The organism is Flavobacterium enshiense DK69, assembly GCF_000498495.1.
Lineage (GTDB): Bacteria > Bacteroidota > Bacteroidia > Flavobacteriales > Flavobacteriaceae > Flavobacterium > Flavobacterium enshiense.
On record NZ_AVCS01000004.1, the window covers coordinates 1 to 57,671 of the forward strand.

Annotated in this window: 49 protein-coding genes (1 of these 49 running past the window's edge); 26 read left to right on the forward strand and 23 right to left on the reverse strand. The window is 37.4% G+C overall.

Going from position 1 to position 57,671, the window contains the following annotated elements:
- Nucleotides 1–167 precede the first annotated feature (167 nt).
- The 6 genes from ribB to tpx are packed head-to-tail and all read right to left on the reverse strand — an operon-like array spanning nucleotide 168 to nucleotide 6,952.
- Complete coding sequence (gene ribB, locus FEDK69T_RS01215) at nucleotides 168–1,307, reverse strand: 3,4-dihydroxy-2-butanone-4-phosphate synthase (protein ID WP_023572310.1); 1,140 nt, start codon at nucleotides 1,305–1,307, stop codon at nucleotides 168–170.
- Nucleotide 1,308: 1 nt separating this feature from the next.
- Entirely contained in the window at nucleotides 1,309–2,784 is a 1,476-nt protein-coding gene (locus FEDK69T_RS01220; RefSeq protein WP_023572311.1) for an LptF/LptG family permease, read from the reverse strand.
- A gap of 7 nt (nucleotides 2,785–2,791) precedes the next feature.
- Nucleotides 2,792–3,481 (reverse strand): LolA family protein, encoded by a 690-nt coding sequence (locus tag FEDK69T_RS01225; protein WP_035629872.1) that lies wholly within the window; start codon nucleotides 3,479–3,481, stop codon nucleotides 2,792–2,794.
- A gap of 2 nt (nucleotides 3,482–3,483) precedes the next feature.
- Nucleotides 3,484–6,036, reverse strand: a complete 2,553-nt coding sequence (locus FEDK69T_RS01230) for a DNA translocase FtsK (RefSeq protein ID WP_023572313.1) — start codon at nucleotides 6,034–6,036, stop codon at nucleotides 3,484–3,486.
- A 44-nt stretch (nucleotides 6,037–6,080) separates the two neighbouring features.
- Nucleotides 6,081–6,455 carry a diacylglycerol kinase gene (locus tag FEDK69T_RS01235; RefSeq protein ID WP_035629871.1) on the reverse strand — a complete coding sequence of 125 codons (375 nt, stop codon included), beginning with the start codon at nucleotides 6,453–6,455 and terminating at the stop codon, nucleotides 6,081–6,083.
- Nucleotides 6,455–6,952, reverse strand: coding sequence for a thiol peroxidase (gene tpx / locus FEDK69T_RS01240; RefSeq protein WP_023572315.1), 498 nt, complete (start codon nucleotides 6,950–6,952; stop codon nucleotides 6,455–6,457). The genes FEDK69T_RS01235 and tpx overlap by 1 nt, the downstream gene beginning before the upstream one ends.
- A 116-nt stretch (nucleotides 6,953–7,068) precedes the next feature.
- Between tpx and FEDK69T_RS01245 the strand changes: the two genes are divergently transcribed.
- From FEDK69T_RS01245 to FEDK69T_RS01255, 4 genes are read left to right on the forward strand one after another with little or no spacing between them, the layout of a single operon-like run.
- Nucleotides 7,069–7,392, forward strand: coding sequence for an ArsR/SmtB family transcription factor (locus FEDK69T_RS01245; RefSeq protein WP_023572316.1), 324 nt, complete (start codon nucleotides 7,069–7,071; stop codon nucleotides 7,390–7,392).
- Between the two features lie 17 nt (nucleotides 7,393–7,409).
- Nucleotides 7,410–7,880, forward strand: coding sequence for a DUF6428 family protein (locus FEDK69T_RS01250; protein ID WP_023572317.1), 471 nt, complete (start codon nucleotides 7,410–7,412; stop codon nucleotides 7,878–7,880).
- Between the two features lie 19 nt (nucleotides 7,881–7,899).
- Nucleotides 7,900–8,025: a hypothetical protein gene (locus FEDK69T_RS16135; protein WP_023572318.1), complete on the forward strand. Its 126-nt coding sequence runs from the start codon at nucleotides 7,900–7,902 to the stop codon at nucleotides 8,023–8,025.
- Between the two features lie 4 nt (nucleotides 8,026–8,029).
- Nucleotides 8,030–8,446: an arsenate reductase ArsC gene (locus FEDK69T_RS01255; protein ID WP_023572319.1), complete on the forward strand. Its 417-nt coding sequence runs from the start codon at nucleotides 8,030–8,032 to the stop codon at nucleotides 8,444–8,446.
- A gap of 68 nt (nucleotides 8,447–8,514) precedes the next feature.
- Here the strand turns inward: FEDK69T_RS01255 and FEDK69T_RS01260 are convergent, their stop codons facing one another.
- The 3 genes from FEDK69T_RS01260 to FEDK69T_RS01270 all read right to left on the reverse strand — a co-directional run bounded on the left by FEDK69T_RS01260 (nucleotide 8,515) and on the right by FEDK69T_RS01270 (nucleotide 9,982).
- Nucleotides 8,515–8,772 (reverse strand): DUF6952 family protein, encoded by a 258-nt coding sequence (locus FEDK69T_RS01260; protein ID WP_023572320.1) that lies wholly within the window; start codon nucleotides 8,770–8,772, stop codon nucleotides 8,515–8,517.
- Nucleotides 8,773–8,960: 188 nt separating this feature from the next.
- Entirely contained in the window at nucleotides 8,961–9,269 is a 309-nt protein-coding gene (locus FEDK69T_RS01265) for a thioredoxin family protein (RefSeq protein ID WP_023572321.1), read from the reverse strand.
- 77 nt (nucleotides 9,270–9,346) lie between these two features.
- Nucleotides 9,347–9,982: a peroxiredoxin gene (locus FEDK69T_RS01270; protein ID WP_023572322.1), complete on the reverse strand. Its 636-nt coding sequence runs from the start codon at nucleotides 9,980–9,982 to the stop codon at nucleotides 9,347–9,349.
- A 258-nt stretch (nucleotides 9,983–10,240) separates the two neighbouring features.
- On the opposite strand from FEDK69T_RS01270, the gene FEDK69T_RS01275 reads away from it, so the two are divergent.
- Together FEDK69T_RS01275 and FEDK69T_RS01280 are read left to right on the forward strand one after the other, a co-directional pair.
- The gene (locus FEDK69T_RS01275) at nucleotides 10,241–11,941 is read left to right on the forward strand and encodes an amino acid permease (protein ID WP_023572323.1); all 1,701 of its coding nucleotides are present in this window, start codon (nucleotides 10,241–10,243) and stop codon (nucleotides 11,939–11,941) included.
- A gap of 181 nt (nucleotides 11,942–12,122) precedes the next feature.
- Nucleotides 12,123–13,253: a hypothetical protein gene (locus FEDK69T_RS01280; RefSeq protein ID WP_023572324.1), complete on the forward strand. Its 1,131-nt coding sequence runs from the start codon at nucleotides 12,123–12,125 to the stop codon at nucleotides 13,251–13,253.
- A 61-nt stretch (nucleotides 13,254–13,314) separates the two neighbouring features.
- Here FEDK69T_RS01280 and FEDK69T_RS01285 read toward each other — a convergent pair whose 3' ends face one another.
- The gene (locus FEDK69T_RS01285) at nucleotides 13,315–15,483 is read right to left on the reverse strand and encodes a S9 family peptidase (RefSeq protein WP_035629870.1); all 2,169 of its coding nucleotides are present in this window, start codon (nucleotides 15,481–15,483) and stop codon (nucleotides 13,315–13,317) included.
- 205 nt (nucleotides 15,484–15,688) lie between these two features.
- Between FEDK69T_RS01285 and FEDK69T_RS01290 the strand changes: the two genes are divergently transcribed.
- The gene (locus FEDK69T_RS01290) at nucleotides 15,689–18,973 is read left to right on the forward strand and encodes a fibronectin type III domain-containing protein (RefSeq protein ID WP_023572326.1); all 3,285 of its coding nucleotides are present in this window, start codon (nucleotides 15,689–15,691) and stop codon (nucleotides 18,971–18,973) included.
- A 158-nt stretch (nucleotides 18,974–19,131) separates the two neighbouring features.
- Here FEDK69T_RS01290 and FEDK69T_RS01295 read toward each other — a convergent pair whose 3' ends face one another.
- Together FEDK69T_RS01295 and FEDK69T_RS01300 are read right to left on the reverse strand one after the other, a co-directional pair.
- Entirely contained in the window at nucleotides 19,132–20,559 is a 1,428-nt protein-coding gene (locus FEDK69T_RS01295) for a T9SS type A sorting domain-containing protein (RefSeq protein ID WP_162147233.1), read from the reverse strand.
- A 97-nt stretch (nucleotides 20,560–20,656) separates the two neighbouring features.
- Nucleotides 20,657–21,886 carry an aminotransferase class I/II-fold pyridoxal phosphate-dependent enzyme gene (locus FEDK69T_RS01300; protein ID WP_023572328.1) on the reverse strand — a complete coding sequence of 410 codons (1,230 nt, stop codon included), beginning with the start codon at nucleotides 21,884–21,886 and terminating at the stop codon, nucleotides 20,657–20,659.
- 179 nt (nucleotides 21,887–22,065) lie between these two features.
- On the opposite strand from FEDK69T_RS01300, the gene FEDK69T_RS01305 reads away from it, so the two are divergent.
- The 3 genes from FEDK69T_RS01305 (at nucleotide 22,066) to lpdA (ending at nucleotide 24,407) form a co-directional block, all read left to right on the forward strand.
- A complete protein-coding gene (locus tag FEDK69T_RS01305; RefSeq protein ID WP_023572329.1) occupies nucleotides 22,066–22,524 on the forward strand; it encodes an Lrp/AsnC family transcriptional regulator in 459 nt (152 codons plus the stop codon).
- Between the two features lie 81 nt (nucleotides 22,525–22,605).
- Nucleotides 22,606–22,803: a hypothetical protein gene (locus FEDK69T_RS01310; protein WP_023572330.1), complete on the forward strand. Its 198-nt coding sequence runs from the start codon at nucleotides 22,606–22,608 to the stop codon at nucleotides 22,801–22,803.
- Nucleotides 22,804–23,003: 200 nt separating this feature from the next.
- Complete coding sequence (gene lpdA, locus FEDK69T_RS01315; protein WP_023572331.1) at nucleotides 23,004–24,407, forward strand: dihydrolipoyl dehydrogenase; 1,404 nt, start codon at nucleotides 23,004–23,006, stop codon at nucleotides 24,405–24,407.
- A gap of 76 nt (nucleotides 24,408–24,483) precedes the next feature.
- Here lpdA and FEDK69T_RS01320 read toward each other — a convergent pair whose 3' ends face one another.
- The 3 genes from FEDK69T_RS01320 to FEDK69T_RS01330 all read right to left on the reverse strand — a co-directional run bounded on the left by FEDK69T_RS01320 (nucleotide 24,484) and on the right by FEDK69T_RS01330 (nucleotide 27,711).
- Nucleotides 24,484–24,858 carry a hypothetical protein gene (locus tag FEDK69T_RS01320; protein ID WP_023572332.1) on the reverse strand — a complete coding sequence of 125 codons (375 nt, stop codon included), beginning with the start codon at nucleotides 24,856–24,858 and terminating at the stop codon, nucleotides 24,484–24,486.
- A gap of 64 nt (nucleotides 24,859–24,922) precedes the next feature.
- Nucleotides 24,923–25,825: a DUF4349 domain-containing protein gene (locus FEDK69T_RS01325; RefSeq protein WP_023572333.1), complete on the reverse strand. Its 903-nt coding sequence runs from the start codon at nucleotides 25,823–25,825 to the stop codon at nucleotides 24,923–24,925.
- A 161-nt stretch (nucleotides 25,826–25,986) separates the two neighbouring features.
- Nucleotides 25,987–27,711, reverse strand: a complete 1,725-nt coding sequence (locus tag FEDK69T_RS01330; protein ID WP_023572334.1) for a tetratricopeptide repeat protein — start codon at nucleotides 27,709–27,711, stop codon at nucleotides 25,987–25,989.
- 268 nt (nucleotides 27,712–27,979) lie between these two features.
- On the opposite strand from FEDK69T_RS01330, the gene FEDK69T_RS01335 reads away from it, so the two are divergent.
- The 3 genes from FEDK69T_RS01335 to FEDK69T_RS01345 are packed head-to-tail and all read left to right on the forward strand — an operon-like array spanning nucleotide 27,980 to nucleotide 32,624.
- Nucleotides 27,980–29,266, forward strand: a complete 1,287-nt coding sequence (locus tag FEDK69T_RS01335; RefSeq protein WP_023572336.1) for an anthranilate synthase component I family protein — start codon at nucleotides 27,980–27,982, stop codon at nucleotides 29,264–29,266.
- Nucleotides 29,224–30,588: a tRNA lysidine(34) synthetase TilS gene (gene tilS / locus FEDK69T_RS01340; protein ID WP_316949000.1), complete on the forward strand. Its 1,365-nt coding sequence runs from the start codon at nucleotides 29,224–29,226 to the stop codon at nucleotides 30,586–30,588. Before FEDK69T_RS01335 ends, tilS begins: the two co-directional genes overlap by 43 nt.
- On the forward strand, nucleotides 30,588–32,624 hold the full coding sequence (locus tag FEDK69T_RS01345; RefSeq protein WP_035629868.1) for a protein-disulfide reductase DsbD family protein: 2,037 nt from the start codon (nucleotides 30,588–30,590) through the stop codon (nucleotides 32,622–32,624). Before tilS ends, FEDK69T_RS01345 begins: the two co-directional genes overlap by 1 nt.
- A 30-nt stretch (nucleotides 32,625–32,654) precedes the next feature.
- On the opposite strand, the gene FEDK69T_RS01350 is transcribed toward FEDK69T_RS01345, so the two are convergent.
- Nucleotides 32,655–33,032, reverse strand: a complete 378-nt coding sequence (locus FEDK69T_RS01350) for a PH domain-containing protein (RefSeq protein WP_023572339.1) — start codon at nucleotides 33,030–33,032, stop codon at nucleotides 32,655–32,657.
- A 153-nt stretch (nucleotides 33,033–33,185) separates the two neighbouring features.
- On the opposite strand from FEDK69T_RS01350, the gene FEDK69T_RS01355 reads away from it, so the two are divergent.
- From FEDK69T_RS01355 to FEDK69T_RS01385, 7 genes are all read left to right on the forward strand, one after another.
- A complete protein-coding gene (locus FEDK69T_RS01355) occupies nucleotides 33,186–33,602 on the forward strand; it encodes a hypothetical protein (RefSeq protein ID WP_035629867.1) in 417 nt (138 codons plus the stop codon).
- 121 nt (nucleotides 33,603–33,723) lie between these two features.
- The gene (locus FEDK69T_RS01360; RefSeq protein WP_035629866.1) at nucleotides 33,724–34,809 is read left to right on the forward strand and encodes an efflux RND transporter periplasmic adaptor subunit; all 1,086 of its coding nucleotides are present in this window, start codon (nucleotides 33,724–33,726) and stop codon (nucleotides 34,807–34,809) included.
- Nucleotides 34,810–34,832: 23 nt separating this feature from the next.
- On the forward strand, nucleotides 34,833–38,048 hold the full coding sequence (locus FEDK69T_RS01365) for an efflux RND transporter permease subunit (protein ID WP_035629865.1): 3,216 nt from the start codon (nucleotides 34,833–34,835) through the stop codon (nucleotides 38,046–38,048).
- Nucleotides 38,035–39,471: a TolC family protein gene (locus FEDK69T_RS01370; RefSeq protein ID WP_035629864.1), complete on the forward strand. Its 1,437-nt coding sequence runs from the start codon at nucleotides 38,035–38,037 to the stop codon at nucleotides 39,469–39,471. Before FEDK69T_RS01365 ends, FEDK69T_RS01370 begins: the two co-directional genes overlap by 14 nt.
- Before the next feature lie 504 nt (nucleotides 39,472–39,975).
- Nucleotides 39,976–41,511: a YifB family Mg chelatase-like AAA ATPase gene (locus FEDK69T_RS01375; protein WP_023572344.1), complete on the forward strand. Its 1,536-nt coding sequence runs from the start codon at nucleotides 39,976–39,978 to the stop codon at nucleotides 41,509–41,511.
- A gap of 148 nt (nucleotides 41,512–41,659) precedes the next feature.
- Nucleotides 41,660–42,256, forward strand: a complete 597-nt coding sequence (locus FEDK69T_RS01380) for a DUF4136 domain-containing protein (protein ID WP_023572345.1) — start codon at nucleotides 41,660–41,662, stop codon at nucleotides 42,254–42,256.
- Nucleotides 42,257–42,267: 11 nt separating this feature from the next.
- Entirely contained in the window at nucleotides 42,268–42,849 is a 582-nt protein-coding gene (locus tag FEDK69T_RS01385) for an outer membrane beta-barrel protein (protein ID WP_023572346.1), read from the forward strand.
- 146 nt (nucleotides 42,850–42,995) lie between these two features.
- Here the strand turns inward: FEDK69T_RS01385 and ypfJ are convergent, their stop codons facing one another.
- From ypfJ to panB, 6 genes are all read right to left on the reverse strand, one after another.
- On the reverse strand, nucleotides 42,996–43,850 hold the full coding sequence (ypfJ, locus tag FEDK69T_RS01390) for a KPN_02809 family neutral zinc metallopeptidase (protein WP_023572347.1): 855 nt from the start codon (nucleotides 43,848–43,850) through the stop codon (nucleotides 42,996–42,998).
- A gap of 38 nt (nucleotides 43,851–43,888) precedes the next feature.
- Nucleotides 43,889–44,638: a DUF2189 domain-containing protein gene (locus FEDK69T_RS15305; protein ID WP_023572348.1), complete on the reverse strand. Its 750-nt coding sequence runs from the start codon at nucleotides 44,636–44,638 to the stop codon at nucleotides 43,889–43,891.
- A gap of 11 nt (nucleotides 44,639–44,649) precedes the next feature.
- Nucleotides 44,650–46,014 (reverse strand): DUF5723 family protein, encoded by a 1,365-nt coding sequence (locus FEDK69T_RS01400; protein ID WP_023572349.1) that lies wholly within the window; start codon nucleotides 46,012–46,014, stop codon nucleotides 44,650–44,652.
- Nucleotides 46,015–46,058: 44 nt separating this feature from the next.
- Nucleotides 46,059–46,748: an RluA family pseudouridine synthase gene (locus FEDK69T_RS01405; RefSeq protein ID WP_023572350.1), complete on the reverse strand. Its 690-nt coding sequence runs from the start codon at nucleotides 46,746–46,748 to the stop codon at nucleotides 46,059–46,061.
- Between the two features lie 17 nt (nucleotides 46,749–46,765).
- Complete coding sequence (locus FEDK69T_RS01410) at nucleotides 46,766–47,119, reverse strand: four helix bundle protein (protein ID WP_023572351.1); 354 nt, start codon at nucleotides 47,117–47,119, stop codon at nucleotides 46,766–46,768.
- Nucleotides 47,120–47,198: 79 nt separating this feature from the next.
- Nucleotides 47,199–48,017 (reverse strand): 3-methyl-2-oxobutanoate hydroxymethyltransferase, encoded by an 819-nt coding sequence (panB, locus tag FEDK69T_RS01415; RefSeq protein WP_023572352.1) that lies wholly within the window; start codon nucleotides 48,015–48,017, stop codon nucleotides 47,199–47,201.
- Between the two features lie 160 nt (nucleotides 48,018–48,177).
- On the opposite strand from panB, the gene FEDK69T_RS01420 reads away from it, so the two are divergent.
- From FEDK69T_RS01420 to FEDK69T_RS01440, 5 genes are all read left to right on the forward strand, one after another.
- Nucleotides 48,178–48,618: a nuclear transport factor 2 family protein gene (locus tag FEDK69T_RS01420; RefSeq protein WP_023572353.1), complete on the forward strand. Its 441-nt coding sequence runs from the start codon at nucleotides 48,178–48,180 to the stop codon at nucleotides 48,616–48,618.
- 95 nt (nucleotides 48,619–48,713) lie between these two features.
- Entirely contained in the window at nucleotides 48,714–49,832 is a 1,119-nt protein-coding gene (locus FEDK69T_RS01425) for a sensor histidine kinase (protein ID WP_023572354.1), read from the forward strand.
- A complete protein-coding gene (locus FEDK69T_RS01430; RefSeq protein WP_316949001.1) occupies nucleotides 49,822–50,508 on the forward strand; it encodes a response regulator in 687 nt (228 codons plus the stop codon). The genes FEDK69T_RS01425 and FEDK69T_RS01430 overlap by 11 nt, the downstream gene beginning before the upstream one ends.
- Nucleotides 50,509–50,631: 123 nt before the next feature.
- Complete coding sequence (locus FEDK69T_RS01435; protein WP_023572356.1) at nucleotides 50,632–52,572, forward strand: KUP/HAK/KT family potassium transporter; 1,941 nt, start codon at nucleotides 50,632–50,634, stop codon at nucleotides 52,570–52,572.
- 9 nt (nucleotides 52,573–52,581) lie between these two features.
- The gene (locus tag FEDK69T_RS01440) at nucleotides 52,582–53,664 is read left to right on the forward strand and encodes a porin (protein ID WP_023572357.1); all 1,083 of its coding nucleotides are present in this window, start codon (nucleotides 52,582–52,584) and stop codon (nucleotides 53,662–53,664) included.
- A 34-nt stretch (nucleotides 53,665–53,698) separates the two neighbouring features.
- Here FEDK69T_RS01440 and FEDK69T_RS01445 read toward each other — a convergent pair whose 3' ends face one another.
- A complete protein-coding gene (locus tag FEDK69T_RS01445; protein WP_023572358.1) occupies nucleotides 53,699–55,120 on the reverse strand; it encodes an L-serine ammonia-lyase in 1,422 nt (473 codons plus the stop codon).
- A gap of 445 nt (nucleotides 55,121–55,565) precedes the next feature.
- Here FEDK69T_RS01445 and FEDK69T_RS15310 point away from each other — a divergent pair, with 445 nt between their 5' ends.
- Nucleotides 55,566–57,671: the 5' portion of a T9SS type A sorting domain-containing protein gene (locus tag FEDK69T_RS15310; RefSeq protein WP_051385046.1), read on the forward strand. It continues 669 nt past the right edge of the window; 2,106 of the gene's 2,775 nt are visible here — the first part of the coding sequence; its start codon is at nucleotides 55,566–55,568; the stop codon falls past the right edge of the window.

Genomic DNA, 57,671 nt, shown 5'->3' on the forward strand with positions numbered 1-57,671 from the left:
CACTCTGCCATTTCTCCAATAAATCACAATCATTATCTGATTGCGAGTGCAAATCTAAGAACCTTTTTTGTTTTTGCAAGCCTTTTTCGAATAAAAAATGAAATAATTAAGCCTTTGTTTTTTAACTGTTTCATTTCGTTTGGTTTACAAAATAAAAAAATGATTTTTTAAAAATTCGTGTATTCTGTAATTTCAAGTCCGTATCCAATCATTCCGACACGTTTGGTTTGTGCCGAATTGGTTAATAATCGGATTTTCGAAATATCTAAATCGTGTAAAATCTGTGCACCGATTCCAAAATCTTTAATGTCAATCTTAATTTGCGGAGCTTTGTGAACCCCTTTTTCCTGTAATCCTTTTAATTCGGATAAACGGCTTAATAGATCGGAAGCCTGACTTTGGTGGTTTATAAACAAAATGGCGCCTTTTCCTTCTTCATTAATGCGTTTGAACATATCGTCCAGTTTTTTGTCGGCGTCATCGTTCGTAAGAGTTCCTAAAATGTCATTATTAATGTGTGTGGAATTGATACGCGTTAAAATTGGTTCACCAGCACTCCAGCTCCCTTTGGTTAATGCGATATGAACCTGTTTGTTGGTAATCTGTAAATAAGCACGCAAACGAAACTCTCCAAAGCGTGTATGAATTTCGAAATCTTCTTTTTTATGGATAAGACTGTCGTGCTGCATTCTGTAAGCCACTAAATCTTCGATGGAAACCAGTTTCAAATCTAATTTCTTGGCAACTTCCACCAACTGAGGTAAGCGTGCCATCGTACCGTCATCGTTCATGATTTCACAAATAACTCCCGCAGGGCGGAATCCGGCTAAACGCGCAAAATCAATGGCAGCTTCGGTATGGCCTGTTCTTCTCAAAACGCCTCCTTCTTTTGCGATTAAAGGGAAAATATGTCCAGGACGTCCTAATTCGAATGGCTTTGTGTTCGGATTTACCAATGCCTCAACTGTTTTGGATCTGTCAGCTGCAGAAATGCCGGTAGTTACTCCGTTGCCTCTTAAATCAACAGAAACCGTAAAAGCGGTTTGCATCGGATCGGTATTATTGCCTACCATTACGTGTAAATCAAGTTCTTTACAACGTTTTTCGGTTAGTGGCGTACAAATAAGGCCTTTTCCGTGTGTTGCCATAAAATTGATCATTTCCGGCGTAACTTTATCAGCGGCAGCTAAAAAATCTCCTTCATTTTCACGGTCTTCATCATCTACCACAATGATTACTTTTCCCTGGCGGATATCTTCTATTGCTTCTTCAATAGTGTTGAGTTGTATTTTTTCAGTAGTTGACATTTTAGTTTTCGTTTTTTTCCTCTCTATTATCTTCGAGATCTGTTTTTTCAGTGTTGTTTAATGCTTTGTTTATTAATTTTTGGACAGGTTCTGTGATCCAGTCAAAATTAACCATCACACCAATGTCATTGGTAGCTCGGTATGTTAATGATATCGCCAGTGGTGATAAAACCATTGATGACATCCAACAGCCTAAAAATGGAGGGATACCATTTTCCTGAGCTACTTTTTTTCCGAAAGTATTAATGAAATGGAAGATGATGAATATCAATACCGCAAAAACTATCGGTAATCCCAATCCTCCTTTTCGGATAATAGCACCTAGTGGCGCTCCGATAAAGAACATAAGAAGGCAAGAGAAAGCAACTACGAACTTGTCGTGCAGTGCAATCCAGTGTTTGTTTATGTTTTTTTGCTTTTCAAACAAATCATTTTTGTTGTTCTGTATTGAAAAATCCGTGCTGTTAATATTGTTCAGGGCAGTTTCGAAAATTTGATTTCTTTCATATGGCGTAAAAGAAGCCAGTACATCGTCAGCGCTTTTAAATTTTCCGGATGAAGTATAATGTTTCGGTCTCAATGTAAATTCAATACCTTGAGAGATGTTTTCCGTAAACGAAACAACATCTTTGTTATAGTTTTTTTGAAGCGAATCGATAGTGAAATTCAATTCGCTCACGTTTAACATCGTATTTGTGTTTGCGATTTCACCTTCCGTTTCTTTTTTATTTAAACTGGTAAGGTCGATATTGATTGTATATTTTTTAAAAGTGGCTTTGGCAAAAGGAAGCTTCTGCTGTTCTTCGTATTTTTTAGGGGTAATATCTTCATAATAATAGCCGTCAATCAGATCCAGTTTGAGGATGTTTGAGCCTTCTTCGCTTTTGAGAATACCTCTGTTGGCTTTTATGACTGTTTTATTTCCAAATCCTTGGGCTGATTTAACGTGCATGGTTACACCTTCCAGTAATTCGCCGTTTTCTCCCGCTTTTTTATCTACTTTGATATTGGAATTTCCAATGGTGTTGAACTGTCCTTCGGCAATTGCCATGGCTGGCTTTGTTTGCAGAATGTCTTTTCGGAGATTGATGAATTTATATTCAGCCTTTGGAATCACGGTATTGGCAAAAAAGAATGCGGCAAAACTCAGTAAAAAGATGAAAACGGTCAATGCTTTCATAGCTCTTCCTAAAGAAATTCCGGCCGATTTCATGGCAGCAAATTCATAATTTTCGGCAAAACTTCCGAAAGTCATAATGGAAGCCAGTAATATCGAAAGCGGTAAAACTAAAGGAACGATTTTTGGCGAATAGAAAACAAGGAATTTTACGACTACAATGTAATCGAGGTTTTTACCTGCCAATTCGGAAATAAACAGCCAGATACCTTGTAAAATGAATATGAAAAAAAGAATTACAAATACCGAAGTAAATGTAGTTAGGAACGATTTAAGAATGTAACGATCTAAAATTTTCACCCGAAATCTAGTCTAAATTATTGATGTAGTAATTAGGATATTTACTCTGGGTAAAGGTAAAATGATTTTTCGAAATAGGTTGATTAGTTTTAAAAGAATTAACTACAATCGTGGTTTTAGAGCCGTTTTTATTCATTTCAATTAGGTTATAGATGTTTTTTGTCTGTGCATCTATTCCTAGTAAAATTTCTTTTCGGTTGTCTTTTGGGTTTATTGGAACCAACTTTACATATTGAATCTGTCTTCCTTTGATGTTCTGTAAGATATCCCATGAATATTTGAATCCGGAATTGAAGAAGGTAAGCATTTTAGCCGGTGTCAAAGTGTTCGGGTCATTATCGTCGTGTTTGGAAATCGTGATTTCTTCGTCTTCCGGTACAATGGTATAATTCTTCTTTCCGTCAAAAATTTTGGTTACACCCATGAAATTCAGAACGTATTGATTGCCTTTCAGTGTAACATTCCCTTTGCTTTCCTGATCGATATTTTGTTTTAAATTCTGTACAGAATAGCTGAAGTTAATTACGATATTATCATAACTTTTTACTTTGGCTGTAACATCGTCCAATAGTTCTTTGGCTTTTTGTGAATTCTGAGCGGTTGTTGGAAAGCACATGAATAAAGCAAAAACAAGCGCAATCATGGTTTTGCCAAGAAATAGGGGAGTATTTTTATATAGGTGTATTTTCGATTTCATTTTTACATATTATTTTGTTCGCTAGCTAGAAAATGTTCCAGAGCTACCAGGTCAGGAATATTAACGCTTCTAGCCTTACTGCCTTCAAACGGGCCAACAATTCCGGCAGCTTCCAGCTGATCGATCAGTCGGCCGGCGCGGTTGTAACCCAATTTAAGTTTTCGTTGCAGTAATGATGCAGATCCCTGTTGTGCCGTAACAATGATTTCTGCAGCTTCCCTGAACATAGAATCTCTTTCTGAAATATCTATATCAAGACTTATGCCACTTTCTTCGCCAACGTATTCCGGAAGCAGATAAGCGTTGGGATAAGCCTTTTGCGAACCGATATACTCCGTGATTTTTTCCACTTCAGGTGTATCTACGAAAGCGCATTGTACACGTACGATATCGTTACCTTGAGTATATAATAAATCTCCTCGACCTATCAGTTGATCGGCACCGCCGGTATCCAAAATCGTTCTTGAGTCGATTTTTGACGTTACCCTAAAGGCAATTCGGGCAGGGAAATTCGCTTTAATCATACCCGTAATTACGTTTACCGAAGGACGTTGAGTAGCAATAATAAGGTGAATTCCGATAGCACGTGCCAACTGAGCCAAACGGGCAATTGGTGTTTCTACCTCTTTTCCTGCGGTCATAATCAAATCGGCGAACTCATCAACAACCAAAACGATATATGGTAAAAAGCGGTGTCCGTTTTCCGGATTCAGTTTGCGTTGTTTGAATTTTTCGTTGTATTCCTTAATGTTACGAACCATCGCGTCTTTCAGTAAAGAATAACGGTTGTCCATCTCGATACAAAGCGAGTTCAGTGTATAGATTACTTTCGTGTTATCTGTGATAATAGCATCACCATCATCCGGAAGCTTTGCCAGATAATGTCTTTCAATTTTATTGAAAAGGGTAAGTTCTACTTTTTTCGGATCCACTAAAACAAATTTCACTTCTGCTGGGTGCTTTTTATACAAAATAGATGTAAGTACGGCATTCAATCCAACCGATTTACCTTGTCCGGTAGCACCAGCCATCAATAAGTGTGGCATTTTGGCCAAGTCGACAACAAAAGTTTCATTCGAGATGGTTTTACCTAAAGCAATCGGCAATTCCATTTCGGCGGTCTGGAATTTTGGTGAAGCAATTACGCTTTTCATCGAAACCATGGTCGGATTGTTGTTCGGAACCTCAATACCAATGGTTCCTTTGCCCGGAATAGGAGCGATGATACGGATACCTAACGCCGCTAATGAAAGTGCGATATCGTCTTCAAGATTTTTAATTTTTGAAATTCGTATACCGGCCTCCGGGACGATTTCATATAAGGTAACTGTCGGACCAACAGTGGCTTTGATTTGGGAGATTCCGATGTTGTAGTTTTTTAGGGTGTCTACAATTCGGTTTTTATTTTCTTCCAGTTCCGCCTGATTGATGGTAATTCCTCCAGACGAATATTCTTTTAAAAGATCAATCGATGGGAATTGGTAATTTGATAACTCTAATGTCGGATCAAATTCGCCAAAATCCTGAACTAATCGTGCTGCCAGATTCTCTTCAACAGTTGTTTCTTCTTCTATTTTTTCGATGGTAAAACTATCGTCATCAGTATGAATAATCTCTGATTTAGACGTTTCCGGAACCACAGGAGTTACTGTGTCAAGAATATGAGGAACTGCAACTGGAGGAACGGGTTTCAGTGTGATTTCAGATGGATGCTCAATCGTCGGTTTTAAAGCGTCCTTGTTTATTTCAAAAGCTGAAGGAACGGTTTTTAATTCGATGTTAGACAAAATCTCGTCGTCTTCGGCATCATTGAAATCAAGACTCGGATTTGAAGTCGGAACTTCTACTTCCTCAATAAAATCATTGCTGTCGTTGATGTCGGTAACTAGTGGGGTAGGGGTGTTTATATTGTTTTCAGTAACTTCTTTCCCTTCATTTAATTCTTCTTCAAATGATCGGCTTCTGCTTTCGAAGAAGTTTTTAATTCCTTCAGTAGAAATCTTGATTTTTAATATCAGATAAACGATAACCCCAAAAAGAAGTGCCAGGAATGTTCCTGTTTTACCTATATAATCCTGAGCGAAAAGGTTCATTTCATAACCGATTACGCCTCCTAATTGCGGGATATAATTCCAAAAGAAGCCGCAAAGAATGGAAATGATTACCATGGCAAACATATCCCAGAAAATGGAACTCTTCAGTTTAGCTAATGAAATGTCAACTAAAAGGTAGGCGCCGGCTAAAAAGAAAAGGCGGACTAACAAAAATGAGGAAACCCCGAATCCTTTATATAGAAAGAAATCAGACAAATAAGCTCCGAATTTCCCTAGCCAGTTATAGGTTTTCTCGCTTCTGTCGGCAAATGAGCCTAGTGCACTTTGGTCATATTCCCCATAAATATAGTAGGAAACAAAGGAAAGCAGTAAAGCGACTGCAAATAAAACGAGCAAAGCCCCAAAAAGGACTTTGTTTCTGCGGTTTAATTTCCAAGGAGTTTTTGGAGTTCCGTCGTTAGATTTTGGTTCAGATGTTTCTTTTTTTGATGTCTTCGCCATTTAGAATACTAAAATTTGGTAAAAAATAGATAATCGTTTCTAAATTAGATTATTCTTGGTAAATATATGATTAATCCGATTGTGATTGCAGCCATGGCAGCGAAAAAAACGGCACCGGCAGCAATATCCTTGATGAAACCGATTTTTTCATGATAATCGGGATGAATAAAATCGGCCATTTTTTCAACAGCCGTATTCAAGCCTTCAATACTTAATACCAAACCGAAAATCAGGATCTGAAACATCCATTCGGTTTGCGTAATATTAAAATAAAATCCGGCAGCAATCATAAGCACAGCAATCGAGGACTGAACCATGACGCTGTGCTCGGTAGTAATCAGTTTTATAGCGCCTTTTACTGCAAATCCAACACTTTTTATTCGTCCTGAAATAAAGGTGTTATCTTTGTTTATTTCCATTAAAGTGCAGCTAAAGCTTTTTCGTAATTAGGTTCGTCAACGATATCTTCAACCTGTTCTGCATGTTTCACAACTCCGTTTTCATCCAAAACGATTACCACACGGGAATGTAATCCTGTCAAAGGTCCGTCAGTAATGGTTAATCCGTATGTTTCTCCGAAAGAACCGTCTCTGAAATCCGATAGGTTAACCACATTTTCCAAACCTTCAGCACCACAAAAACGATTTTGTGCAAATGGTAAGTCACGAGAAATACATAGTACTTTCGTGTTTGTTAAGTTACTCGCTGTTTCATTGAATTTACGAACCGAAGTAGCACAAGTGCTTGTGTCGATACTTGGGAATATATTTAAAACCAATTTACTTCCTTTGAAATCGGTTAATGAAACCGTTGATAAATCAGTTTTTACTAAAGTGAAGTCTGATGCCTGTGTACCTACCTGAGGTAATGAACCCGTTGTGTTTACTGGGTTTCCTTTTAATTTTATCTGAGCCATTTTTTCTGTTTTTTAGAGTTTCAAAAGTAATGAATTTATTTGAGAATTAGTTTTTTGCCGAATTGCTTTTTTAATTCATTTGTTTATCGTAATATTGCAATATAAAAATATATAAAATGGGAGCTTCAAAATCAGAATTCTTTTCGGAGCAGCAAAATGAAATGGCTTCTTTGTTCAAGGCTATTTCGCATCCGGCAAGAGTGGCAATAATAGAGTATCTGTTAAGAGTAGATTCGTGTATTTGCGGCGATATCGTAAACGAATTGCCATTGGCGCAGCCTACAGTTTCCCAGCATCTGAAGGAATTGAAAAGTGTTGGGATCATTAAGGGAAATATCGAAGGTACAGCGATTTGTTATTGCTTAAATCCGGACACTATGAAAAAACTGGAAAATTATTTTTCAGGAATATCAAATAATCTAATAATGAAATGTTGTTAATATAAAATACTGTAATTATGAGACTATCAGAAATTAAAGAAGTATTGAAAACAGTTGAAACGGTAAACTTTCAATTGCCTGACGGAAGTTTTGTTCCGGAGCATTTTCACGTAACTGAAATAGGGGAGATTACCAAAAATTTTATCGACTGTGGTGGAACGGTTCGAAAAGAAACCGTTGTTAATTTTCAGCTTTGGGATGCAAATGATTACGATCATCGTTTAAAACCGCAAAAGCTGTCACACATCATCGAATTATCGGAAAAAATATTGAATATTGACGATAATGAAATTGAAGTGGAATACCAATCTGAAACTATCGGAAAGTATGATTTGGATTTTAATGGAACCAATTTTGTCATGGTAGCCAAAAAAACGGCCTGTCTTGCAAAGGATAATTGTGGTATTCCGGGTGAAAAACGAAAAGTGTCTTTAAAAGAATTGCAAACACAAACGGCATGTTGCACGCCAAATTCTGCATGCTGCTAATATTAATCTGAAATTTATAATGAAAGAAAAGATTTTAAAGTATAAAAAACCAATCATCATAACCACTTCGGTTATTTTGCTTCAGCTTATTTTTGGATTCGACGCTAAATTCTGTATCATCAATATGATATGGTTGTTTGTTTAAAATGATGAAAAAGAACATTTTAGTACTTTGTACTGGTAACAGTTGCAGAAGTCAGATAGCGGAAGGGTACCTACGTTACTTTTCAAAAGAGAAGGCCAACGTTTATAGTGCCGGGGTAGAAACTCATGGTGTTAACCCGAAGGCTGTAGCAATAATGGAGGAAGACGGAATCGATATTTCCAATCATACTTCAAATAATATTGATGAATATTACGGAATCCAGTTTGATTTTGTAATAACCGTGTGTGATAATGCAAAAGAACGCTGCCCGTTTTTCCCAAGCAATGCCGTGAAATTTCATCATAATTTTACGGATCCTGCCAAAGCTATTGGAAATGAAGAGGAAATTATGAATCAGTTCCGATTAGTTCGCGGGGAAATAAAAATGTATTGTAAGCAATTTGTCGAGGAAAATTTGTAATTCAAATCGCTATTCCGGATAATGAAAAAGCCTTTCTTGTTAAAAGAAGGGCTTTGGTATGGAAAATATTATTTGTCGATGGAACCCAAAACACGTTGCATGAACGTATTTAATGCTTCTTTTTTATCGGTTCCTTCTTTTATCATTTTGTTTACTTCCAGTGCACCATACATATTGGAAAGTAATTCGCCAATAACATCCAGTTCTTCATCTTTTAATGAAGGAACTTCCGTTAAGGCTTCCAATACTTCGATGGTTTCTACAATGTAATCCTGATCGTTTTCTTCAATGAACTGAGTCAGGTGTTTTATTACTGGTAACTTCATTTTTTCTTTTTGAGATTATTTAGATATTAGACTAATTTAGATTGTTAGACTTTTGGATTATTTAGATTAATGACGTTAGGATTTTGCCTTGTTTGAACATCGTTGGAATTCTGAATGTCTGCAAAATCGATTTATCCAAACCATCCAACTTTCTAAAAATCTAATATTCTAAAAATCTAAAATTCTGTCTAAACTATTTCGTTAACCAAATCCGTCAAAACTTCCGCTTTGTTGGTTTGTGTTTCGTTTACCAGTTTTCCGTTTACGAAAGTTGCAAATGTTGGAAGGTTGGAAACATTGGCCAATTTTCTTGATTCCGGAGAATTTTCAGCATCGACTAAAACAAAAGCAATACTTTCATTTTCAGTTGAAAGTTTCTTGAACTTCGGTTTCATGATTCGGCAGTTCCCGCACCATGAGGCAGAAAATTGCACTACCACTTTTTCGTTTGTGTCAACTATATTTTGAAGCGTGTCTTCGTTTAATTCTATTAACATGGCGTTTTTGATTTTTTAATTTAAACCCCAAATCCCAATTTTTATTGGAATTTGGAGTTTTGTATAGGTTTTACTTATTAGTTTTTGCTTAAGTAAGCAGCAGTACTTAATCTGTCAGCTGTCATAGCTTCTTTTCCGTTTTCCCAGTTAGCAGGACAAACTTCACCTTTAGTCTGAACGTGAGTGTATGCGTCGATTAAACGTAAGTACTCACCAACATTTCTTCCTAATGGCATATCGTTTACGCTTTCGTGGAAAATTTTTCCAGTCTCGTCAATTAAGTAAGTAGCTCTGTAAGGAACGTTTGAACCTTCGATTAAATAATCTCCTGTTTCTTCGTTGAATACTTCTTCAGCATCTAAAATTCCTAAAGCAGTTGATAAGTTTCTTGTAGTATCAGCTAATAAAGGGTAAGTAACACCTTCGATTCCACCGTTTGCTTTTGGAGTGTTTAACCATGCAAAGTGAACTTCGTTAGTGTCACAAGAAGCACCGATTACGATAGTGTTTTTTGCATTGAATTCCGGTAAAGCAGCCTGGAAAGCGTGTAATTCTGTTGGACAAACGAAAGTGAAATCTTTCGGATACCAGAATAATAATACTTTTTTATTGTTTTTTGTAGCTTCTTCAAGAATGTTGATTCTTAAGTTATCACCCATTTCTGAAATAGCATCTACGGTAATGTTCGGGAATTTTTTTCCTACTAATGACATAATGTATCGGTTTTTAAAGATTATTGTTTTTTGAACAGCACAAAAGTAGCGATTACTACCTTGCTTTGGTATTACCTTTTATTATAATTTTTTATTTCATGATAGTAAATACTTATCGAACCGTTTTTTTAAATTTTCAGGTCTAAAATGTTATTTATTGAATTGGTTTTATATATTTGTTTCCCTCAAAAAAGCAGGGATATTCTGTGATTTTTAAGGTTTTTACCAACAAACAAACACTATTTACAAAGAATTTATATGTCTTTTACCAATTTATTCAGAAGAAAATCAACATCAACTATATTGAAACAGGGTGGGGATGGAGATCATGCCTCCGGACTGCAAAAAGTACTTACCGTTCGCGATTTAACCTTTTTCGGGATTGCAGCGATTATTGGTGGCGGAACTTTTTCCGCTATTGGGAACGCCTGTTTTTCAGGTGGTCCCGGTGTGACACTTTTGTATATTATTTGTGCCATCGCTTGCGGATTTACAGCTATGTGTTATGCCGAATTCGCTTCACGTGTGCCCGTTTCCGGTAGTGCTTATACATATGCCTATGTTTCTTTTGGTGAATTATTCGCATGGATTATCGGTTGGGCATTGATTATGGAATATTCCATCGGAAATATTTATATCGCCTTTTCATGGAGTGGTTATTTTACCAATTTGTTGGAGAGTTTTCACATCCATTTGCCGGAGTGGTTAACGATTAATTATCAGTCGGCTCATTCTGCTTTCCTAGAAAATAAAGCCGGAGAAGGTTTCAATGCATGGCAAAACGCGCCGATGTTGGGGAGCCTGAAAGTGATTTTTGATTTACCGGCTGTGGTGATTAATTTGTTGATTACCTATTTGGTTTATAAAGGAACCAAAGAGTCTAAAAACTTCAGTAACGTAATGGTAATCATTAAACTGGTGATTATCGCCTTGGTAATTGCTGTTGGTGTTTTCTATGTAGATATCGACAACTGGACACCATTTATGCCGAATGGTTTTGGCGGTGTTATGGCCGGGGTATCGGCAGTGTTCTTTGCATATATCGGTTTTGATGCCGTTTCGACTTTGGCAGAAGAAAGTAAAAACCCGCAACGCGATTTGCCTAAAGGAATGATTTATTCATTGGTGATTTGTACCGCGATTTATATCATTTTGGCCTTGGTTTTAACCGGTATGGTAAAATACGATTTATTGGGTGTAACCGATCCATTAGCTGAAATCTTTGCTTTAAAAGGGGTGAAATGGATGTTGTTCATTGTGTCCATTGCGGCCGTTGTGGCGATGACCAGTGTGATGCTGGTGTTTCAGATGGGACAGCCGAGAATCTGGATGACCATGAGCCGTGACGGATTGATGCCGAAGAAATTTGCGGAAATTCATCCGAAGCATAAAACGCCGGGATTTGCAACAATCGTGACCGGTTTAGTGGTAGGTCTGCCGATTTTCTTTACCGATGAGAATTTCGTATTGGATTTTACAAGTATCGGTACTTTATTCGCCTTCGTATTGGTTTGCGGCGGTGTATTGCTGCTGTCGCCACAGAGTGAAGAAGAATTGGCTGAACGCAAAAACAATGGTAAATTCAGAATACCATACATAAATTCGAAGTTTATTTTCCCAGCTATCGTGGTGGGAACCATCTTTATCGTAAGCTATGTTTTCCCAACTTTCTTTACCGATACGTTTGATTTCTCGGGAGACAAATTCGCGACAAATATTTCCATGGTGGTATTCTTTGTTTTATGTGGTGTTATGGCGGTGATGGCGTTCCTTAAAAACCTTTCGTTAATTCCGTTATTAGGATTGATTTCCTGTTGTTACCTGTTAACCGGGATGGCGGTTTCCAACTGGAAATGGTTCGGAGTTTGGCTGATAATCGGGTTAGTATTCTATTTCAGTTTCGGCTATAAAAACAGTAAGTTGAATTTCAATAGAATTAAAGCAACGATAGAAGATTAAGTTTTACGACAGAATTATAAATAATGAATCCCGGGTAATGCTCGGGATTTTTTGTTTTTTATGAATTTTTTCGATAACGGAATTACAATGTTATAAAGAGTTTTATGCAATTACTTGGTATTCTAGTAAGATTTTTTTTAGTAAATTGTCCAAGTGTTAAGTTTTAAAAAGATATAAATAAATGCAAAAAATTATATTTCTTTTGGCAGTTATAAGTTTTAATACTGTATCATCCCAAAAGATAACTTCGGGTAAAAAGATTAAGAGCACAAGGGAAAAATTACTGTTTCTTAATGACTCCATCCAAAACTATAAACTGTTTTCGATAGACGGCGATTATGGACACAGTGGATTTACGGGATCAGAAGCAACAATTGATAGATTTTATCAGCATTGGTACAACGAATCATTTGTCCATTACATAAATAATAAGAGGGATTTCGATGATGAAGGGAAATTAATTCATGAAATTTGGTTTGACAAAGCAGATGATTTTGAAAGAGAGTATGATTATAAGTACAATGAATCGGATAGTTTAAGTCAAATCATTGAAAAAAGAGATAAGGAAGGAAAAAGCATTAATTATACAAATATTACTTATAATTTTTTGGAAAAGAAACAAAGTACTTTGACTTTTTGGAATGATTATCCTAATGATTTTCAACTTGAATTATACAGTTATGATGATAAGGATAGGCTAAAAACGATAGAGTTTTTATCAGAAGAAGGGAGATCAAAAATTAATTATTACAATTATAATTCTAAAGACAAAATTCGAGAATCGATTATTCATCAACCTCTCGCTTTTAAGGATCTTGATGGAAGATCTTATACACAAGTAAGGGATTCATTAGGGACTTTTTTTGTTTTATATAAAAATGTATACGATGAAAGTGGAAGATTAATAGAGAGACATGATTTTTGTGCACCGGAATATAAGAAAGGTAGTTATTTAACTTATAAAACATTTTTTAAATATGATGATTTTGATAATTTGTTAGAGGAGAAAAGAATTCCTTCATTTTCTAAAATGACTTTTTTGAGTACATATAGATATGATAAAAAAAATAGAAAAATTTTCGAATCGGATGCCACAATAGGGCATGATAGTGGGTGGGATTTTGAAAAACAGTTTTTTTATAAAGGTAATAATTTGGTGAAAATCATTATTAAGAATAAAAAACAGAAGCCAGTTATTGTCGATTTAGGTTATAAATACGATAAATACGGAAATTGGATAGAGCAGACAAAATCCATAAACGGCAAAAAGTTATTTGTTTGGAAAAGAGAGATTGTCTATTATCAATATTAAATAAAAAATCCGCTGCTTTCACAACGGATTAATTTATAAATTATATGATTTTATCAATTGATTACTTCAAATGTGTATTGAAATAATCAGCGATTTTAGCATACATGTGAATTCTGTCTCTTCCGCCCACATTATGTTCGTGGTTAGGGTATAAGAAGTAATCTACTTGCTTGCCTGCTTTGATACATGCTTCGACAAAGTTCATACTCTGTTGTTGAACTACTACGGGATCCTGAGCTCCGTGGATAATCAACAATCTTCCTTTTAAGTCTTTTGCTTTATCCAATAATGAAGCTTTGGCATAACCTTCCGGATTTTCTTGTGGCGTGTCCATGTAGCGCTCTCCGTACATTACCTCGTAATATTTCCAGTCGATTACCGGACCTCCGGCTACACCAACTTTAAATACATTGTTCTGGTTGGTCATTAAAGAAGTAGCCATAAATCCACCAAAACTCCATCCGAAAACACCGATTTTATCAGCATCCACAAACGATTTCGATTTTAGGAATTCAACACCTTTCATTTGGTCAGCCATTTCGTTTACACCTAACTGACGGTGGTTTACATCACAGAATTTCTTTCCGCGGGCATCACTTCCGCGGTTATCCAATGTAAATACCACATATCCTTCCTGCGCCATGTAATAATCGAAGTAACCTCCACCGCCCATCCAACGGTTGTTAACCAATTGAGCATGTGAACCTCCATAAACATAAATCATTACAGGGTATTTTTTAGTAGCGTCAAAATTAGCAGGGTAGATGATTCTTCCGTTTAATGGCGTTTTACCGTCTGCAGAAGTGATGGTTACCAATTCCATTTTAGGCATTTCCACTTTTCCTGTGAACGGGTTTTCGGCTTTTACTAAAGTTGTTGCTTTTTTCGATTTTACATCGATAACCGAAATTTCATTTGGAGTGCTAACATTGCTATATTGATCCAAAATCATTGTGCCGTCTGAAGAAACCGTAGCATTGTGTGTTCCGGAAATTGATGTTAATTGAACTGTTTTTCCTGATTTGATATCAACCTGATATAATTGTCTGTCTAAACCGTTGTTCGCTGTTCCGATGTAATTGATTTTTGTGTTTTTAGCATCAAAACCTAAAAAGTCTTTTACGATCACATCTTTGTAGCCCAGGTTTTTCAATAGTTTACCGTCAGTGTTGTACAAATACATTTGGTTGAAACCATTGATATCCGTCTGATAAATGAATTGGTTCGGGTTATTAGGAACAAAAGTTAAAGCATGTTGAGGCTCAACCCAAGTTGATGCTTTTTCTTCGAATAATGTTTTTACGAAAGCACCTGTTTTTGCATCGTATTTGTTGAATTTCAGGTGATTTTGCTCACGGTTCAATATTCCGATGAAAATGTATTTACCTGTCGGCTCCCATGAAACCATGGTTAAATACTGCTCTTTTGGTTCACCGGTTTGAACGGTAACTTTTTTACCTGTAGCAACATCATAAATTACAAGCGTAACATTTTCACTTGTCATTCCGGCCATCGGGTATTTAACATCCTTGTTTGCTGCTTCACGCTCGTTCCAGTTGATGATAGGGTAGTTGCCCACCATAGTTTCATCTTTTCTGTAGTAAGCCAGTTGTGTTCCGGCTTCGTTCCACCACATACCACGGTCGATACCGAATTCCTGACGATGAACATAATCATTACCGTTCACAATTCCTTGATTTTCATCGTTGGTTACTTCGATTACTTTTCCTGAAGCATCGGTAATTTTGATGTTGTTACCTTTTAACCATGCTGTATTGTTGTTTGAAGAAAATGCTGCGCTGGTGCCTGATGCATCAAAAGCTACAGCAGTTGTGATTTGTTTAGTAACGATATCATAGGTTACTTTATAATTGTTCTTCTTTCCGGAAATTTCTGTCTCAAACGTATTAGCTGTTTTCCAGTTTATGGAAGCAGGAAATGTTCTTACCGAAAACTCATCATTCGGGAATTTTGTTTTCAGAGCGCTTTCTAATTCAGTTTTTGTTGTTAAAGTGCTTTCCTTCCAAGAAGTTGCCGCGCTCTTCTCAAATAATGTGGAAAAATCTGCACTTAAATAAGTGATTGACTTAGAGTCTTTACGCCATTGTTGGGCAGTTTGTGTGGTTGGAGCATATTTTCTTCCACCCATTACAGTTTCTTCGATAGTCAGGGCTCGTTGCGCGAATGTCATAGAACCTGTTAGAAGACAGAATAAAGTAAATTTGTTCATTGTTCGATTAAATAATTTGATGGCTAATTTATATAAACTTTATAATCTGATGTTGTAAAGGAATCCTAAAAATCAACCGCTCTGAGGAATAGTTACAATTTTAACAAATTTGTTATAAATCACAATTAAATATCAAGTATTTAGTGTGTTGTTTGTAATAAAAAAAAGTTAATTTTAAAATTGTAAAATCTTAAATAAGAATAAGATGGGAAAAAACTTTACTCGAATCGTGTTTCTTTTGTTTTTCTTTTCTCTGTCAATTTCAGGCAGATTAATGGCACAAACAAATTGTGAGACACCTGCGAACTTAACGGCAGCGAATATTGGTCCGACAGGAGCGGTGCTGTATATAGGTACCACTGCGAACGCAGGGACGTACAATATTCGTTACCATGGTCCGGGGCAAACGACTTGGACTACGCTAAACAATGTAACCGTTCCGTTTCAATTAGGAAATTTAACTTGTAACACTGCCTATGAATGGCAGGCACAGCGAGTTTGTGGTGTAACGCCTAACAATGCACCTATTTTAAGTGCATGGTCTTTAGGGGCAGCATTTACTACTTCGTCTTGCTCTACACCAACTTGTCCTGTTCCGACGTATTTGTCAACAACCAATATTACCCAAACAGGTGCAGTGCTTAATTTAGGATCTATTGCTAATACCGGAATTTTTAATATCCGATATCGCGTTCCGAATGCGCCAAACTATATTGTCGTTAGCAATGTTACGATGCCTTACCAACTAGGCAATTTGACTTGTCATACAGGTTATGAATGGCAGGCACAAAAAGTCTGTGCTAATTCGGCAGGGACAGCTGCATTAAGTGATTGGTCACCAGCAGTAGCTTTCACAACAGAAGCTTGCCCTCAGCCATCACCTTGTCCGGTTCCTGCTAATTTAACAGCAACGAACATCAGTCAAACGGGGGCGGTGCTTCATTTTGGAACAACTGCAAATTCGGGAAGATATAACATCCGTTATCATGGTCCGAATTCCACAACTTGGATTACTGTAGATAATGTTACTGTTCCGTTCCAGTTGGGCAATTTAACTTGCCATACAACCTACGAATGGCAGGCACAGCAGATTTGTACCGTTACAGGAGCTACAAATTACAATTTAAGCGATTGGTCGATTGGAGCAGCATTTACTACGGCTGCTTGTCCGGCGCCAACCTGCCCTGTGCCAACTTACTTGTCAACAACAAATATCAGCCAAACGGGCGCAGTGCTTAATTTAGGAACTCTTGCCAATAACGGAACTTTCAATATCCGTTATCGCGTTCCGAATGCAGCAAACTATATTGTCGTTAGCAATGTTACGATGCCTCACCAACTTGGCAATTTGACTTGTCATACAGCGTACGAATGGCAGGCACAAAAAGTTTGTACTAGCGCAGATAATTCAACGACTATTTTAAGTGATTGGTCCACAGCAGTGGCTTTCGGTACGACGGAATGTCCGGCTGCAATTTGTCCGGTTCCAACAAACCTGTCTGCAACGAATATTACCCAGACAGGGGCAGTGCTTTCCGTTGGTGCTAACCCAACTAATGGAGTGTATAATATTCGTTACCATGGCCCTAACTCTGCAACTTGGATTATGCTTAACAACGTTACGGTTCCATTCCAATTAAGGGAATTGATGTGTAATACTGGTTATGAATGGCAGGCTCAAAGAGTTTGCGCCAATACAGGTACAACAACCGGGGCTTTAAGTGATTGGTCTGTAGGAGCTGCTTTCACAACAGCTACTTGTCCTCAAACAACTTGTCCGGTACCAACCAATTTAATGGCAACAAATATCAGTCAGACAGGAGCAGTGCTTAATGCGGGTACTACAACTGCCACAGGAATGTACAATATTCGTTACCACGGTCCGAATTCTATAAACTGGATTGTTATTAATAATGCTACAATGCCCTACCAGTTACGTGAGTTGACTTGTCATACAGCTTATGAATGGCAAGTACAAAGAATATGTGCTAATTCAGCAGGAACAACAGCTGTTTTAAGCGACTGGTCCGTTGGAGCATCTTTCACTACTGCCAATTGTCCAACGCCAACTTGTCCTGTTCCGACGTATTTGTCAACAACGAATATTACTCAGACAGGTGCAGTGCTTAATTTAGGATCTATTGCTAATACAGGAACTTTTAATATCCGATATCGTGTTCCGAATGCACCAAACTTTATTGTTATCAATAATGTTACGATGCCTTATCAATTGGGTAATTTGACTTGTCATACAGCATACGAATGGCAGGCTCAAAAAGTTTGTGCAAATGCAGATAATTCAACAGCTGTTTTAAGCGATTGGTCAGTTGCAGTGGCATTCACAACGGCTGCATGTTCTGATCCTGCACCTTGTTCTGTTCCTGTTAATTTAACTGTATCGAACATCACCCAAACGGGAGCGGTGCTTCATTTTGGAAGCAGTACAGCGACAGGAAGATATAACATCCGTTATCATGGTCCAAACTCTGCAACCTGGATTATGCTTAACAATGTTACGGTTCCGTTCCAGTTGGGTAATTTGACTTGTCACACAACTTATGAATGGCAGGCACAACAGATTTGTGGCACTCCAGGTACTGTGAACAATAATTTAAGTCCGTGGTCAGTTGGAACAGCATTCACAACAGCGGCTTGTCCTGATACAGCTTGTTCGACACCAACTAATTTAACAGCAACGAATATTGGTCCGAATGGAGCGGTGCTTCACTTTGGAACAACTGCAACTGACGGAAGATATAACATCCGTTATCATGGACCGAATTCCACGACTTGGATTACATTGAGCAATGTTACTGTTCCATTTCAGTTAAGAGAATTGATGTGTAATACAAGATATGAATGGCAGGCACAGAAGATTTGTGGTACAACGCCTAATGGAGCAGTTGCTTTAAGTCCTTGGTCTGTTGGGGCAGGGTTTGCTACGGCTGCTTGTCCGGTGCCAACTTGTCCAATCCCGACAAATTTATCTGCTACAAATATCAGTCAAAACGGAGCGTTACTTCATTGGAATGGTATTACAGGTGTCGTTGCTTATATTGTTCGATACAAGCCGGCTAATACAGATACGGCGTTTACAACTGTTACATCAACGACTAACTCAATTCAGATTGGTAATTTGGCTATTGGAACCGTTTATGTATGGCAGGTATCGGCTGTTTGTTCTAACGGAACTACTTTAGCAGCTAACTGGTCGCCACAATCTAGATTTATGACTCGTTCTCAGATGTTAGTATATCCTAATCCGGGCAATGGAATGGTTTCTGTTTCTTACTCATCTCACAAAGTAGCTCCAGTTCAAGTTAAATTGTTGGATCTTTACGGAAAAGAGATAATTGTACAAAACAGAGACGCTGTTGAAGGAAATAATGTGTTTGGAATAAATACTTCCGGAGTAGCGGACGGTTTGTATATGATAGGTGTTTATGCTGACGGTACTTTAACTGCTACAAAAGTTATTATCAAACATTAGTACAAATTCTAAAGAATAATTTTAATTATAAAAGTCGGTTGGAAAATAATTCCAGCCGATTTTTTTTGATAGGAGGTGAAAAATATAATGGATGAAAATAATAAAAAAATCCGCTCATGATTGCTCATAAGCGGATTTCTAAATACTCTTATTTCTTTTTAAAGTTTTATGAATTTTTTGATTTGTTTGCCTTTTTCAGATTCAATACTTATGAGATAACTTCCTGCTTCCAATTGGTCAACATTCAACGAGATTTCATTGTCATTATTTAGTTCCGATGAAGACTTGATTAATTGGCCAAGCTGATTATAAATTGCAATCGATTTTATCTGATAAAGGTTTTCAAATTTAAGGCTAATTCTATCCTGTACAGGATTTGGATATAAAGTAACAGCATTGTTCTGATTAAATTCATTTATGTCGGCTGTCGACATATCTACTACAGTAGCGCAATTTGTGCCGGTGTATACGATCACATTTCCACTGCTGTTATAGTTGGTATGAACCAAATTATTCTGTTCGCCGTTGTCTACACAAATTCCAGTTAAAGAAGGAAGGTTTTCAAATCGGAAAGCAAAATTCAGCATATCAGGATCACTGTGAGAGTAATGATTGTTTTTTACGTTTATAAAGTTCAGATTTGGATTGTTGCTGCAGAAAAGCTGTTGCACTCCGCTCTGACTACAATCTATCGTAGAAAGTGGTGTTCCCTCAATTGCTAAATGGTAAAGTGTGGTAAGCCCATCCATGTTTATTGAAGTTAATGGATTATAGCTGCATTCCAAATAAGTAACTGAACTTAATGGACTTAAATCGACAGTAGTAATTTGATTTGCTTCAAATAAGAGGAAGGTAATAGTACTTAATCCTGTAAGATCAAGCGTCGTTAAATTATTGTTAGAACAAACTACTTCACGGATTTGTGTTAGCCCGTTAAGATTTAAGCTGGCTAACTGGTTAGAGTTACAAACAAGATATTTTAAGGCTGGTAAAGTACTTACGTTAAGGCTTGGCAGCACATTCATGCTGCAATTCAGTGATTGTAGATTCGGATTGTTATTAAAACTTAAACTGCTGATATGGTTGTCGTAAAGGAACAACTCGGTAAGGTTTATAAAATTATCTGTTGAAAGGGACGTTAAATTATTATGGTTGCAATTAATTTTTTTAAGGGTCGCTAACCCCGAAATATTCAAAGTTGTAATTTCGTTATTGTTGCACTTTAATTCTTCTAGTAAAGATAAACTGCTCACATCTAAATTTGTTATGTGATTGCCTGCACAGTTTAATTTTTTAAGATTGGTAAAATTTTGTATACCATCAAGACTAGCAATATTGCCGGGGTTGAGAACATTAGATGAGGCTACATTTATGGAAACGATGGTTGCTGTTTCACTAACTTCAATTTCATTATTACTGTTTAAGTCAATTACTACATTATTTCCGAAAGCATTTTGGGCAACACTGTTTAATGTATTTGCGGATAATAATTTGGCCTTAAAAGCAGGATCGGAGATAGTGATTATCTGCGCTTTTACTGAGATTGCAACTAACACGAATGAAAATATAAAGCAATACTCTCTCATATGAAGGTTATTTTTTACAAAGATAGTTGTTTTTTTTAAAAAAATCCGCTTATGAGCAATCATGAGCGGATTTTACATTTAAACCAAAATAAACTTCTTAATTATTTACAAACAAAAGTTCCTTATTTAAAATTGAAAGTTCTTCCATGCATTGTTTCATCATGTTGTAGGTTCTTTCAATATCATTATCTAACCCGATAGAAAAACGAATTAATCCGTCTGTTAATCCCATTTCTTTTTGTTCGTCAAGCGGAATTTCAGAAGATGTTGAAGTTCCTGGTGCGCTGAATAAAGTTTTGTAAAACCCTAAACTCACTGCCAAGTAACCCAAGTTTCTTTCCTGCATTAATTCCATCAAAGCGTTGGCTTTGTCTAAAGAACCAACATCAATGGTCATCATACCTCCAAATCCGTATTCCGGATTAATCATGGTTTTGTAAATTTCATGACTTGGGTGCGATTTCAATCCCGGGTAAACCGTTTTGATTCCGTCAGCTTCAAATTTTTCAGCCAAATACTGTGCGTTTTGACTGTGTTGTTTTATACGGATATGAAGCGTGCGAAGGTTTTTCATCACAGACGCCGAACGCATACTGTCCATTGTCGGACCTAATAACATACTGGCACCGTCATTTACATTTTTTAAAGCGTTGATGAATTCCTGTGAAGCACAAACCACACCACCAACAGTATCACTGCTTCCATTGATGTATTTCGTCAAACTGTGGATTACAATATCAGCACCTAATTTAACAGGCGCAACAGATAATGGCGAGAACGTGTTGTCTACCACCAATTTAATATTATGTTTTTTTGCTATTTTAGATAAAGAAGCGATGTCGGCAACTTCCAATAAAGGGTTGCTCACCGTTTCACAGTATAATACTTTTGTATTTGGAGTGATAGCGGCTTCAACCATGTTCAATTTTGTAATATCAACAAAAGTGGTTTGTACGCCCATTCTTGGAGCGAAGTTCTTTAAGAAGGCATATGTTCCGCCATAAATCGTACGACTTGAAACAATATGATCGCCGTTTCCGCACAATTGTAATAAAGTAGGAGTGATTGCGCCCATTCCTGATGCAGCTACGTTTGCGCTTTCGGTTCCTTCCATTGCCGCTAAAGCTTTGTCTAGGTATAAATTACTAGGGGAAGAATGACGGGAATACAAATAACAACCTTCCGCATTACCTTCAAAGGTGTCAAACATCGTTTTAGCTGAAAGGAAAGTATATGTTGAACTGTCAGAAATAGAAGGGTTTACTCCACCAAATTCGCCAAAATACTGTAAATCCTGAATTTTGTCTGCCGGATTAAATTTTTCCATAAATAAGTATTTTTTGTATGTTGTTTCAGTTATATAAAAATCAAAATAAGTTTATTTAAGAAAAAAAATCAACCGATGTTTTGATAATTAGATAATAAAACTATTAAAATTCATTTTTAAAGATGAAATTTGGATTCAGTTTGTTAAATTTGAACCTTTAACCAAAAAATAATCTTCCGATGACATTTGACGCAATCGATAAAAAATTACTGAAACTGTTGCAATCAGACAGTAAACAGACAACAAAAGAGCTTTCACTGAAATTGAATCTTTCGGTTACTGCCGTGTACGAACGTATCAAAAAACTGGAAAAAGAAGGTATAATTGATAAATATGTTGCTTTAGTCAACAAAAACAAGATTGAAAAAGGGTTTGTGGTATTCTGTCATCTGAAATTATTGCAGCATACCAAAGAATTCATCAATCAATTTGAGAAAGAAGTAGTACAGTTGACTGAAGTATTGGAATGCTTTCACGTAAGTGGTGATTACGATTATATCCTGAAAGTGTGTGTTAAAGATATGGAAGAATACCGTGAATTCATGGTTACAAAATTGACCACATTGCAGCATATCGGAAGTACGCACAGTACTTTTATGATTGGTGAAGTAAAAAACACTACAGCTTTTTATATGTAAAAGATTACATTTTTTTGAAAAATATTTGTGTAATGTAAATAAAGGATTACTTTTATGCTTATTAATCAAAAAAATAAATTTATGAAAACTAGACTTCTAAACATTAAAGGTGTTGAAGTGCTTTCCAGAGAAAGTCAAAAAATGATTCAAGGATCCGGAAAAGGTAACCCGGATTTATCCCTTTGCGGATGTTCATGCAGCGGTTCCGTTACAGGTCCGGATTATTGTGTACAATATATAGCATGCCCGCAAGTGTATACTTGTAAGGATGAGATATAACTATTTCCCTAAAAATGCGAAGCCCTAAAAGAGATTTTAGGGTTTTTTTATGTGGTTTTGTGTGATTTTCAATGCCTGGTTGAAATTCTGTAATAAAAAGAAATCATCTTTATTTTCCTAAAATAAACCAACTCGGTATAAACAAAATTCCTTAATTTTGTCACTCGAATTTTTTAAAAACACATCATAAAATAAATACTATGAGTTCATTTGACGTAGTTGTTATTGGTTCAGGTCCCGGCGGGTATGTAGCGGCAATCCGTTGCGCACAGTTGGGAATGAAAACAGCCATTATCGAAAAATATTCAACCCTTGGAGGTACTTGTCTTAATGTAGGATGTATTCCGTCTAAAGCATTGTTGGCTTCCTCTCACCATTACGAAGAATTACAGCACTTTGCAGATCATGGAATCGAGGTTTCGGGAGACGTAAAAGTGAATTTGGAGAAAATGATTGCCCGTAAGCAAGCAGTTGTTGACCAAACTTCAGGTGGAGTAAAATATTTAATGGACAAAAACAACATCACTGTATTCAATGGTGTAGGTTCATTCGAAAATGCAACTACAGTTAATGTTACTAAAGCAGATGGTTCAGTAGAGAAAATTGAAGCTAAGAACACAATTATTGCAACAGGTTCAAAACCATCATCTTTACCATTCATCAAAATTGATAAAGAAAGAATCATTACATCTACCGAAGCTTTAAAATTAACAAAAGTCCCAGAACACCTAGTAATTATTGGTGGTGGAGTAATCGGATTAGAGTTAGGCCAGGTATACTTACGTTTAGGCGCTAAAGTTTCTGTTGTTGAGTTCATGGACAGAATCATTCCGGGAATGGACGGAGGTTTATCTAAAGAATTGACAAAAGTGTTGAAAAAACAGGGAATGAAATTCTACACTTCTCACAAAGTACAAGCTGTTGACAGAGCTGGAGAAGGTGTGGTTGTGAAAGCTGAAAACGCAAAAGGAGAAGTGATTACTTTAGAAGGTGATTATGCTTTGGTTTCAGTAGGTCGTCGTCCTTACACAGACGGATTAAACGCTGATAAAGCCGGTGTTAAAATTACAGAAAGAGGTCAGGTTGAAGTAAACGATCATTTACAAACAACAGCTTCTAACATTTATGCTATCGGAGACGTAGTTCGCGGAGCAATGTTAGCGCACAAAGCTGAAGAAGAAGGAGTAATGGTTGCTGAATATTTAGCAGGTCAAAAACCACATATCGATTATAACTTAATCCCTGGTGTAGTTTATACTTGGCCTGAAGTTGCTGCTGTTGGTAAAACCGAAGAGCAATTGAAAGAAGCAGGTGTAGCTTTCAAATCAGGAAGCTTCCCGTTCAAAGCATTAGGTCGTGCGCGTGCAAGTGCTGATATCGAAGGTTTTGTGAAAATCCTTGCTGATGCTAAAACCGACGAAGTTTTAGGTATCCACATGATTGGTGCCCGTGCGGCAGATTTAATTGCTGAAGCAGTAACAGCAATGGAATTCCGTGCTTCTGCTGAAGATATTTCAAGAATGTCTCATGCACACCCAACGTTCGCTGAAGCTATCAAAGAAGCAGCATTAGCAGCGACGGATAACAGAGCATTACACGTGTAATCCTGAATTATATTAAAATTTAAAACCCGTCTCGCTGTTAGCAACGAGACGGGTTTTCTTTTTTTATTGAAAATAGCTAACTGCCAAATATTCCTTTATAACTTTCCCAGCTGCTGTAAATAAGAAAAACATTTCCCAAAAAGACAAACATCGCAATTGGAAGTCCCGCCGGTATCAAAAAAACATTCATAAGCAAAATATTGATGGAAACCGGTAAAAATACAAGACTGAATAACTTAATGAATTTCCCGGTAAGGAAAGATAACCCACTCAGTAATTCAATGATTTTTACCAATGTTAGCAAATATTTTGTGGCTTTGAATCCTTCAAAAACGGTTTTCAGGTCGCCTGTAAGTGCCGGTTGTTCCCCATAGGTCAAAAAGTACGAAATGGAAGCAAACAGCAACAGCGACCCCAAGAGTACCCTGATGATTATAGTTGCGACTTTCATAACTTTTATTATTTTAAAGGTTTCTACTACAAAGTTAATGAATTAATTAACAGCATGTTATATTTTAGCTTTTCGTTTTGTAGTATTTTTTGTAAATAAAGTAACCTCCGAAAAGAATCAGGATAAAGCCCCACAAACTAACTATAAAAGCAATGATATTCTCCAGGAAATACCAGCCTGTTTTTAAAGAATCCCACAGCTGTAAACCAATATGTGGTCGGTAGGAATCAATACTTTCCTCACTGGCCAGCATTTCGTGTTTGATAGCTTCGTTCTGATAAATCTGAAGGTTTAGCGTGCTGAAATTAACCTGATCCTTCAGCGAAATATTTTTCAATTTACTATTGTCGTTCTGTTCTTTTCTGTCAGCAAGAGTTTGTTCGCCATCTAGTACGGAATTAAGTTTCTTTCCTTTGGTGTCAATCGCTTTTTCAAGTCTTTTATCGTTGGACACAGATCGGTTCTGTGCCATCTGGTTGGCTAGTAATTGCAGTGAAACATCATCGGCTTTAATGATCCTGAAATCCAGAAAGTCAATCTGTTTTGCAATCGTTTTGATTACCGTATCCATTTTGGTGTTCGGAACCCGAATGGTTATGTCGTTTTTGACCTGGTACCTTATGGTTTCTAAAATAATGTCCTTGCTGACTTTGGTCTCGTTTCTTTCCGAAATTTCACTCTGCAGATTGGTATAGGTGACAAAACCTCCAAATTTAGTCGTAGCATCTTCAATCGCATAAGTCGATTTAGCAACGTTTTTGACTTTGAATTTTATCTCGGCCGTCCTTATGAATTTCCTGTCCGAATCTTTTTTCTCAACTGCGGCCGAAGACGAAACGACTTCGGGTGAAACGGTTTCGGTAGTTTCTGATGGGGCATAATCTACTTTTTCTTCCATTTTTTCCTTGCAGGAAACAGCTATGCCAAATACAAGCAAAGCCAGGCCAAGTCCGGTGACTGTTTTCATAAAATTACTATTTAAAGGGTTAGCATTACTTAATGTTGTAATAGTAATTTTCAGTCAATAGGTTCCGGCTTTATTTGGTTGATTTTATTGTTTTGGTTTCAATAAAAACCGTGCCAGAAATTTCGTAATCCAGATTAGGTATTAAATTTATTTTTTACAAGTTATTTTATTCTTGATGAAGTGATGGTTACATCGGCTGTTGCCCAGCTTTTTGCAATCAGTTGTTCCATTTCTTTTACTTTTTCTTTGTTGTTGAGTTTTTCATAAGCCAATTTCAATCCATGATAAGCCCAGCCATTTTTCGGTAATCGTTTTAGATCTTCTTCATAAACTTTAATGGCTTCATTGTATTTGCCGTCTTCAATAAAAATGGTTCCTAAATGATGGCGCACAGAGAAAAACCAATCCGGTGGTTCATTGTAATTCAGGCCATCTTCAATAACGATGGCTTTTTGAAGCGCATGGATGCTTTGGGTATAGTCTTTTTCGTGAGCTAAAATTTCAGCATCCAATACTTTGGCTGCAATATTTACGATTGAACTCATTGAATTTATTTGCCAAATGGACATTTTTTCAAGTGATTTGTCGTTGGCTAACACCTGCAGTCGTATCAATTCGGATTTGGCTTTGCGTAAATCATTTTTTCCTAAATAAGCCATTCCTCTGGCATAGTGTGAAATAGCTTTTGGGTATTTTAAAGTGTCCGAAACCAATTTCATCTTCAGGATATCATCCCATTTTCCAAATTTCACCGAAACGAAGTACGGAATCATATAATAATGCTGCAAGGTTTCCAATCCCGGAATTATCATGTTTTTAGGATGTACTAATTTTGCTGTTTCATTGGCACCAACCATTGCCCATTTCGAGTTGCCTTCCAGGGTGGCTGTTCCCGCCATGAAATGATAATTGTGAGGATAGTAGCCGATTGGATAAGCGCCTTGCGCATGGCACATGGTCACATAAGCACTGTCTACTTTACAGGCATTAATGTTGGCCATGGTACCTTTGTGATAATCGCCAGTTCGGATATAAATGTGAGAAGGCATGTGTGCCAAATGTCCGAAAGCAGCCGCATTTCCGTCATCAAAGAATTTGGCGGAGGCATAACCTTGCTGTGGTGTATTGGAAGCCTCAACGGCATGAATGTAAAAATGGTTCGCGCCAATGTGTTTCGGATCTTTCTTCAAAATTTTCTCCATCAGAGAAACAATTTCAGGAGTCCAGGGTTTCGGGGTTCCGTTTTTTTCGTATAAATCCCAAGGGTGTAAATCCATCACGGATTCGGCATACAACGCATTTATATTGATATCATCAGGAAATTTGCTGTTAACTTCCTTCATTGCATTCGAATAGGCAATGTCCAAACTGTGTCGGTCCTCAACAGGTTTTTCCACATAACGTTTTGAAAGCGCCTGAATGAGTGCTTTTTCCTTTTCAGAAGCTTTATCCAGGAGTTTTATAGCCTGCTGTATGGCTTTATAGGCTCGTTCATAATTGTCAGGTTCCATTCCTGCGTTGTAATTAGGGCCGAGCACATAAGCAAATCCCCAAAAAGCCATGGCACATTCAGGATCAAGTTTTGTGGCATAATAAAATGATCGGGCAGCTTCGGCGTGATTAAAACCATAAGCCAGCGCTAATCCCTGATTGAAGTACTTTTGCGCTTCCGGATTCTTGGTGGTTATCGGATAATCAATAACATCCATGCCTTTGAATAATGGCGCTTTGTTTTCGGATTCATACCATTTTGAATCAACAACCGGAGGAGCACAACCCATGCTGTTCGTTCCGGCAATCGGTTTTTCTGTAGGCTCCGGAGTGTTTTTTTTACATGAAAAGATAATGATTGAGGCTAACAAAAGGAAGAAGGCTGCTTTTTTCATGATCTCGGATTTAGTGTGAAAATACGTTTAAAGTTACTTAAAATCAATGACTTATTAAATTGAAGGAAAGATTATTTGGAGCGAATGGTTTGGGAATTATCAGTAATCCGTGTTCCCGTTTTCCGCTCTATCCGCCTCGTCAGAAAAAACGAGGCGGGATGCCACTTCAACCGGGGCTAAAGGAAAAACCTCGGCATACTTATGAACTTGGTAAAATCTTTGCAAACTTTAGAGTTAAGCAGTACATTTACCTTTTAAATAACACTATTTGAGAACTTCTGTTTTTAAACATATTTCGGAGCCTGATTCTTTTAAAACGCGATTATTGGCTTGGTCGCAACAATTTCGTGAGGTCGTTTTTCTGGACAGTAACAAGTATCCGCAGCAGTATGGAAGTTACGATGTTGTGCTGGCTGCTGATGCATTTACGTCGATTAAAACCGATTATCTCAATGCTTTTGAGGATTTGAAACAGTACCAGCAGCAATCGAAAGACTGGCTGTTCGGCTATTTGTCTTATGATTTAAAAAATGATACAGAAGATTTAAAGTCTCAAAATTTTGATGGCCTGTATTTTCCGGATCTGTTCTTCTTTCAGCCAAAGAAACTTTTTCTGTTGAAAGGGAATGAACTGGAAATATGTTATCTGAACATGTGCGATGATGAACTGGATGATGATTTTACAGAAATAGTCGAAAAGGAAAAGGAAAAAGGGAAAAGTAGTCATGCAATAAATATTGAACAACGTATCTCAAAGGAAAGTTATCTTCAAAAAGTAAACGAAATGCTTTCTCATATTCATCGCGGTGATATTTACGAGGCTAATTTCTGCATGGAATTCTTCGCTGAAAACACCGAAATAAATCCGTTTGAAATTTATGAAAAGCTAAATGCCATTTCGGAACCTCCGTTTGCAGTATTTTTTAAGAATAGCATCAACTATCTACTATCAGCATCGCCTGAGCGTTATCTTCGCAAAGAAGGGTTGAAAGTTATTTCACAACCTATAAAAGGTACGGCTAAAAGAATTTTTGATGCGGAAATGGATGAACAGTCCAAAAAAGAACTGTCTGAAAATCCGAAAGAACGCTCGGAGAATATCATGATCGTCGATTTAGTCCGCAATGATTTATCGCATACTGCCACAAAAGGCTCTGTTCAGGTAGAAGAATTATGTGGAATTTATACGTTTAAGCAGGTTCATCAGATGATTTCAACAGTCGTTTCTGAGGTTAAAGAATCGACTTCTCCTTTGGAAATTATAAAAACCACTTTTCCGATGGGAAGCATGACCGGAGCACCGAAAATTTCGGCCATGAAAATAATTGAAGAACTCGAGGAAACCAAACGCGGTTTATACAGTGGGGCAGTAGGTTATTTCACCCCAAACAACGATTTCGATTTCAATGTGGTGATCCGCAGTATTCTCTATAATTCCAAGGAAAGATATGTTTCCTTTTCCGTTGGCAGTGCCATTACGGCAGCATCCAAACCAGAAAATGAATACGATGAATGTCTGCTGAAAGCCAAGGCAATGCGGGAAGTGTTGAGTTAATTTTCATACATTTGCGCATGCTTTCAAAATTTCAAAATCATATCAGCAAAAACCTTTCTTTTCTAAAAGGGAAAAAACTCCTTTTGGCTGTTAGCGGAGGTGTTGACAGTATGGTTTTGGTTCATCTCTTGCATCAGTTACAATTTGATATTTCGGTTGCACATTGCAATTTTAATTTAAGAGGTGATGAGAGTAATGGAGATGAAGGTTTCGTAAAATCATTTTGCAAAAAATCAGGTATTGGTTTTTTTGTAATTAATTTTGAGACAAAAGAATATGCTGATTTACATAAACTGTCAATTCAGGTATCGGCACGTCAACTTCGTTACAATTGGTTTAATGAGTTGCTGGAAAAAGAAGGCTTTGATTTTTTGTTGACAGCACATCATTTAGACGATTCCATCGAAACGTTTTTAATCAATTTCACCAGAGGAACAGGGCTGGACGGATTAACCGGAATTCCACAGCAAAATGATAAGATTGTACGTCCGCTTTTGATTTTTACCAGAGAAGAAATTGAAAACTATGCCAAAGAAAATCAAATAGGGTGGAGGGAGGACAGCAGCAATGCATCCGACAAATACCTTCGCAACAAACTCCGCCACAAAGTCATTCCGGTTTTAAAAGAACTCAACCCGGGTTTTTCAGGTTCGTTTTTGCAGACACTTGAAAATCTTCAGCAATCGGAATCTATGGTTGATGACGCTTCACGGATTGTTTATCGAAAAGTAGTAGAAGATATTGATAATCAAAAGAAAATTAATCTTTCAGAATTAATGGTTTTGCCTAATTATCAGGCCTATTTGTATCAATGGTTGAAGCCTTTCGGGTTTACTGCCTGGAACGATATTTACGATCTGGTTGAGGCACAATCAGGGAAACAGGTTTTTTCGGAACATTATCGACTGCTAAAAGACCGTAACACGCTTATTTTAACTGAGAAAAAAGAAATTGATAAGGAAGTTTATGCTGTTTATGAAGAGGCAGAAAACAGTAAAATTCCATTGAAAATATCGGTTTGTGACAAAGGAGATATTACTTTCGGCAACAAAGACTGTATATTTGCTGATAAAGATACGTTAAAGTTTCCTTTAGAATTTCGAAAATGGGAAGAAGGTGATTACTTTTACCCCTACGGAATTACCGGAAAGAAAAAGCTCAGCAAGTATTTTAAAGATGAAAAATTCTCGCTGATTGAAAAAGAAAACACATGGCTTTTATGTTCTGAAAATCAGGTGGTTTGGGTGGTTGGAAAACGAGCCGACAGACGATTTTCAGTTAATGAAAAGACACAAACTATTATAAAAATTGAATTAAAATAATGAGGAAGTTAAGCGCCCTGCTGGTATTATTTTTTGTTTTTTTGAGTGCTCAGGCACAAATTCTTAACCCGGTTTCCTGGAAAACTTCGGTGGAAAAGAAATCGGATACTGAAGTGGTTTTGATTTTTGATGCCGTTATCGAACACGAATGGCACATGTTTTCCCAGTTTACACCAGAAGGTGGTTCTTCACCATCTGTTTTTAATTTTAAAAATGCGAAAGGAAACTATGAACTAGTTGGAAAGACAAAAGAAAGCCCATATAAAAAAGTATACAGCGATATTTTCGAAGTAGACGAATACATGTTCGAAAACAAGGCGCAATTCCGTCAGACGATAAAAGTTACTAATCCTAATCTGAAATCAGTTTCAGTTACTGTGGAATATCAGGTTTGTAAAGAAGCGTGTATTCAACAGGATAAAACTTTCGACATTAAATTACCGGCTTTATCAGTAAAACCATCAGAGGTCGTTGCTGCAACAGCGGTTGTTGATACTGCTTTAGCTGTTACCGAAGTAAAAACAGATTCGGTTCCTACTTCAGAAAGTAAAGAAACTGCAATAACAACACCTGTCGCAGAAAATGAGCACCCTGCTAAGAAAAAAGCAGAAGAGAAAGGTGTTTTCATGATTTTCATCCTTGCATTCTTCTCTGGATTTGCAGCATTACTTACTCCGTGCGTTTTCCCGATGATTCCAATGACAGTGAGTTTCTTTACCAAGCAGAGTAAAACAAAAGCGCAGGGAGTTAAAAACGCCATTATTTATGGAATTTCAATCATTTTTATCTATGTTTTATTAGGTTCATTGGTTACAGCGATTTTTGGTGCCGATGCCTTGAATGCCTTGTCGACAAACGTTTGGTTTAATCTTATATTCTTTGTTTTATTGGTGATTTTTGCTGCATCATTTTTGGGTGCTTTCGAAATCATGCTTCCAAATTCATGGGCTAACAAAGTAGATCGTCAGGCGGACAGGGGAGGGATTATCGGAATCTTGTTCATGGCATTAGCCTTGGCAATAGTTTCGTTCTCTTGTACAGGGCCAATCGTCGGAACATTATTGGTTGAAGCTGCTTCTAAAGGAGGATTTGCTCCAATCATTGGTATGCTTGGCTTCTCAATGGCTTTAGCTTTACCTTTCATGTTATTTGCTATGTTCCCGGGTTGGTTGAATTCTTTGCCAAAATCCGGAGGTTGGTTAAATACGGTAAAAGTATTTTTAGGGTTTTTAGAATTGGCTTTAGCATTCAAATTCCTCTCCAATGCTGATTTGGTTCTTCAGATGCATTTATTGGAAAGAGAGATTTTCTTAGCAATATGGATTGTTATTTTCGGAACCTTAGCGTTTTATTTGTTCGGGAAGATTACCTTGCCGCATGATAGCCCGCTTTCGCATATTTCAGTAGGAAGATTGCTTTTAGGATTATTGGTTTTATCCTTCACGATTTATTTGATTCCAGGACTTTGGGGCGCTCCATTGAAATTGATCTCAGGATTCCCGCCACCAATGACTTACAGTGAAAGCCCGTACGGTTTAAGCGGTTCAAAAGGAAATGGAAACGCCACTGCACAAATCTTGCCTAACGGAGCACATTTAGGGGCTCATGACATTGTGGCTTTTGAAGATTATGAAAAAGGTATGGCTTATGCCAAATCGGTTAATAAACCGGTTCTTTTGGACTTTACCGGATTTGCCTGTGTGAATTGCCGTAAAATGGAAGATTTCGTATGGTCAAAACCCGAAGTTCTTTCTATATTAAAAGAAAAAGTAGTCCTGATTTCATTGTATGTGGATGATAAACGCGAATTACCTAAAAACGAACAGTATACATCCAAAGAAACAGGAAAAGAGATCATAACCGTTGGTAATAAATGGAGCGATTTTCAGATTACAAAATATAAGGCGAATGCCCAACCATATTATATAGTTTTAGATACTGAAGCAAATAGTTTATCAGAACCTGTTGGATATACTCCGGATGTGACTGAGTACAAAAAATGGTTAGAAGACGGGATTGCTAAATTCAAAAAATAAAAAAAGCCACTCGATTGAGTGGCTTTTTTGTTATTTAAGGATATGCTGACTTAAAATCTGATATACCTCGTTGATATTATTGTCTTTACCAAATTGTTTTTTGATTGGAAGTGTTTCCCCGGTTACCCAAATTTTTAGCTCGGCGTCCAAATCCAATAAGCCTGCGCTTTCTTTTGAGAATTTCTTGATGCTTGAATATGGGATCGACTGATAATCCACTTTTGAACCTGTTAACCCTTGCTTGTCAACCAAAATCAAGCGTTTGTTGGTAAATACAAACATGTCGCGAACAATTTTGAATGCTTTTTCAATGTGTTCTCCGTTAATCAGGATTGGTTGAAATTCTTGTGAAATTTTTTCAGTGCTTACTTCCGAAGCGTTGCCCATGATGGCGTTAAATAATCCCATAGTTTTTATTATGTATTTTGTTTTGCTAAATATATAAAAAAAATCATACGCTAAATCCGCATTAAAAAAAATACAAAAACATAAGACTTGACAACAAATTATAACAAAATTGTATTGCATAGAAAATTATGTTTATTACTTTTGCGGGCAATTATGAAAAGATTCATAAAATACTTCTTTATTCTTTTCACAACCTTATTGATTGGCAACACTGTTTTTGCCAATTCCTTTAAGGACGATGTTCCGTTTGGAAACATCAAAGCGCTAAATAACGAGACAGAAAGTTTTTCGGGTTTAGATTCGGACTTAAATACGCACTTCAAACATTATTTCTCGGCACTTGAGGACAACCAAGATAGAATCGAGTTGCCCGAGACCGAAAATGATACAGAAGATTCCAATACTTCTCTACCTTTTCACAATTTCAACGACTACTCCAATTTCTTCTCCGGTATTCTTTCCGGAAGTTATATTACCTTTAAAGAAAAAGGCTTAGACTCTTGTAAGTACACATCTTACTTATCTACAATCGAATCTTTTCACGTGATTTTCTGCGTGTTCAGAATTTGATTTTTACCCACAAACAGCTTTAAAATAATCAACACCTTGTAGTATTATCAGCATCTGACAGTACCACAAGAGCCTGTTTATTATTCTCAAAAATCAATTTAATCATTTATCGTTATTTATTATGGCTAAAAGAATTTTAATGCTTGTTAGCTTGTGTGCCCTTTGGTTCAATACAAGTTGTGAGTCTAAAAAAGAAGAAAAAGAAGAAAAAACAAAATTTTTAGTTACTACCCCAATTCAAAAAGATACTATTACCACTAAAAACTACGTGTGTCAGATACATGCAATAAACCATATCGAATTAAGAGCCCAGGAAAGAGGTTACCTTCAAAAGATTTTTGTAGACGAAGGACAGTCCGTTAGAAAAGGGCAATTGTTATTTCAGATTATGCCTAATCTGTATCAGGCAGAAGTGCAAAAGGCACAATCAGAAGCTAATTTCGTTCAGATCGAATACCAGAACACCAAAAAATTAGCAGAGAAAAATGTAGTTTCTCCTAACGAATTAGCAATGGCTAAAGCAAAATTAGACAAGGCCAAAGCGGAATTAGCGTTAACCAAAGTACACCTTCAGTTTACAGAAATCAGAGCACCATTTGATGGTATTATCGATAGATTCCATGTACGTTTAGGAAGTTTATTGGAGGAAGGCGATTTGCTGACCAATATATCCGATAACAGCAAAATGTGGGTTTACTACAATGTTCCTGAAGCTGAATATTTGGACTATAAAATACGAGAGAAAAACAATGGTAAAACGAGAGTTAACTTGTTAATGGCCAATAATGAGTACTTCAATCATATTGGTGTGGTGGAAACCATTGAGGCCGATTTCAACAACGAAACCGGAAACATTTCATTCAGAGCCACGTTCCCAAATCCTCAAGGATTATTGCGACACGGAGAAACCGGAAGTATCCAAACTATCCTTCCTTTGAAAAACGCCTTATTGATTCCGCAAAAAGCCACTTTCGAAGTGCTTGAGAAAAAATACGTATATGTGATTGATAAAGAAAATAAGGTAAGATCAAGAGCTATTACTATTGCTGCTGAATTACCACATATCTATGCTGTAAACAGCGGTTTATCCCAAGGAGACAGAATTCTTCTTGAAGGATTACGTATGGTTAAAGAAAACGAAAAAATTGAATGCAAAGTTGAGGATCCCGAGTATGTGTTGTCTCATTTGGAACTATATGCTGAATAATTTAAAATCGAAAAGAAAGAAAAATGTTTAGCAAATTCATACACAGACCTGTATTCGCGATTGTCATTTCAATCATGATACTTTTTGTGGGATCGTTGGCCATCAAACAGATGCCTATATCTCAGTTCCCGCAAATTGCCCCTACAACAGTAAATATTTTTATTGCATATCCCGGCGCCAGTGCCGACGTATTGGTAAAATCTACCCTGATTACCCTGGAAAACTCCATAAATGGTGTTGAGGGCATGCGTTATATTGCAACTGATGCTACCAGTGCCGGAGAAGCTACTTTGAGAATTATTTTCGAACCCGGAACAGATCCCAACGAAGCAGTTGTTAGGGTGAAGACCAGGGTCGACCAGGTCATGCCACTCTTACCCGAGCTGGTGCAGCGTGAAGGTGTTGTAATTACGCCTATCCAACCAAGTATGTTGATGTACGTGAATCTTTATTCGAAGGATAAAAACATGGATGAGAAATTCCTGTACAATTATGCCAGCGTAAAAATGATTCCGGAAATCAACCGACTTAAAGGTGTTGCCCGTTCCCAAATATTAGGAAGTAGAACGTATGCGATGCGTGTTTGGTTAAATCCAGAGCGTATGAGAGCTTATAACATTTCCGTTGAAGAAGTTATGGAAGCGATGGGTGAGCAGAGTATCATCGGACGTCCGGGGCGAATCGGGCAAAGTTCGGGTATCGCAGCCCAGTCGTTGGAATACGTTTTAACCTATAAAGGAAGATTCAGCGAACCTAAAGAGTACGAAAACATAATCATTCGCGCTAATTCAGAAGGTGAGAGCATACACTTAAAAGATATTGGTAAAGTAGAATTAGGAAGTGAATTCTTCGACATCTACTCTAATTTAGACGGTCATCCTTCAGCGGCTATCGTATTAAAACAAAATTACGGAAGTAATGCAAGTGAGGTAATTGAAGAAATCAAAGGAAAACTGGAAGAAATGAAAGAATCATTCCCTCCCGGAATGGATTATAAAATCAGTTATGACGTTTCTCAGTTCCTTGATGCTTCCATCGAACAGGTAATCGATACGCTGCGAGATGCTTTCATCCTTGTTGCTTTTGTGGTATTTGTCTTCTTAGGCGACTGGCGCTCAACCTTAATCCCAATTTTAGCGGTTCCGGTATCATTAATCGGTGCTTTCTTTGTGATTCAGTTTTTTGGACTTTCCATTAACCTGGTAACCCTTTTTGCCCTTGTACTTGCTATCGGTATTGTGGTAGATGACGCCATAGTCGTCGTAGAGGCCGTCCATGCGAAGTTTGAAGAATTTCCCGATATTACACCATACCAAGCGGTTAAAAAAGTATTGAGTGAGATCACTGGTGCGGTAATCGCTATTACAGCGGTAATGGTTTCCGTTTTCTTACCGATTTCCTTTATGTCCGGACCTGTTGGTACATTCTACCGTCAGTTCTCTATTACCATGGCGAGTTCCATCGTTATTTCGGCACTTATCGCACTTACCCTTACGCCGGTTTTATGCGCTATGATGCTGAAAAACCATCACGGACATGAAAAGAAAGGTAATTTGTTTACCAAAGCTTTAGACCGTTTCAATGCCGGTTTTGACAAACTTACCGGAAGATATGTAGCTATTTTGAAATCTATCGTAAACAGAAGATGGTTGACATTCGGAATATTACTTGCATTCTGTGCCGGTATTTTCTTTGAAAATCAAATCCTGCCTTCAGGTTTCATCCCTATTGAAGACCAGGGTACAATTTATGCCATTATTCAAACGCCGCCGGGTTCAACATTAGAAACTACCAATCAGGTTTCACAAAAACTTCAAAAGATTTGTAAAACGGTAGATGGAGTAGAATCGGTTTCATCGTTGGCGGGTTATGAGATTATGACCGAAGGTCGTGGTTCTAATGCCGGTACTTGTTTGATCAACCTTAAAAAATGGTCAGATCGTAAGCATTCGGTAAAAGAAATCATGGAAGAACTGGAGGAAAAATCTAAAGGTCTAGGGGCAATAGTGGAATACTTCGAACCGCCGGCCATTCCGGGATTTGGATCTTCGGGAGGTTTCTCAATGCGTTTGTTGGATAAAAATACCACAACCGATTACCAGGACTTCGATAAAATCAACAAAAAATTCATGGAAGACCTTGGCAAACGCAAAGAGTTAACCGGATTGTTCACCTTCTTTGCTGCCAATTACCCGCAATATGAATTGGAAATCAATAACGAGCTGGCAATGCAGAAAGGAGTTTCCATTGGAAAAGCAATGGAAAACCTGAACATTTTGATTGGTAGTACATACGAACAAGGTTTCATCAAGTACGGGCGTTTCTTCAAAGTTTACGTTCAGTCCGATCCGAAATTCAGAAGGCTTCCATCAGACATCCTTAACCTTTTTGTTAGAAATGACAGAGGCGAGATGGTTCCGTATTCAGCATTTATGACACTTAAAAAAGGTCAGGGGCCTAACGAGATTACCCGTTATAACATGTACAATTCGGCCGCAATTCAAGGACTTCCGGCAAAAGGATATACTACTGCCGATGCCATTAAAGCTATTAAAGAAGTAGCCGAAGTGTCATTACCGAAAGGTTATGATATTGCCTGGGAAGGATTATCGTTTGACGAAGCAAGCAAAGGAAATGAATCGATTTACATTTTCGCTATTGTATTGTTGTTCGTTTACTTCGTGTTAGCGGCACAATATGAGAGTTTTATCATTCCGTTATCGGTTATCTTGTCGCTACCTGTGGGTATTTTCGGTTCGTTCATGCTTCTTCAGTTGATGGGACTTGAGAACAATATTTATGCACAAATCGGACTCATCATGCTCGTCGGATTGCTCGGTAAGAATGCCGTACTTATTGTGGAATTTGCCCTCCAGAAGCGAAGCGAAGGCTTTACGATACTCGATGCTGCGATTGAAGGTGCGAAAGTACGTTTCAGACCAATTTTGATGACTTCATTTGCGTTCATCGCCGGATTGATTCCATTGATTATTGCTTCAGGAGCGGGAGCTATCGGTAACCGTACCATTGGTGCTGCTGCTCTGGGTGGAATGCTTTTCGGAACCATTTTCGGGGTACTTATTGTTCCTGGATTATATTTCATTTTCGGAAGTTTGGCTGACGGTAAAAAATTAATCAGAGACGAAGAGGAAAGTTCATTAACAGAGAGCTTTGTACATCAGGTAGATGATTTTAAATTAGGTAATCATACAGAAGAAGAGCACGATGAGAATAAATAAGAAATATAAATTCCAATACATTGCAATTGCTGCCATTTTGTTGAGCGTTGCAAGTTGTAAAACGTCCAAGGTGGCGGAAAAAACAGCTAACACTAATGTGCCTGAACAGTATACCACTGCTCAGGACACTGTTAACTCCGGAAAAATTTCCTGGAAAGACTATTTCAAGGACAGCCATTTGCAATCGTTAATTGAAACTGCGCTGAAAAACAACCAGGAGTTGAATATCACAATGCAGGAAATAGAGATTTCTAAAAACGAAATCAAAGCCCGTAAAGGAGAATACCTTCCGTTTGTTGGAGTAAAAGCAGGTGCGGCTGTTGATAAAGTTGCCCGTTACACCAACATAGGTGCTATGGAAGCCACTACCGAAATCAAACCCGGCAAGGAAATGCCCGAACCGCTTCAGGATTATGGTATAGGCCTTTATGCCAATTGGGAAATTGATATCTGGAAGAAACTCCGTAATGCTAAAAAAGCGGCGGTAAACCGTTACCTTTCATCTGTAGAGGGTAAAAACTTCATGGTTACCAATTTAATTTCCGAGATTTCAAATTCTTACTACGAGTTATTGGCATTAGACAGTCAGTTGCAAATCGTAAATCAGAACATTGAAATTCAAAGCAACGCTTTAGAAGTCGTAAAATTGCAGAAAGAGGCGGCTAGGGTTACTGAATTGGCGGTGAAAAAATTTGAAGCCGAAGTTTTAAAAACCAAAAGCCTTCAGTTTGAAATTGAGCAAAAAATCGTGGAGACCGAAAACAAAATCAACTTCTTAGTTGGCCGCTTTCCACAGCATATTGAAAGAAATACCACCGCGTTTAACGATTTGTTGCCAAATGTGGTTCATGCCGGTATTCCATCTCAGCTTTTAAAAAACAGACCGGATATCCGTCAGGCGGAATTTGAATTGGCAGCTTCAAAACTGGATGTGAAATCGGCCAGAGCACGTTTCTATCCAACAATAGGAATTACTGCCGGAATTGGCTATCAGGCATTTAATCCTGGTTATCTTTTTAATCCGGAATCGTTATTGTATTCCTTGGCTGGTGATTTAATGGCACCGCTAATCAATCGAAATGCAATTAAAGCGAGTTACAATACTGCCAATGCAAAACAGGTTCAGGCAGTTATTAACTATGAAGAAACCATTTTGAAGGGTTATATCGAAGTGGCTAATCAGGTTTCAAAAATCAGTAACCTTGAAAAAAGCTACAACTTAAGATCAAAGCAAGTGGAAGCGCTTACAACTTCCGTTTCAATCTCGAACGAATTGTTCCGTTCTGCCCGTGCTGACTATATGGAAGTATTACTTACGCAACGTGATGCTTTAGAATCTAAATTTGATTTAGTGGAAACCAAAATGCAGCAACTAAATGCGATGGTTAACATTTATAGAGCTTTAGGTGGCGGATGGGAATAAATTAGTTAGTTACTAATAGTTGGTTAAAGCCATTATGCAGTTTCTGTATAATGGCTTTTTTGTTTTTATGATAGTGTAAACTCCTTATTGCGGAAGAAATCTCGCTACTTCGGAGAGAAAACTCCTTACTGCGGAGAGAAATCTCGCTACTGCAGAAAGAAATCTCGCTACTGCAGAAAGAAAACTCGTTACTGCGGAGAGAAATGTCGCTACTGCAGAAAGAAATCTCGTTACTGCGGAGAGAAATCTTGTTACTGCGGAGAGAAATCTTGTTACTGCGGAAAGAAATCTTGTTACTGCGGAGAGAAAACTCGCTACTGCGGAGAGAAAACTTGTTACTGCAGAAAGAATTATTGCTTCCGCAGAAAGAAAGCTCCTTACTACACTGTGAAAATTCCTTGACTACAAGCGTGTAGTTTAAAAGAAAACAAAACGTACTTCTTTTTTATACCATAAATTTTTAAAGTATAAGAAAAATACTATTTTTGATAAAATTTATACGCCATGTTAGTTAAAGTATTTGGAGGTTCCGTTTTTGGAGTCGATGCACAATTAATCACAATTGAAGTAAACATAGATAAAGGAGTAGGCTACCATTTGGTAGGATTGCCCGATAATGCCATAAAGGAAAGCAGTTACCGTATAGCTGCCGCTTTAAAAAATAACGGTTATCAACTCCCCGTTAAAAAGATAACCATCAATATGGCTCCCGCCGATTTAAGAAAAGAAGGTTCCGCCTATGATCTTACTATTGCCATCGGTATTTTGGCAGCTACAGGCCAGATAAAATCAGAAGAAGTAGGTAAATACATTATTATGGGTGAACTTTCCCTCGATGGTGGAATGCAACCCATAAAAGGAGCTTTGTCAATCGCCATAAAAGCAAAAGAAGAAGGCTATAAAGGTTTTTTTTTACCCAAAGATAACGTCAAAGAGGCCGCCATAGTGACCGGACTTGATGTGTACGGCGTTGAAAATGTGCTGGAAGTGATTGATTTTTTCGAAGGAAAAGGAACATTGGAACCTACCGTAATCAATACCCGTGAAGAATTCTACAAAACCCTGGATTATCCCGAATTTGATTTTGCCGAAGTAAGAGGGCAGGAGTCAATCAAGCGTTGTATGGAAATTGCCGCTGCAGGCGGACATAATCTTATCCTGATTGGTCCTCCGGGAGCGGGGAAGACTATGTTGGCCAAGCGATTGCCGAGTATTTTGCCTCCAATGACGTTAAAAGAAGCTTTGGAAACCACAAAGATTCACAGTGTGGCAGGAAAGGTAAAAGATACCGGGTTGATGAATCAGCGGCCGTTCCGGAGTCCGCACCATAATGCGTCCGCAGTGGCTTTGGTTGGAGGAGGAAGTTACCCGCAGCCCGGAGAAATTTCCCTGGCACATAATGGTGTTTTGTTTTTGGATGAATTGCCCGAGTTTAAACGCGAAGTTTTAGAAGTGATGCGACAGCCTTTGGAAGACAGGGAAGTCACAATATCCAGAGCCAAGTTTACAATAACATATCCATCTTCGTTTATGTTGGTAGCCAGCATGAATCCGAGTCCGGGCGGGTATTTCAACGATCCTGATGCACCGGTAAGTTCTTCGCCTGCTGAAATGCAACGGTACTTGAGCAAAATTTCCGGACCTTTATTGGATCGAATCGATATTCATGTTGAAGTAACTCCGGTTCCGTTTGAAAAATTGTCTGATACCCGAAACGGAGAGAGCAGTGTGGAAATAAGAAAGAGGGTAACTAAAGCAAGAGAAATACAGTCCAAACGGTTTGAACTTTTTGAAAGTATCCATTATAATGCGCAGATGGGATCGAAACAAATCCGTGAACATTGCTCTTTGGATGTAACCTCACTTCAATTGTTGAAAACGGCAATGGAACGGTTAAATCTCTCCGCACGTGCATATGACAGAATATTAAAAGTGTCCCGAACCATTGCTGATTTGGATGGTTCGGAAAAAGTGGAATCCAACCATATTTCGGAAGCGATACAATACCGTAGCCTTGACAGGGATGGATGGTTAGGATAGGTTTGCGTATTTTTATTTATAAAGTTTTTGAAAGGATTTTTTTGACGTTTTAACGATTTTTCAATATCGTGTCATATCTTTTGATGCTTTGTTTTGTAAGTTTACTTGTGTAGTTGTTAAAAACTTTAATGATTCAATAGAGAAAATTATGAAACAAAAAATTTTAACGCTGGCTTTAATGGCATCTTTTCTACTATTCTCAGGATGCTACCCCGACGGAGCGGAAAATACGGAAGATTTTGATATTGTTTATACATCCTACGATCAAGGATACAATTTTCAAAATGCCGGAACGTATTCTATGCCTGATGAGATTGTAATTTTGGGAGACAGTGAAGAACCAGAGTTCATTCCTGATATCTATGCTGACGAAATTATAGCTAATATTGAGCGTAATCTTTCAAATTTGGGATGGACCAGGGTAACCAACGATGCTAATCCCGATGTACAGCTTTTATTAGGATCGTGGACCACTACAACTATTTCCTATTGGGGTGGCGGATATTGGTGTTATTGGGATCCATACTATTGTGGAGGAGGCTGGTACTACCCATATCCGGTAGTGACCAGTTATACCACGGGAACCTTAGTAATGGATATGGTTGTTAATCAGACGGCTGGAGGTAAAAAAGGGGTATGGACAGGTGCCCTCAATGGATTGTTTGAAGGTAACTTTGATGGATCTAGAATTACCAAAGGGATTAACCAGGCTTTTGCACAATCTCCTTATTTAAAAATCAATTAATTGAAGCTAGTATGAAAAAGATATTTTTTACACTTTTGGTTTTTGGATGTTTATCAACTTCCATAACATATAGTCAGAGTAAGAAACATGTTTATATCCTGGAATATTCAGTGGGATTGGGTACCGATTTTATAGATAATGCCAGTTTCAGAGGGATTGGATTTGAATATCGAAATATGATAAAACCCAACATTGGCGTTGGGGTCGGTTTCGGATACAACTTTTTCTATGAAGAAAAGGATTATGATACATATACTAATGGAAATGAATCATTTTCAGGAAAGCAATTCCGTTACCTACACAATATTCCAATGATAGTGGCAGGTGATTACTATTTTAAACCGAATGAAAAAATCAATCCTTTTGTGGGATTTGGAATTGGAGGTAATTATATATTTAAAAGGACTGAAATGGGGGTTTTCCTGATTGATGATGAAGCTTTCCAATTCGCAATGAGACCTGAAGTAGGAGCGATCTTTCAAGCCGGACCAAATGCCAATATCTCATTCACTGCTAAATACCTTATAGGTACAGATGCAGATGATATAGATGCGGTAAACTACTTTGCTTTGAATATAGGATATGTATTTTAAGGTAATAGAGTGAACCAATAGTATTTCAGATAGTTCAAAAATGAATTAAATGTTTTTCAATACTTTATTTGATTTAGTTATAAAAAAAGTCTGGATTCTTCTCAATCCAGACTTTTTTTATGTTTAAAAGTAATTGAATTAACATGTTATCTCAGTTCTTCTGCGAAAGTATCCCCTTGTTTAATATCCCCGGTTTTATAACCTTTCATAAACCATTTCATTCGTTGTTCTGAGCTACCGTGTGTAAATGATTCCTGATTCACATGTCCCTGCATTTTGGTTTGAATGGCATCATCTCCAACGGCATTGGCAGCGCTCAAAGCTTCTTCTATATCGCCTTCTTCTAAAAACTGTTTGTTGTAATAAGCCCATACTCCGGCATAAAAATCGGCCTGAAGTTCTAAACATACGGATAATTTGTTAGCTTCCGCTTCACTTTTGCTGCTTTGCAACTGCCTTACTTTTGCCGATGTTCCCAAAAGGGTTTGCACATGATGTCCTACCTCATGGGCCATAACATAAGCTATAGCAAAATCTCCGCCTTTGGCTCCAAATCGTGTTCTGAGTTCCTCAAAAAAGGCCATATCCATGTATACTTTCCTGTCCCCGGGACAATAGAACGGTCCGGAAGCCGAAGTTGCTCCACCGCAAGCAGTCTGAACCTGATCAGTAAATAAAACCATTTTCGGCTTTTCGTAGGTCAAATTGTTTTCCTGAAATATCTTAGTCCAGGTATCTTCCATAAAGGCAAAATTAGTTTTTACGAAATCACCAATTTCAACCTCTTCAGCGGTAAGTGCTCTTTGTTCCGTCTGTTGGGGTTGACCTTGTTGCATTTGTTCTAAAATAGGGGTCAGTTGCTGGGCGTTTTCTCCTCCAAAAAGATTTACAAGTAAAATTATGATACCGACAATTCCACCGCCAACCAATGTTTTGCCTCCGGTAGACATTCCTCTGCGGTCTTCAACATTGTCACTTTTTCTGTTGCCTTGCCATTTCATAGGAATAAAGTTTAAAGATTGCTTTTTACATTTACCTTTTATTTTTCAAAACCTACACTACGGTTATAAATAGCATAATACATACAATAAAGGTAAGGCATTGTGAAGAATAAACCTATGCAAAAAGCAAATAAACCTATAAATGAACCAATTGTGGCAAGTAATATGGCCAGGAAAATAATCAACGGTTGTTTGGATACTACCATGATGCTATTGGCTATGGCATTCATAGCTGATAATCTTCCGAAGATAATTAACGGGACAGTTAAACAAGTGAAGAAACCAATCAGATAACTCAATAATGAACCGACAATGTCCAAATGGATTAACTGAAAACTTATAGTTATTGTGCTGGTAATCAAAGAAATTACTAAAGATGATATCAGTAAATCTTTCAGGTAGTCAGCTTTGTAACAGTCAAAAATAGTGGAAAAGGAAATTTCATCCTGGGTTTCCACATCGTGAGCAACTTTGATTAAACCTGCCGTAAATGGAGTAAGTATGATCGCCAACAGAGAAACACCACCAACATATAATGCGATTTGTTCGGGTGTGAAAGTAGAGAAATCCATTTTGAGCGTTTCCTCTGAAAGATTCTCTAAATCAAAAAAATAAGACAGTCCGAAAACAGATACGATCAAAAGCGATAAAATCACAATTAGTAGTGCCAAGCCTGATAAAAGGGCGATTTTTTTATAACTCTCAAAACTCTCATTAATCAAATCACCTAAATCAATCTGATAGCCGTTTTGTTTAATCTCTTTAAGACGATTATTGATGTAATTCATAGTTATGAAATTTAAAATCCGATTCGGAATCCTAAGTATAAATCGGCTTGTTTAGAATTATTTAGCAATGCTGTAATAACTGACCCTGAGCCTAAGAAAAAGCCTCCGGCACGGATTCCGAAACCTGTCGTAAATCCAGAAACCTCATTATCGGAAAAAGGCATGTAAATCTCATAGTTCTCGCTGGAAAATCGAGGTGTCAGGGTGATAATATTTTGTATAGTCATAATATCATCTTGGGTATCGTCAGATAATTTCTGTTGCGTATATGCTGAAACCGACCATTTATTGTAAATTTTATAGTCAACGTATGCATTAATCACGGCAGGGAGGTTTACTTTAAAATCGGTACCTGAATTTTGTTGAGTCAGATAACCGTTATCCTTCAAAATCTGTTCAATATCAGCAACACTTTGTGCATCATTAAATTCTTCAAGGTTAAGCGGGTTGGCTGTAGGAATGTTAAGCACGTAGTTGGCCGATTTATTATTGTCTGATTTAAAGGTCATACTGCCCATATTTCTGAAGGAAAGGCCGGTATTCAATTTGTATCCGCCCGTTTTAGGGGTTGTGCCATCTGCAGCAGCGGATGCTTTTTCTTTTAATTGGTAGTTAAAACCAAAATCGGCTCCGTAACCGTTTAATCCGCCTGCGAAAATTTCATCATAATTTGAACTTGTTTTATAGCTGTCAGCTAATGCCCCGGAATATGAAAAATTCATAGTAGCAGTTGCATTATACAAATAAACATCTCCTGTAACGGGTTCAACAGTAACGGTTCCCTGCAAGTTGTTTAATCCGAAATTTGAATACGAGCCCGGGAAAAGTAATTTGAAAGTAGCTCCGGCATTGAACTTATGTTTGTCATTTTCATACAACGTCCGGGCAGCGGAAAGATTGATCTCTCCCCATGTAGCACCATTCATTCTTTGGTTGTAGCTGGAATTTATCTCTGCAGTTCCAAGGAATGAACTGTTAAGTGCGTTTCCTAAAGTAACATCCACGTCAATGGCATTTGCTTTAATATTTGCTGCTGAAGATATTGCGAAAGCCCATTTTTTTACTTTCATGCCAAATGACGGACCCAAAATTAAAGCGTCCAGTCTCATATTGACAGGTTCTGTTCCTGTAAAAATTTTGTCTTCGATGTTTTCACCGTTAACAATATCAGAAAATTTGATTTTATTATTGGAAACGTTGGTGCTCATGTTGATAACATTAACATCAAATTTCGTTACCATGTTATTTAATTCTGAGGGATTGATGTATGCATTAAGTAATCCCGTCCTTTTGGAAATGTTGATTCCCGAAAAGTGTTCCTGTGAAAATGCGGTTATTGAAAGTAGGGAAGAGGCAAGCAGTAAAATTTTTTTCATATTAGGTGTTTAATCTCAATTTAAGGCAGTAAATAAACAAAAAGTTAAATACTTCTCCAAACAGCATCATTTGGTACCGGAGCGATAATCTCCAGAATTTCTTTGCTTACGGGATGAGTAAAAACTAATTTCCTCGCGTGAAGATGTATTCCGCCATCAGGGTTGCTTCGGTCAAAACCATATTTCAAATCGCCTTTTATCGGGCAGCCTATGGCAGAAAGCTGACTTCGGATCTGATGATGTCTTCCGGTATGCAGATTGATTTCCAAAGCATAATAATTATCCAGTTTCTTAATGATTTTATAATCCAAACTGGCTTTTTTGCTGTCCGGAACTTCTTTGGTATGCGCTTTTGAAGTATTGTTTTTAGGGTTTCTTTTCAGAAAATGAACAAGAATATCCTCTGTTTTTGGCGGTTGGTTTTTTACTACGGCCCAATACGTTTTCTGGGTTTCGCGGTTTTTGAATAAATCGTTTAGCCGTGTAAGTGCTTTCGAAGTTCTGGCAAAAACCACGATACCGGTTGTAGGTCGGTCCAATCGGTGAACAACGCCTATAAAAACCTCTCCGGGTTTGTTGTATTTTTCTTTGATGTATTCTTTAACGACATCCGATAACGGTTTGTCCCCGGTTTTATCACCTTGTACAATATCTCCAACACGTTTATTGACAATAATGATGTGATTGTCTTCGTGAAGGATTTGAAGATTATCTTTTGTAGATATTTCTTTCATTTAGACTTCTTAGAATATTAGATTTTTAGAATAGATTTGAATTTAGAAATCATTTTAGTGATTTCAGATAATTCATTAATTAGTTTATCAGATTGACTAATAGTTAAGAAATTTAAATCAGAGGCTATTAATAATTGAGTTTCTATTTCATAGCATGAACCTATTGCTATTTCGAGAAATCTGGAAAAATCTTTATTAGATTTTCTTGACGATCCTTCAGCAATATTAGAAGATATAGATATTGAGGCTCTTCCTAATTGGTTTGTTAATCCAAATTTTTCATTATCCGGGAAATAGGATGTGGTTTCATAGATTTCAGAACAAAACTGTCTGCTTCTTTTCCAAATTTCTAATTCCTTAAATTGGTGCATATAATTTCGGCGTATATATAATCTAAAAATCTAAAACGTTCTAATAATCTAAAATTCTAAGAAATCTAACTCAGTCTAACTAATATTGCTCATTAGCATTAGGGAAATCAACAGATTTTACATCATCTACATATTGCCCGATGGCTTTTGTCATGTCTTCGTAAAGGTTCATGTATCGTCTTAGGAAACGCGGACTGAATTCATGCGTCATTCCGATCATATCGTGTAAAACCAAAACCTGTCCGTCAACTCCGCTTCCGGCGCCAATTCCGATTACAGGAATGGAAATGGTTTCAGCAACTTTTTTTGCCAATGAAGACGGGATTTTTTCCAAAACTAAAGCGAAACAACCAACTTTCTCCAGCATTTTAGCGTCTTCAATTAGTTTTTCTGCCTCAGCTTCCTCTTTGGCGCGAACAGTATAAGTTCCGAATTTATAAATCGATTGCGGAGTCAGACCTAAATGTCCCATAACCGGAATTCCGGCATTAAGAATCTTTTTGATACTTTCTTTAATTTCTTTTCCTCCTTCAAGTTTCACGGCATGGCCACCGCTTTCTTTCATGATTCGGATTGAAGAACGTAATGCTTCTCTCGGATCCGACTGATAACTTCCGAAAGGTAAATCTACTACAACCAATGCTCTTTCTGCCGCTCTAACTACTGAAGAGGCATGGTAAATCATCTGATCTAAAGTAATAGGAAGGGTGGTTTCATGTCCCGCCATTACATTACTGGCAGAATCACCGACTAAAATTACATCCACACCGGAACTGTCAACGATTTTTGCCATGGTGTAATCGTAGGCCGTCAGCATTGAAATTTTCTCTCCGTTGGCTTTCATTTCGATTAATGATTTCGTCGTAATTCTTTTGTAATCTTTTTTGGCTACAGACATAATTTTAAAGTTAGAAGTTAGAAATTGGAGTTATAAGTTCTGGTTAAACTTTTAACAAGTGATTTTCTTCTTTATCAGAATGTAAAATTAGTACAATTTCCAGAATGACGTAACATTAATGAGATAAATGCTACTTATTTAGCAGATAAAAATAAAAATTATGAAAAAGCTGATTTTATTGTTTGCCTTTTGTTTCACTTTCGCTGCAAATGCTCAGAAATCCGAAGTTGAAAATACAATTAAGATATTTTTTGAAGGATTCCATGCTAAAGATACTTTGAAAATAAAATCTGTCTGTCATGAAAAACTAATATTGCAATCTATTTCCGAAGGGCAGAAGGGCAGCAGGTTGTCTGATGAAACAGCATCTGAGTTTTACAAATCGGTTTCGACGTTTCCAAATGATATGAAATTTGAAGAAAGGATTTTAAGCTACAACATTCAGATTGACGGGAAAATGGCACACGCCTGGACTCCTTACGAATTTTACCTAAACGGAAAATTTAGTCATTCAGGAGTAAATGCGTTTACGCTTTATAAAGAAAATGATGCCTGGAAAATTATTTATCTTATTGATACCAGAAGAAAAAGCAGTAAATAAAAATCTTTATAAAATCTTTATACATAGCCAATTTTATCTTATAAAATACTTACAACTTATGATTTAACTTTGTAGTGTAATTAAGTCATAAGAAATTGAAAACATTAATTCAACATATCAGAACCAAAAACCAATACGTATTAAGTATAGTTTCTGTAAGTATAGTTTCTTTACTGTTCTTGTTCACAAGAGAGTATCTGGACTATAACGTGATTGGTTATTTATTGCTGGTTTTAGTTTCACTACTGGCAATATTCCTGGATATTTACGCCGTACTTTTGGCGGCTGTTTTGAGCGCTCTGGCGATGGACTTCCTGTTCATTAAGCCCTATTATACCTTGCATATTGAAACAGCTAAGGATGGATTGTTATTATTCCTGTTTTTTATTATTGCGATGATAAATGCGGTGCTGACTTTTAAAGTCAGAAAGGCAAATCAGTTAGCACACGCAAAAGAAGCAAAACTCCAGACAATGAAACTGTATAATACTTTATTGGATTCGTTGTCGCATGAATTAAGAACCCCGATTTCAACTATAATGGGGGCCATCGGAATTCTTCAAGAAAAGCCAAAACAGTTATCTGAAGAAAACAGTACGAAATTATTATCCGAAATGGAAAAAGCTTCCCTAAGGTTAAATCATCAGGTTGAAAATTTACTGAACATGTCCCGACTGGAAACCGGTTATATTCAGCCAAAAATGGATTGGTGTGATTTGAAGGAACTGGTCTATAAGGTTTTAAATGATTTGAAGGAAGAATTGGTAAATCACAGGATAATAGTGAAAATTCCCGATTACCTTCCGTTGTTTAAACTGGATTATGGCTTGACGGAGCAAATCGTTTACAATCTGATTTACAATGCTTCTCAATATACGCCTCAGGGAGCCTTAATTGAAATTGGTGTTGACTATATCCCGGATGTTAATTTTGAATATGAAGAAGGAAAAGTGATGACCTGTAAAATCACTATCAGCGATGACGGAAATGGTTTCCCGGAAGATGAAATTCACAAAGTGTTTGATAAGTTTTACCGTCTTCAGCATTCGAAAACTGGAGGAACCGGTCTGGGATTGTCCATTGTGAAAGGTTTTGTGGAAGCTCAGAATGGAGAAGTTTCCCTCGAAAATAAAGAAGACGAAAGCGGAGCCATTTTTACAGTAGCTTTTCCGGCAGTCGTTATGCAAACAAATTCGATACACAATGATGAATAGTCCGACCATATTAGTTATTGATGACGAAAGTCAAATCAGAAAACTATTGGAAATCACACTCGATTCCAACGGATATAAAACCGTGTTTGCGTCGAATGCGAAAGAAGGAATACTGATGTCCGCTAACCATCCGCCTGATTTGATTGTATTGGATCTTGGATTGCCAGATGACGACGGACAGAATGTACTGGTTCAGTTGCGGGAATGGTTTGTGAACCCGATTATAATTTTATCGGTTAAAAGTGCCGAAAGCGAAATCGTAAAAGCTCTGGATAATGGAGCCAATGACTACCTGACAAAACCTTTTCGGACTCAGGAGTTACTCGCAAGAATAAGGGCTGCCCTTCGCAATCAGAGCATGGTTACGCCGGAACCAATTGTAACCATTGATGCTATTCAGATTGATTTTTCGGCCAGAATCGTGAAAGTCAATAGCGAAATAATTAAACTTACGGCAACAGAGTATACGCTACTGTCTCTTTTAGTCAAAAATGAAGGGCGCGTACTCACGCATCAGCATATTTTAAAAGAGGTGTGGGGACCAAGTTATATTGATCAGACACAGTACCTCAGAGTTTTTATCGCACAATTAAGAAAGAAAATAGAAAGCGATCCCAACCGTCCAAAATACATTCTTACCGAATCGGGGATAGGCTATCGTTTTAATATCAGCTAACTAATTTTTTATAAAATCATTGTAAAGGATTATGGAATTTAATTTCATAGTCAGCTCTTCTATTGCCTCAACTTTTTAGAAACAAATCAATATAAATACTTAAAAATCAAAAATTTAATTAAAATGAGCACTCAAACAGTAAATAAAGTCACTGCAGCATCCTTACTTGTAGCACTTGGAATTATTTATGGCGATATCGGTACCAGTCCGTTGTATGTGATGAAATCGATAATAGGGAATCGTCCAATATCGGAACTGTTGGTATACGGTGGAGTTTCATGTGTATTTTGGACTTTAACCTTTCAGACTACTTTGAAATACATTTTCCTGACGCTTTCAGCCGATAATAACGGAGAAGGAGGCGTATTTTCTTTATACGCTTTGGTAAAGAGGTTCGGAAAAGGAAAACTGATAATTCCAACAATTCTAGGTGCAACCACATTACTTGCAGACGGAATAATCACTCCGCCAATTTCGGTAGCTTCTGCTGTGGAAGGTCTTGATGTTATTATTCCGGATATCCCGACAATCCCTATAGTTATCGTGATTCTTTCAGCACTGTTTTTCTTTCAGCGCTTCGGGACACAAAAAGTAGGAAGTTTGTTCGGACCGGCAATGGTGGTTTGGTTTTCAATGCTTTTCGTATTGGGAATTTCGCAAATCATTCATCATCCGGAAATTATAAAGGCTTTAAACCCGATTTATGCCTATGAACTTTTAGTGGAATACCCACACGGATTCTGGTTACTAGGCGCAGTATTTCTTTGTACAACAGGAGCAGAGGCTTTGTACTCAGACTTGGGACATTGTGGAAGGAAGAACATCAGGATTACCTGGTCATTTGTAAAAGTGTCGTTGTTGGTGAATTATTTAGGCCAGGCTTCGTGGTTAATGACACAAGGAAATTCTCATCTTGGTGACAGAAACCCGTTTTATGCCATCATGCCCGAATGGTTTTTAATTTTCGGGATTATTATTGCTACCGCTGCGGCAATTATTGCTTCCCAGGCTTTAATCAGTGGTTCGTATACGCTTATCAATGAAGCAATTTCACTGAATTTCTGGCCAAGAGTTGCGTTGAAAAATCCAACCGATCTGAAAGGGCAGATTTATATTCCATCCATCAATGCCATTTTGTGGACGGGCTGTATCATGATGATTCTTTATTTTAAAAATTCGGCACACATGGAAGCGGCTTACGGATTTTCCATTACGATTGCCATGCTGATGACTACGTTTTTGTTGTCTTATTATCTGATTTATATTAAAAAAATGAAAATAGGCTGGGTATCGTTAATGTTGTTTGTCTTTTCTGTGATTGAAATTTCATTTTTTGTAGCCAATGTGGTAAAAATAAAAGAAAGATGGATGTTTTTGTTCTTTGAGCTTTTTATTTTTATGGTGATGTATGTGTGGTATTTCTCCCGAAAACTGAACAATCAGTTCATGAAATTTGTCAATTTGGTAGAACAAACACCAATGTTGAAAGAATTAAGCGAAGACGATTCCATTCCGAAATATTCGACACATTTAATTTATTTGTCCAAAGCGGATCGAACCTATGAAATTGAAGAAAAGGTAATGAAATCCATTTTTGCCAAAAAGCCTAAACGAGCGGATGTCTATTGGTTTTTACATATTAACAGAACGAATGAACCGTTTACGTTGAATTATGAAGTGGTGGAAATATTAGACGATAAAGTCATCAAAGTAATTTTGAATGTAGGTTTCAGAGTTCAGCCGAAAGTAGAATTGTATTTCAAAAGGATTGTTCAGGAACTTGTACAGAGAAAAGAGCTTAGCTTACATATCCGTCCAGATGGTTCTACTAAATACAATGCCGAACCGGATTTCAAATTTGTGATTATTGAAAAGTTCCTTTCGGTTGAAAACGAGTTTTCGATTAAACATGATTGGTTATTAACGTCTTATTTTATATTAAAAAGATTGTCAATTTCCGATGAAAAAGCATTTGGATTGGACAGAAGCGATGTCGCAATTGAAAAAGTCCCTATGGTTTATCATCCGGTTTCCAATATTGCTTTGGAACGAAAATCAAGCTAAATTAGCCAAATGAAAAACAGTAAAAATAAAGTGATTCTCGCCTTGTTGTTTTTGATGAGCGGACTCCTTGTTTCGGCACAGGATACTATTCCTTCTTCAAAAGTAAAAATTGATTTTTCAGGATATATCGAAACATTTTATACGTATGATTTCAACCGGCCTGAAAGTGTGAGACGACAGGATTTCCTTTATAATCATAACAGGCATAACGAGTTTAATGTTAACATGGCTTTGCTTAGAAGTGCCGTTTCATACGAGAATTTTTACGCTAAAATTGCGATTCAGGCAGGAACCTATGTGCAGGACAATTATGTAAATGAAGATATAAAGATTTTTAACGAAGCTAATATCGGCGTTTATCTGGATAAGAATCAGAAAACGAGTATTGAAGCCGGAATTTTTGCATCGCATATCGGATTTGAAACGGCTGCCTCGGCAAGTAACCTGACTCTGACACGTTCCCTTTTGGCAGAAGGCTCTCCTTACTTTTTAACCGGTGTAAAGGTGAATTACAAACCAAACGAAAAATGGGTATTCACAGGGATGCTGAATAACGGATGGCAACGAATCAGTAAACCTAATCGTAATGCACTACCGGCCTTAAGCAGTCAGATTGTTTATAAATCAACTCCCAAAAGCACATTGAACTGGAGTACGTTTGTTGGAGATGAACCAATAGGCGATAACCTGAGAACCCGTTATTTCAGTAATCTTTATTGGGATTATCAATGGGGTGGTAAATGGCGTACGATTGCAGGGTTCGATTATGGTTTACAAAAACGAATTGATGATGATGGTTATGCCAACTGGTACAGTCCGGTACTTATTGCGCAATACGGAATTTCAGATAAATGGCAGATTGCTTATCGTTCAGAATACTATCAGGATAAGGAAAACATCGTGATTCCCTCAACTTACGTGAGTTTTAAAACCATCGGAAATTCATTGAATCTGGATTTTCTTCCTAATTCAAAGGTGAAAATAAGAGGAGAGGCAAGATGGCTGCATTCTGATACCGAGAATTTTAAAACGCAAAGCGGTTATTCAAAGGACAATGTATTTATAACCACAGCAATGTCGTTTGAATTTTAATAAAAAAGGAAGCTATTAAGCTTCCTTTATTTTTTTAACAGTCGGACATGTTAACGGCTACTGCCAAACCACCTTCCGAGGTCTCTTTGTATTTATTGTTCATGTCTTTAGCAGTTTGCCACATGGTATCAACTACTTTGTCTAAAGGCACTTTTGCGTTTTTAGGATCGGTTTCCATCGCTAATTCTGCCGCGTTGATGGCTTTGATAGCTCCCATCGTATTTCTTTCGATACACGGAATCTGAACCAATCCGCCAATTGGGTCGCAGGTTAAGCCTAAGTGATGCTCCATGGCGATTTCTGCTGCCACTAAAACCTGTTCCGGAGTTCCGCCCATTACTTCACATAAGGCTCCGGCTGCCATAGCGGAAGAAACTCCTATTTCGGCCTGACATCCGCCCATAGCTGCAGAAATGGTAGCGCCTTTTTTAAAGATACTTCCTATTTCACCGGCAACCATAAGGAATTGTTTGATATGTTCTTCGTTAGCTTCGTGGTTTTCAATTACCATGTAATACATTAATACGGCTGGTATAACTCCGGCGCTTCCATTGGTAGGAGCCGTTACAACTCGTCCTAAAGATGCATTTACTTCATTAACAGCCAAAGCAAAACAGCTTACCCATTTTAGAATCTGACGGAATTTAACTTCGGTCATTCTTATTGTTTCCAGCCAGGATTGTGGATTGTCATATGGTAAAACGCCAATAAGGTTTTTGTGCATGTCATAAGCGCGACGGCGTACATTTAATCCGCCCGGTAAAGTACCTTCGGTATGACAGCCAATGTAAATACACTCTAACATGGTATTCCAGATGCGCATCAGTTCGTGACTGATTTCCTCTTCGGGACGCATGGATTTCTCGTTCTCCAGTACGATTTCGGAAATCTTTTTACCTTCTTTTTGGCAATACTTCAGTAATTCGTCTGCCTTTTCAATCGGAAAAGGGAAACTGCGCATTATTTTGGTGTTTTCTTTTGAGCTGTTACTGTCTTCTTTTACCACAAATCCGCCACCAATAGAGTAGAAGGTAGAAGCGTATTCTTCATTATCGGTATAGACCGTAAATGTTAGTCCGTTAGCATGAAAAGGCAGGAAGTTTTTATTGAAAACGATGTCCTTTTCAAAATCGAACGGAATAATGATTTCGTTTCCAAGGAAAATCTCCTTTTTGTTCTTGATGGCCGTGATAATTACATCAATGCTTTCTACGGGGATATATTCTGGATCAGCACCGCTTAATCCGAGCATTACGGCCAAATCGGTAGCATGTCCTTTTCCTGTCAGCGAAAGCGAACCATATAAATCTACTTTAATACGATTGATATTGTCAATTAGGTTACGCTCACGGATTTCGGCAAGGAACTGTTCGGCAGCACGCCAAGGGCCTAAAGTGTGTGAACTTGAAGGTCCTACACCAATTTTAAGCATATCGAAAACGGAAATACATTCCATAATTTATTCTGAATTTATTCTGAAAATCGTTTGTTTAATACAAAGATAATTCGATAATTTCATTGTACATAACGTTTTACTTTTTTATAACACCTTAACATCGCACCTGAATTTTTAAAACAGATTTTTGAGCAATAAATGCGATAATCTTTCTTCGAAACAGAATCTTTTTAAAAATTAGTATGAACCAGCCAATTTCAAAGATTTTAAAATAGTGAGTTGTAAATGTTTTTGAATATTTAAAATATTAATAGTCAGTAATTTATGGTTAACTTTGTAGTTTAAAAATACAAATATCAATATGTTGAAGAATTATGACCCCTTAAATCTCGAACTTGTGTAAAATAATATTCAAAGTAATTCCAGATGGATTTTTTGCAGGTTTGAGAATTTTAAAATACTGAGAATAATAACAGTTATTAAAAATTTTTAAATCTTGGAAAAAATGAAAACACAATTACTACGATATTTCCTTGCTATTATTGGGATATTTTCATTCGTTATCACATATTCTCAGCAGCCCGGCTCTTTAGACCTTGGTTTTGGGATCGGTGGTAAAGTAATGACCAATTTTTCGGGAGGTTCTTCCAATGCTCAATCGGTTGTTATTCAAAATGATGGCAAAATGGTGGTAGCAGGATATAGTTGGAATGGAATCAACAACGATTTTGCTTTAGCGCGCTACAATAGCAATGGCAGTCTGGATAATACTTTTGGTTTTGGAGGAAAAGTAAATACGGATCTAGGGAGTGATGATTATGCCTTTTCAGTGGCTGTTCAAAGCGATGGTAAAATTTTAGTGGCTGGGTGGATTACTGGCGACAGCAACCCTCAAAATACTGGTCGTGAATTTGCTTTAGTGCGTTACAACAGCAATGGCAGTCTGGATAATTCCTTTGATTTTGATGGAAAAGTAATCACTGATGTTGGAGCTTTTGATGTTTGCCAATCAGTAGCCGTTCAAAGTGATGGTAAAATTGTGTTGGCAGGAAGTACCGCACATTTTGTAGATTTCAGTGATAGCGATATTGCATTAGTGCGCTATAACAGCAATGGCAGTTTGGATAATACCTTTGATACTGACGGAAAGGTAATTACAGCTATTGGAAACTCAGTTGATATTGCTAGATCAGTAGCTATCCAAAGTGATGGCAAAATTCTGGTTGCGGGAGGAAGCAGTAGTGATTTTGCATTAGTGCGTTACAAAAGCGATGGAAATTTGGATACTACTTTTGGCATTGATGGAAAAGTAACTACGGATATAGAAAGTACTGAAACTGGTCAATCGGTAGCCATCCAAAGCGATGGTAAAATTGTAGTTGCAGGATCTAGTGGCAATGGTTCTAGTTGGGATTTTGCATTGGTGCGCTACAATAGTAATGGTGGTTTGGACAACACCTTTGATTACGATGGAAAAGTAACTACAGATCTTGGCAGTTATCACGATATTGCTAATTCATTGTCAATAAAAAGCAATGGTAAAATTATGGTGGCGGGACATTTTGCGACCCCTTATAATTTTGATTTTGCTTTAGTATGTTATAACAGTGATGGAAGTTTGGATAATACCTTTAGTGAAGATGGAATAGTGACTACAGCTATCAGTAGTGCTAATAATGATGAAGGGCATTCGGTAGCCATTCAAAACGATGGAAAAATTGTGGTTGCGGGGTATAGCACCCGTAGTTCTGATGATAGGTTTGCCTCGGTGCGCTACAACAGCAATGGAAGTTTGGATGATACTTTTGGCGAAAATGGAAAAGTAACCACAGGTCTTGGTAGTGCTGACGACTATAGCAATTCAATAGCAATCCAAAGAGATGGAAAAATTGTGTTGGCGGGAGAAAGTAACGGTGATTTTGCATTAGCACGTTATAATAGTAATGGAATTTTGGATAATACCTTTGGTGAAAATGGGAAAGTCATTACGGATGTTGTCGAAGATATTGATTCTGGTAAATCAGTCGCTATCCAAAGCGATGACAAAATTATAGTGGCAGGGGTAGGTAGAAACTTCGATTCTTCCGATTCCAATTTTGCTTTAATGCGCTACAATAGCAATGGAAGTTTGGATAATTCCTTTGACCACGATGGGAAAGTAATTACAGATTTCGGAAGTTCTAATTCTTTTGGAACAGCAGTAAATATCCAAAGTGATGGCAAAGTTGTTATGGCGGGATCTACTTGGGATGGTTTTCAGTATGATTTTGCTTTAGTACGCTACAACATCAATGGCAGTTTAGACAACACATTCGGCAACAATGGAAAAGTAATTACGGATTTAGGAGGTTATCATGATGATTATGCTACTGCAATGACACTCCAAAAAGATGGTAAAATTATAGTAGCCGGATATAGAAACAAAGGGTCTTCCTCATCTCCTGATACTGATTTTTCTTTAGTGCGTTACAATAGTAATGGTAGCCCGGATAATTCGTTTGGTATTGGCGGAATGATTACTACTGCTGTTGGAAATTCCAATGACTTTGGTAATTCTGTGGCAATTCAAAATGATAATAAAGTTGTAGTGGCAGGTTATAGCAGCAATGGA

Coding starts and splice junctions, on each gene's coding strand:
- FEDK69T_RS01445 (WP_023572358.1), bottom strand. CDS start 55,120: ATGGAATGTATTTCCGTTTTCGATATGCTTAAAATTGGTGTAGGACCT.
- FEDK69T_RS01420 (WP_023572353.1), top strand. CDS start 48,178: ATGAAAAAGCTGATTTTATTGTTTGCCTTTTGTTTCACTTTCGCTGCA.
- FEDK69T_RS01225 (WP_035629872.1), bottom strand. CDS start 3,481: ATGAAATCGAAAATACACCTATATAAAAATACTCCCCTATTTCTTGGC.
- FEDK69T_RS01265 (WP_023572321.1), bottom strand. CDS start 9,269: ATGTTAATAGAATTAAACGAAGACACGCTTCAAAATATAGTTGACACA.
- FEDK69T_RS01330 (WP_023572334.1), bottom strand. CDS start 27,711: ATGAAAAAAGCAGCCTTCTTCCTTTTGTTAGCCTCAATCATTATCTTT.
- panB (WP_023572352.1), bottom strand. CDS start 48,017: ATGTCTGTAGCCAAAAAAGATTACAAAAGAATTACGACGAAATCATTA.
- FEDK69T_RS01355 (WP_035629867.1), top strand. CDS start 33,186: ATGAAAAGATTCATAAAATACTTCTTTATTCTTTTCACAACCTTATTG.
- FEDK69T_RS01290 (WP_023572326.1), top strand. CDS start 15,689: ATGGGAAAAAACTTTACTCGAATCGTGTTTCTTTTGTTTTTCTTTTCT.
- FEDK69T_RS01440 (WP_023572357.1), top strand. CDS start 52,582: ATGAAAAACAGTAAAAATAAAGTGATTCTCGCCTTGTTGTTTTTGATG.
- FEDK69T_RS01375 (WP_023572344.1), top strand. CDS start 39,976: ATGTTAGTTAAAGTATTTGGAGGTTCCGTTTTTGGAGTCGATGCACAA.
- FEDK69T_RS01235 (WP_035629871.1), bottom strand. CDS start 6,455: ATGGAAATAAACAAAGATAACACCTTTATTTCAGGACGAATAAAAAGT.
- ypfJ (WP_023572347.1), bottom strand. CDS start 43,850: ATGAAATGGCAAGGCAACAGAAAAAGTGACAATGTTGAAGACCGCAGA.
- FEDK69T_RS01275 (WP_023572323.1), top strand. CDS start 10,241: ATGTCTTTTACCAATTTATTCAGAAGAAAATCAACATCAACTATATTG.
- FEDK69T_RS01430 (WP_316949001.1), top strand. CDS start 49,822: ATGATGAATAGTCCGACCATATTAGTTATTGATGACGAAAGTCAAATC.
- FEDK69T_RS15305 (WP_023572348.1), bottom strand. CDS start 44,638: ATGAATTACATCAATAATCGTCTTAAAGAGATTAAACAAAACGGCTAT.
- FEDK69T_RS01260 (WP_023572320.1), bottom strand. CDS start 8,772: ATGAAGTTACCAGTAATAAAACACCTGACTCAGTTCATTGAAGAAAAC.
- FEDK69T_RS01285 (WP_035629870.1), bottom strand. CDS start 15,483: ATGAACAAATTTACTTTATTCTGTCTTCTAACAGGTTCTATGACATTC.
- FEDK69T_RS01350 (WP_023572339.1), bottom strand. CDS start 33,032: ATGGGATTATTTAACGCCATCATGGGCAACGCTTCGGAAGTAAGCACT.
- FEDK69T_RS01300 (WP_023572328.1), bottom strand. CDS start 21,886: ATGGAAAAATTTAATCCGGCAGACAAAATTCAGGATTTACAGTATTTT.
- FEDK69T_RS01365 (WP_035629865.1), top strand. CDS start 34,833: ATGTTTAGCAAATTCATACACAGACCTGTATTCGCGATTGTCATTTCA.
- FEDK69T_RS01380 (WP_023572345.1), top strand. CDS start 41,660: ATGAAACAAAAAATTTTAACGCTGGCTTTAATGGCATCTTTTCTACTA.
- FEDK69T_RS01400 (WP_023572349.1), bottom strand. CDS start 46,014: ATGAAAAAAATTTTACTGCTTGCCTCTTCCCTACTTTCAATAACCGCA.
- FEDK69T_RS01385 (WP_023572346.1), top strand. CDS start 42,268: ATGAAAAAGATATTTTTTACACTTTTGGTTTTTGGATGTTTATCAACT.
- FEDK69T_RS01230 (WP_023572313.1), bottom strand. CDS start 6,036: ATGGCGAAGACATCAAAAAAAGAAACATCTGAACCAAAATCTAACGAC.
- FEDK69T_RS01250 (WP_023572317.1), top strand. CDS start 7,410: ATGAGACTATCAGAAATTAAAGAAGTATTGAAAACAGTTGAAACGGTA.
- tpx (WP_023572315.1), bottom strand. CDS start 6,952: ATGGCTCAGATAAAATTAAAAGGAAACCCAGTAAACACAACGGGTTCA.
- FEDK69T_RS01405 (WP_023572350.1), bottom strand. CDS start 46,748: ATGAAAGAAATATCTACAAAAGATAATCTTCAAATCCTTCACGAAGAC.
- FEDK69T_RS01360 (WP_035629866.1), top strand. CDS start 33,724: ATGGCTAAAAGAATTTTAATGCTTGTTAGCTTGTGTGCCCTTTGGTTC.
- FEDK69T_RS01345 (WP_035629868.1), top strand. CDS start 30,588: ATGAGGAAGTTAAGCGCCCTGCTGGTATTATTTTTTGTTTTTTTGAGT.
- FEDK69T_RS01370 (WP_035629864.1), top strand. CDS start 38,035: ATGAGAATAAATAAGAAATATAAATTCCAATACATTGCAATTGCTGCC.
- FEDK69T_RS01410 (WP_023572351.1), bottom strand. CDS start 47,119: ATGCACCAATTTAAGGAATTAGAAATTTGGAAAAGAAGCAGACAGTTT.
- FEDK69T_RS01255 (WP_023572319.1), top strand. CDS start 8,030: ATGAAAAAGAACATTTTAGTACTTTGTACTGGTAACAGTTGCAGAAGT.
- lpdA (WP_023572331.1), top strand. CDS start 23,004: ATGAGTTCATTTGACGTAGTTGTTATTGGTTCAGGTCCCGGCGGGTAT.
- FEDK69T_RS16135 (WP_023572318.1), top strand. CDS start 7,900: ATGAAAGAAAAGATTTTAAAGTATAAAAAACCAATCATCATAACCACT.
- FEDK69T_RS01270 (WP_023572322.1), bottom strand. CDS start 9,982: ATGTCATTAGTAGGAAAAAAATTCCCGAACATTACCGTAGATGCTATT.
- FEDK69T_RS01310 (WP_023572330.1), top strand. CDS start 22,606: ATGAAAACTAGACTTCTAAACATTAAAGGTGTTGAAGTGCTTTCCAGA.
- FEDK69T_RS01295 (WP_162147233.1), bottom strand. CDS start 20,559: ATGAGAGAGTATTGCTTTATATTTTCATTCGTGTTAGTTGCAATCTCA.
- FEDK69T_RS01280 (WP_023572324.1), top strand. CDS start 12,123: ATGCAAAAAATTATATTTCTTTTGGCAGTTATAAGTTTTAATACTGTA.
- FEDK69T_RS01435 (WP_023572356.1), top strand. CDS start 50,632: ATGAGCACTCAAACAGTAAATAAAGTCACTGCAGCATCCTTACTTGTA.
- tilS (WP_316949000.1), top strand. CDS start 29,224: ATGTCTGCTGAAAGCCAAGGCAATGCGGGAAGTGTTGAGTTAATTTTC.
- FEDK69T_RS01245 (WP_023572316.1), top strand. CDS start 7,069: ATGGGAGCTTCAAAATCAGAATTCTTTTCGGAGCAGCAAAATGAAATG.
- FEDK69T_RS01320 (WP_023572332.1), bottom strand. CDS start 24,858: ATGAAAGTCGCAACTATAATCATCAGGGTACTCTTGGGGTCGCTGTTG.
- ribB (WP_023572310.1), bottom strand. CDS start 1,307: ATGTCAACTACTGAAAAAATACAACTCAACACTATTGAAGAAGCAATA.
- FEDK69T_RS01325 (WP_023572333.1), bottom strand. CDS start 25,825: ATGAAAACAGTCACCGGACTTGGCCTGGCTTTGCTTGTATTTGGCATA.
- FEDK69T_RS01305 (WP_023572329.1), top strand. CDS start 22,066: ATGACATTTGACGCAATCGATAAAAAATTACTGAAACTGTTGCAATCA.